The sequence below is a fragment of the Caldimonas manganoxidans ATCC BAA-369 genome, from assembly GCF_000381125.1.
Classification (GTDB): domain Bacteria; phylum Pseudomonadota; class Gammaproteobacteria; order Burkholderiales; family Burkholderiaceae_C; genus Caldimonas; species Caldimonas manganoxidans.
Map to the genome: position 1 here is coordinate 109990 of NZ_KB905934.1, position 57006 is coordinate 166995.

Annotated in this window: 48 protein-coding genes (2 of these 48 cut by a window edge); 30 read left to right on the top strand and 18 right to left on the bottom strand. The window is 66.4% G+C overall.

Annotated features, from left to right (window positions below; translation table 11 throughout):
- The 5 genes from hmgA to F615_RS0105415 form a co-directional block, all read left to right on the top strand.
- On the top strand, positions 1-1065 hold the 3' portion of the coding sequence (hmgA, locus tag F615_RS0105395) for a homogentisate 1,2-dioxygenase (protein WP_019560154.1). The gene continues 240 nt to the left of window position 1, outside the view; 1065 of the gene's 1305 nt are visible here — the last part of the coding sequence; the start codon falls outside the window, past its left edge; the stop codon is at positions 1063-1065.
- The gene (gene fahA / locus F615_RS0105400) at positions 1062-2387 is read left to right on the top strand and encodes a fumarylacetoacetase (protein WP_019560155.1); all 1326 of its coding nucleotides are present in this window, start codon (positions 1062-1064) and stop codon (positions 2385-2387) included. Before hmgA ends, fahA begins: the two co-directional genes overlap by 4 nt.
- 48 nt (positions 2388-2435) lie before the next feature.
- Positions 2436-3464 carry a TRAP transporter substrate-binding protein gene (locus F615_RS0105405; RefSeq protein WP_019560156.1) on the top strand — a complete coding sequence of 343 codons (1029 nt, stop codon included), beginning with the start codon at positions 2436-2438 and terminating at the stop codon, positions 3462-3464.
- A gap of 104 nt (positions 3465-3568) precedes the next feature.
- Positions 3569-4057, top strand: a complete 489-nt coding sequence (locus F615_RS17815) for a TRAP transporter small permease (protein WP_019560157.1) — start codon at positions 3569-3571, stop codon at positions 4055-4057.
- Positions 4054-5379 carry a TRAP transporter large permease gene (locus F615_RS0105415; RefSeq protein ID WP_019560158.1) on the top strand — a complete coding sequence of 442 codons (1326 nt, stop codon included), beginning with the start codon at positions 4054-4056 and terminating at the stop codon, positions 5377-5379. The genes F615_RS17815 and F615_RS0105415 overlap by 4 nt, the downstream gene beginning before the upstream one ends.
- A gap of 2 nt (positions 5380-5381) precedes the next feature.
- Here the strand turns inward: F615_RS0105415 and F615_RS0105420 are convergent, their stop codons facing one another.
- The gene (locus F615_RS0105420) at positions 5382-8600 is read right to left on the bottom strand and encodes a CHASE domain-containing protein (protein ID WP_019560159.1); all 3219 of its coding nucleotides are present in this window, start codon (positions 8598-8600) and stop codon (positions 5382-5384) included.
- Positions 8601-8769: 169 nt separating this feature from the next.
- Here F615_RS0105420 and F615_RS19355 point away from each other — a divergent pair, with 169 nt between their 5' ends.
- Entirely contained in the window at positions 8770-9552 is a 783-nt protein-coding gene (locus tag F615_RS19355; RefSeq protein WP_019560160.1) for a protease inhibitor I42 family protein, read from the top strand.
- A 9-nt stretch (positions 9553-9561) separates the two neighbouring features.
- On the opposite strand, the gene F615_RS0105430 is transcribed toward F615_RS19355, so the two are convergent.
- The 3 genes from F615_RS0105430 to cadR are packed head-to-tail and all read right to left on the bottom strand — an operon-like array spanning position 9562 to position 11031.
- Positions 9562-9768: a DUF2788 domain-containing protein gene (locus F615_RS0105430; RefSeq protein ID WP_019560161.1), complete on the bottom strand. Its 207-nt coding sequence runs from the start codon at positions 9766-9768 to the stop codon at positions 9562-9564.
- 10 nt (positions 9769-9778) lie between these two features.
- A complete protein-coding gene (locus tag F615_RS0105435) occupies positions 9779-10564 on the bottom strand; it encodes a DUF2189 domain-containing protein (protein ID WP_026330055.1) in 786 nt (261 codons plus the stop codon).
- Positions 10561-11031 carry a Cd(II)/Pb(II)-responsive transcriptional regulator gene (cadR, locus tag F615_RS0105440; protein ID WP_019560163.1) on the bottom strand — a complete coding sequence of 157 codons (471 nt, stop codon included), beginning with the start codon at positions 11029-11031 and terminating at the stop codon, positions 10561-10563. Before cadR ends, F615_RS0105435 begins: the two co-directional genes overlap by 4 nt.
- 81 nt (positions 11032-11112) lie before the next feature.
- Here cadR and F615_RS0105445 point away from each other — a divergent pair, with 81 nt between their 5' ends.
- Entirely contained in the window at positions 11113-11742 is a 630-nt protein-coding gene (locus F615_RS0105445) for a cation efflux transmembrane domain-containing protein (protein WP_019560164.1), read from the top strand.
- 7 nt (positions 11743-11749) lie between these two features.
- Here F615_RS0105445 and F615_RS0105450 read toward each other — a convergent pair whose 3' ends face one another.
- Together F615_RS0105450 and argH are read right to left on the bottom strand one after the other, a co-directional pair.
- Positions 11750-12235: a hemerythrin domain-containing protein gene (locus tag F615_RS0105450; protein WP_019560165.1), complete on the bottom strand. Its 486-nt coding sequence runs from the start codon at positions 12233-12235 to the stop codon at positions 11750-11752.
- A gap of 81 nt (positions 12236-12316) precedes the next feature.
- Positions 12317-13717 (bottom strand): argininosuccinate lyase, encoded by a 1401-nt coding sequence (gene argH / locus F615_RS0105455; protein WP_019560166.1) that lies wholly within the window; start codon positions 13715-13717, stop codon positions 12317-12319.
- A 163-nt stretch (positions 13718-13880) separates the two neighbouring features.
- Here argH and F615_RS0105460 point away from each other — a divergent pair, with 163 nt between their 5' ends.
- The 3 genes from F615_RS0105460 to F615_RS0105470 are packed head-to-tail and all read left to right on the top strand — an operon-like array spanning position 13881 to position 16506.
- A complete protein-coding gene (locus F615_RS0105460) occupies positions 13881-14972 on the top strand; it encodes a sensor histidine kinase (protein WP_245558326.1) in 1092 nt (363 codons plus the stop codon).
- 11 nt (positions 14973-14983) lie between these two features.
- A complete protein-coding gene (locus tag F615_RS0105465) occupies positions 14984-15739 on the top strand; it encodes a LytR/AlgR family response regulator transcription factor (protein ID WP_019560168.1) in 756 nt (251 codons plus the stop codon).
- 14 nt (positions 15740-15753) lie between these two features.
- Positions 15754-16506: an SIR2 family NAD-dependent protein deacylase gene (locus F615_RS0105470; protein ID WP_019560169.1), complete on the top strand. Its 753-nt coding sequence runs from the start codon at positions 15754-15756 to the stop codon at positions 16504-16506.
- Between the two features lie 103 nt (positions 16507-16609).
- Here the strand turns inward: F615_RS0105470 and F615_RS0105475 are convergent, their stop codons facing one another.
- On the bottom strand, positions 16610-17062 hold the full coding sequence (locus F615_RS0105475; protein ID WP_019560170.1) for a DUF3237 domain-containing protein: 453 nt from the start codon (positions 17060-17062) through the stop codon (positions 16610-16612).
- A gap of 119 nt (positions 17063-17181) precedes the next feature.
- On the opposite strand from F615_RS0105475, the gene F615_RS0105480 reads away from it, so the two are divergent.
- Positions 17182-17961 carry a helix-turn-helix transcriptional regulator gene (locus F615_RS0105480; protein WP_019560171.1) on the top strand — a complete coding sequence of 260 codons (780 nt, stop codon included), beginning with the start codon at positions 17182-17184 and terminating at the stop codon, positions 17959-17961.
- Positions 17962-18062: 101 nt separating this feature from the next.
- Complete coding sequence (locus F615_RS0105485) at positions 18063-19052, top strand: Bug family tripartite tricarboxylate transporter substrate binding protein (RefSeq protein ID WP_019560172.1); 990 nt, start codon at positions 18063-18065, stop codon at positions 19050-19052.
- Positions 19053-19091: 39 nt separating this feature from the next.
- Here the strand turns inward: F615_RS0105485 and uvrA are convergent, their stop codons facing one another.
- On the bottom strand, positions 19092-24782 hold the full coding sequence (uvrA, locus tag F615_RS0105490; protein WP_019560173.1) for an excinuclease ABC subunit UvrA: 5691 nt from the start codon (positions 24780-24782) through the stop codon (positions 19092-19094).
- Between the two features lie 371 nt (positions 24783-25153).
- Here uvrA and F615_RS0105495 point away from each other — a divergent pair, with 371 nt between their 5' ends.
- A complete protein-coding gene (locus F615_RS0105495) occupies positions 25154-26263 on the top strand; it encodes an ABC transporter substrate-binding protein (RefSeq protein WP_019560174.1) in 1110 nt (369 codons plus the stop codon).
- Positions 26264-26352: 89 nt separating this feature from the next.
- Here F615_RS0105495 and F615_RS0105500 read toward each other — a convergent pair whose 3' ends face one another.
- From F615_RS0105500 to F615_RS0105530, 7 genes are all read right to left on the bottom strand, one after another.
- Positions 26353-27243, bottom strand: coding sequence for a M48 family metallopeptidase (locus F615_RS0105500; RefSeq protein WP_019560175.1), 891 nt, complete (start codon positions 27241-27243; stop codon positions 26353-26355).
- A gap of 17 nt (positions 27244-27260) precedes the next feature.
- Positions 27261-28022 (bottom strand): lysophospholipid acyltransferase family protein, encoded by a 762-nt coding sequence (locus tag F615_RS0105505; RefSeq protein ID WP_033370977.1) that lies wholly within the window; start codon positions 28020-28022, stop codon positions 27261-27263.
- A gap of 115 nt (positions 28023-28137) precedes the next feature.
- On the bottom strand, positions 28138-28773 hold the full coding sequence (gmhB, locus tag F615_RS0105510) for a D-glycero-beta-D-manno-heptose 1,7-bisphosphate 7-phosphatase (RefSeq protein WP_019560177.1): 636 nt from the start codon (positions 28771-28773) through the stop codon (positions 28138-28140).
- 10 nt (positions 28774-28783) lie between these two features.
- Positions 28784-30937 (bottom strand): glycine--tRNA ligase subunit beta, encoded by a 2154-nt coding sequence (gene glyS / locus F615_RS0105515; protein ID WP_019560178.1) that lies wholly within the window; start codon positions 30935-30937, stop codon positions 28784-28786.
- 1 nt (position 30938) lies between these two features.
- On the bottom strand, positions 30939-31856 hold the full coding sequence (gene glyQ, locus F615_RS0105520) for a glycine--tRNA ligase subunit alpha (RefSeq protein WP_019560179.1): 918 nt from the start codon (positions 31854-31856) through the stop codon (positions 30939-30941).
- Positions 31857-31930: 74 nt separating this feature from the next.
- The gene (lnt, locus tag F615_RS0105525) at positions 31931-33439 is read right to left on the bottom strand and encodes an apolipoprotein N-acyltransferase (RefSeq protein WP_019560180.1); all 1509 of its coding nucleotides are present in this window, start codon (positions 33437-33439) and stop codon (positions 31931-31933) included.
- The gene (locus tag F615_RS0105530) at positions 33439-34320 is read right to left on the bottom strand and encodes a CorC family transporter (protein ID WP_019560181.1); all 882 of its coding nucleotides are present in this window, start codon (positions 34318-34320) and stop codon (positions 33439-33441) included. Before F615_RS0105530 ends, lnt begins: the two co-directional genes overlap by 1 nt.
- A gap of 166 nt (positions 34321-34486) precedes the next feature.
- On the opposite strand from F615_RS0105530, the gene F615_RS0105535 reads away from it, so the two are divergent.
- The 5 genes from F615_RS0105535 to hslU all read left to right on the top strand — a co-directional run bounded on the left by F615_RS0105535 (position 34487) and on the right by hslU (position 40272).
- Positions 34487-35524 carry a CobW family GTP-binding protein gene (locus F615_RS0105535; RefSeq protein ID WP_019560182.1) on the top strand — a complete coding sequence of 346 codons (1038 nt, stop codon included), beginning with the start codon at positions 34487-34489 and terminating at the stop codon, positions 35522-35524.
- A gap of 181 nt (positions 35525-35705) precedes the next feature.
- Positions 35706-36560 carry an RNA polymerase-binding protein DksA gene (dksA, locus tag F615_RS19630; protein ID WP_019560183.1) on the top strand — a complete coding sequence of 285 codons (855 nt, stop codon included), beginning with the start codon at positions 35706-35708 and terminating at the stop codon, positions 36558-36560.
- 21 nt (positions 36561-36581) lie between these two features.
- Positions 36582-38294, top strand: a complete 1713-nt coding sequence (locus F615_RS0105545; protein WP_019560184.1) for an STAS domain-containing protein — start codon at positions 36582-36584, stop codon at positions 38292-38294.
- A 113-nt stretch (positions 38295-38407) separates the two neighbouring features.
- The gene (hslV, locus tag F615_RS0105550) at positions 38408-38944 is read left to right on the top strand and encodes an ATP-dependent protease subunit HslV (RefSeq protein ID WP_019560185.1); all 537 of its coding nucleotides are present in this window, start codon (positions 38408-38410) and stop codon (positions 38942-38944) included.
- The gene (gene hslU, locus F615_RS0105555; RefSeq protein ID WP_026330060.1) at positions 38941-40272 is read left to right on the top strand and encodes an ATP-dependent protease ATPase subunit HslU; all 1332 of its coding nucleotides are present in this window, start codon (positions 38941-38943) and stop codon (positions 40270-40272) included. The genes hslV and hslU overlap by 4 nt, the downstream gene beginning before the upstream one ends.
- An 11-nt stretch (positions 40273-40283) precedes the next feature.
- On the opposite strand, the gene F615_RS0105560 is transcribed toward hslU, so the two are convergent.
- Positions 40284-41066: a type III pantothenate kinase gene (locus F615_RS0105560; protein WP_019560187.1), complete on the bottom strand. Its 783-nt coding sequence runs from the start codon at positions 41064-41066 to the stop codon at positions 40284-40286.
- Positions 41067-41123: 57 nt separating this feature from the next.
- Between F615_RS0105560 and F615_RS0105565 the strand changes: the two genes are divergently transcribed.
- The 3 genes from F615_RS0105565 (at position 41124) to F615_RS17825 (ending at position 46129) form a co-directional block, all read left to right on the top strand.
- Positions 41124-41984, top strand: a complete 861-nt coding sequence (locus F615_RS0105565) for a PPK2 family polyphosphate kinase (RefSeq protein ID WP_019560188.1) — start codon at positions 41124-41126, stop codon at positions 41982-41984.
- 118 nt (positions 41985-42102) lie between these two features.
- Entirely contained in the window at positions 42103-45396 is a 3294-nt protein-coding gene (icmF, locus tag F615_RS0105570; protein ID WP_019560189.1) for a fused isobutyryl-CoA mutase/GTPase IcmF, read from the top strand.
- 70 nt (positions 45397-45466) lie between these two features.
- Complete coding sequence (locus tag F615_RS17825; RefSeq protein ID WP_051090189.1) at positions 45467-46129, top strand: hypothetical protein; 663 nt, start codon at positions 45467-45469, stop codon at positions 46127-46129.
- 9 nt (positions 46130-46138) lie between these two features.
- Here F615_RS17825 and F615_RS0105580 read toward each other — a convergent pair whose 3' ends face one another.
- On the bottom strand, positions 46139-46885 hold the full coding sequence (locus F615_RS0105580; protein WP_019560191.1) for a Crp/Fnr family transcriptional regulator: 747 nt from the start codon (positions 46883-46885) through the stop codon (positions 46139-46141).
- Between the two features lie 123 nt (positions 46886-47008).
- On the opposite strand from F615_RS0105580, the gene F615_RS0105585 reads away from it, so the two are divergent.
- The 9 genes from F615_RS0105585 (at position 47009) to F615_RS0105625 (ending at position 56782) form a co-directional block, all read left to right on the top strand.
- Positions 47009-48943, top strand: coding sequence for an AMP-dependent synthetase/ligase (locus F615_RS0105585; RefSeq protein ID WP_019560192.1), 1935 nt, complete (start codon positions 47009-47011; stop codon positions 48941-48943).
- Positions 48943-49806, top strand: a complete 864-nt coding sequence (locus tag F615_RS0105590; RefSeq protein ID WP_019560193.1) for an ABC transporter ATP-binding protein — start codon at positions 48943-48945, stop codon at positions 49804-49806. Before F615_RS0105585 ends, F615_RS0105590 begins: the two co-directional genes overlap by 1 nt.
- Positions 49807-49817: 11 nt before the next feature.
- Positions 49818-50747 (top strand): branched-chain amino acid ABC transporter permease, encoded by a 930-nt coding sequence (locus tag F615_RS0105595; RefSeq protein WP_019560194.1) that lies wholly within the window; start codon positions 49818-49820, stop codon positions 50745-50747.
- A 17-nt stretch (positions 50748-50764) separates the two neighbouring features.
- Positions 50765-51829 carry a branched-chain amino acid ABC transporter permease gene (locus F615_RS0105600; protein ID WP_019560195.1) on the top strand — a complete coding sequence of 355 codons (1065 nt, stop codon included), beginning with the start codon at positions 50765-50767 and terminating at the stop codon, positions 51827-51829.
- 74 nt (positions 51830-51903) lie between these two features.
- Positions 51904-53241: an ABC transporter substrate-binding protein gene (locus F615_RS0105605; protein WP_019560196.1), complete on the top strand. Its 1338-nt coding sequence runs from the start codon at positions 51904-51906 to the stop codon at positions 53239-53241.
- A gap of 63 nt (positions 53242-53304) precedes the next feature.
- On the top strand, positions 53305-54111 hold the full coding sequence (locus tag F615_RS0105610; RefSeq protein WP_019560197.1) for an ABC transporter ATP-binding protein: 807 nt from the start codon (positions 53305-53307) through the stop codon (positions 54109-54111).
- 5 nt (positions 54112-54116) lie between these two features.
- Positions 54117-54410: a hypothetical protein gene (locus F615_RS0105615; RefSeq protein ID WP_019560198.1), complete on the top strand. Its 294-nt coding sequence runs from the start codon at positions 54117-54119 to the stop codon at positions 54408-54410.
- The gene (locus tag F615_RS0105620) at positions 54407-55678 is read left to right on the top strand and encodes a phenylacetate--CoA ligase family protein (protein ID WP_019560199.1); all 1272 of its coding nucleotides are present in this window, start codon (positions 54407-54409) and stop codon (positions 55676-55678) included. Before F615_RS0105615 ends, F615_RS0105620 begins: the two co-directional genes overlap by 4 nt.
- Before the next feature lie 129 nt (positions 55679-55807).
- The gene (locus tag F615_RS0105625) at positions 55808-56782 is read left to right on the top strand and encodes a tripartite tricarboxylate transporter substrate-binding protein (protein ID WP_019560200.1); all 975 of its coding nucleotides are present in this window, start codon (positions 55808-55810) and stop codon (positions 56780-56782) included.
- Between the two features lie 126 nt (positions 56783-56908).
- Here the strand turns inward: F615_RS0105625 and F615_RS0105630 are convergent, their stop codons facing one another.
- On the bottom strand, positions 56909-57006 hold the 3' portion of the coding sequence (locus F615_RS0105630) for a hypothetical protein (protein ID WP_019560201.1). Its footprint extends 529 nt past the window's final position; 98 of the gene's 627 nt are visible here — the last part of the coding sequence; its start codon lies off the right edge, out of view; the stop codon is at positions 56909-56911.

Consider the following 57006-nt stretch of genomic DNA (forward strand, 5'->3'; position numbering starts at 1 on the left):
TGGACCACGGGCGCTGCCGGCGGCGTGGCCGCGCCACCCGAGCCGCTGCGCTGGAACCCCTTTCCGCTGCCCGAAGCCGCGCTCGACTTCGTCGACGGCCTACGCACCATCGTGGCCAACGGCGATGCCGACGCGCAATGCGGCATGGCCGCGCATGTCTACCTGGCCAGCCGCTCGATGGGCCGCCGCGCCCTCATCAACGCCGACGGCGAGATGCTCTTCGTGCCCCAGCAGGGCCGACTGCGCCTGGTCACCGAATTGGGCGTGCTCGAAGCCCGCCCCGGTGAGATCGCCCTGGTGCCGCGTGGCATGGCCTTCAAAGTCGAGCTGCCCGATGGCCCCTCGCGCGGCTATGTGTGCGAAAACTACGGCGCCTTCTTTCGGCTGCCGGAGCTGGGCCCCATCGGCTCCAACGGGCTGGCCAATGCACGCGACTTCCTCGCCCCGGTGGCGGCCTGGGAAGACGGCCGCGGCGACTATGAACTGATCAAAAAGTTCGGCGGGCGGCTGTGGCGCGCGGTGCAAGACCACACGCCCTTCAACGTCGTGGCCTGGCACGGCAATTTGGTGCCGTTCAAATACGACACCGCGCACTTCATGACCATCGGCTCGATCAGCTACGACCATCCCGACCCGTCGATCTTCACCGTGCTGACCTCGCCGTCGGACACCCCGGGCACGGCCAACTGCGACTTCGTGATCTTCCCGCCGCGCTGGATGGTGGCCGAGGACACCTTCCGTCCGCCCTGGTACCACCGCAACCTGATGAGCGAGTTCATGGGCCTGGTCTATGGCCAATACGACGCCAAGCCCGAGGGCTTCAAGCCCGGCGGCGCCTCGCTGCACAACTGCATGGTGCCCCATGGCCCGGACACCGAGGCCTTCGAGAAAGCCAGCACCGCGCCGCTGGTGCCGCACAAGCTGGACAACACCCTGGCCTTCATGTTCGAAAGCCGCTACCGCTTCGTGCCCACCGAATACGCCATGAACAGCGGCACGCTCGACACTGCCTATGCCCAGTGCTGGCAAGGCTTGAAAGACCACTTCCGAGGAGCGCGCGCATGAGCTCTCAGCTGGACGAAACCCATGACCCGACCCTGCAGTCCTGGGTCGAGACGGCCAACGATGCGAGCACCGACTTTCCGATCCAGAACCTGCCGCTGGCCCGGTTCCGCCGCATCGGCAGCCAAGAGCCGTGGCGTGTCGGGGTGGCCATTGGCGACCAGATCGTCGACTTGGCCGCCGCCAGCCGCTGCGGCCTGCTGCCTGCGCCTGTCAGCGCAGCGCTGGCCGCCTGCGAGCAGGGCCACCTCAATGCCTTGATGGCCGCCGGCCGCAGCGTGCGTGTGGCGTTGCGCCGCGCGCTGTCGCAAGGCCTGCGTCGCGGCAGTGCGCAACAAGCCGCGCTGTCGAGCTGCCTGGTGCCACAGGCCCAGGCCGAGTACGCCCTGCCCTGCCGCATCGACGGCTACACCGACTTCTACACCGGCATCCACCACGCCACTGCGGTGGGCCGACTCTTTCGGCCCGACAACCCGCTGCTGCCCAACTACAAATGGGTGCCCATCGCCTACCACGGCCGCACCTCCTCGATCGGCGTGAGCGGCCAACGCTTTCACCGCCCTCTGGGCCAGCTCAAGCCCCCCACGGCTGCGGCCCCGCAGCTTGGCCCCTGCCAGCGCCTGGACTACGAGCTGGAGCTGGGCGTCTTCATCGGCCCGGGCAACGCCCTGGGTGAGCCCCTGTCGATCGAGCAGGCCGAAGACCACGCCTTCGGCTTGGTGCTGCTCAACGACTGGTCCGCACGCGACATCCAGGCTTGGGAGTATCAGCCGCTGGGCCCTTTCCTGTCGAAGAACTTCGCCACCACGATCTCGCCGTGGATCGTCACGATGGAGGCGCTCGAACCGTTCCGCAGCGCCTGGAGCCGCCCCGAAGGGGACCCGCAGCCCTTGCCCTACCTGGATTCGGCCCACACCCGCCAGCGCGGCGCCATCGACATCCACTTGGAAGTGTGGCTGCAGACGGCCCGCATGCGCGAAGACGGCCAGCCTCCCGAGCGGCTGATGGCATCGAACTTCCGTGATGCCTATTGGACCGTGGGCCAAATGATCGCCCACCACAGCATCAACGGCTGCAACCTGCAAAGCGGCGACTTGCTGGGTTCGGGCACCCAGTCCGGTCCTGGAGAGGATCAGGGCGGTTCGCTGATCGAACTTACGTGCGGTGGAAAAAATCCGGTGCGATTAATGAACGGAGAGACTCGCACTTTCCTCGAAGATGGGGATACTGTGGTCTTGCGGGCGCGTTGCCAACGCGAAGGCTGGCGCAGCATCGGGTTCTCCGACTGCGCGGGAACGGTGCTGCCGGCCGTGCCGTATCGCTGAGGCGGGATCCTGCCCCCCACATGCTTCCCAAGATGAAGGAGACTGTCGATGAAACTGTTGCTGAAAACCTGCGCGTTGGCCCTGGCCGCCGCCTGCAGCCTGGCCGCCCAGGCCCAGGACGTGACCCTGCGAGTACACCACTTTTGGCCCGCCCAGGCCATGCCGCCCACCAAGGTGCTGCAGCCGTGGTGCGACAAGATCGCCGCCGATTCCAACCATCGGCTCAAGTGCCAGATCTTCCCGGCCATGCAGCTGGGCGGGACCCCAGCGCAACTGATCGACCAAGCCCGCGACGGCGTGGTCGACATCGCCTTCACGCTGCCTGGCTACACCGCTGGCCGCTTCCCGATCATGGAGGTCTTCGAACTGCCCTTCATGATCCGTTCGGCCGAGGCCGGCTCCAAGGCGGCCTGGGAGTTCTACGAGAAGTACGCGCAGAAGGAGTTTGCCAGCGTCAAGCCGCTGATGTTCGCGGTGCATGAGCCAGGCTATGTGCACACCCGCGACAAGCAGATCAAGACCCTGGCCGACTTCAAGGGTCTGAAGATGCGCGCGCCCACCCGCCAGACCAACCGCTTGCTGGCCAGCCTGGGCGCCTCGCCCGTGGGCATGCCGCTGCCGGCCGTGGCCGAGGCGGTGAACAAGGGCGTGATCGACGGCTTCGTGCTGCCTTGGGAAGTCATCCCCTCGGTGCGCCTGCACGAGATGGTGAAATTCCACACCGAGACGCCGGACAATCGCCCGGCGCTGTACACCTCGGTCTTCGTGCTGGCGATGAACCTGGCCAAGTACAACGGCCTGCCCGCAGACCTGAAGGCCGTGATCGACCGCAACAGCGGCGCGGTGCTGTCGGCATCCGCCGGCAAGACCTGGGATGCCGCCCGCGCCCCCGGTCGCAAGCCCGCCGAGGAGCGCGGCAACACTTTCTACACGCTGCCGGCCGAGGAGGTGGATCATTGGATCAAGGCCTCCGCGCCCCTGTATGACGACTGGGTGGCCGCCATGGACAAAGCCGGTCTGCCGGGCAAGCAGATGCTGGACGATGCCCGCGCGATGCTTGCCAAGCATCAGAAGTAATCCTGTCACGCGCCGCAAGGATCTGGCCGCACAATTCCTGGCCAGGCCGTATCCCAGGGCGGACGCGCCATGCGGCGCGCCCGCCCTTTTTTGGAGCCCTTCGCATGTATCACCTGCTACGCTGGACCGCCATGGTCTTTGCGCTGATCGGCGGCCTGATCGCAGCCTTGGTGGGCTGCATGACGGTGGCCAGCATCCTCAGCCGCACGCTATGGTCCACTCCCATCCAGGGCGATGTGGAACTCACCCAGTTCGGCATCGCGCTGGCCATTTCGCTGTGCCTGCCTTGGTGCCAACTGCACGGCGGCAACATCATCGTCGACTTCTTCACGCTCAAAGCCTCGGCACGCAGCCGCCAGATCCTCGATGCCATCGGCGCGGTCTTGCTGGCCACGATGGTGAGCCTGCTGGCTTGGCGCACCGGCGAAGGTGCCGTCTCGGTGAAGGACGCTGGCGAGACCTCGATGATCATGGGATTGCCGATGTGGATCGTCTATGCCGTGCTGGCGCCGGGTTTCGCCTTGACGGCGCTGATCGCGCTGTATCAGGCCGCCATGCATGTTCTCGGTCGTGAATCGGAGGCCACCGCATGAGTGCCACGACGATCGGCTTGGTGATGTTCGCCGCGATGCTGGGCCTCATGGCCCTGCGCATCCCGATTGCCGCAGCGATGTTCATTCCCGGTGCAGTGGGCTATTGGGCCATGACCAACGAGCTGGCCCTGCTCAACCTGCTCAAGGGTTCGGCCGTGGCGCGCCTGACGGTCTATGACCTGTCGGTGATCCCGCTGTTCCTGCTGATGGGCCAGTTCGCCACCCAAGGCGGGTTGTCGCGCGCGCTGTTCAAGGCCGCGGCGGCCTTCATCGGCCATATCAAGGGCGGTCTGGGCATGGCAGCGATCATGGCCGCTGCTGGCTTTGGCGCGGTATGCGGCTCGTCGGTGGCCACCACGGCCACCATCGGCCAGGTGGCCTATCCGGAGATGAAGTCGCACGGCTACTCGGGCCGACTGTCCACCGGTGTGCTGGCCACCGGGGGCTCGCTGGGCATTCTCATTCCGCCTTCGGTCCCGCTGGTGGTGTATGCCATCCTCACCGAGCAGAACATCGCCAAGTTGTTCGCCGCGGCCTTCGTGCCCGGGCTGATCGCAGTGGCCGGTTACTTGGTGGTGATCGCGCTGTACTGCCGGGTGCGTCCCGATCTGGCCACGGCCTCCGAACCCGTGCCCTGGGCACAGCGTTGGAAAGCGCTGCTGGCGGTGTGGCCGATCGCCACGATCTTCATCGTGGTCTTCGGGGGCATTTACGGCGGCCTTTTCACGCCGACCGAGGGCGCGGCCGTGGGGGCGGTGAGCACCTTCATCGCAGGCCTGGCCTCGCGCGAGCTCAAGCTCGAAGGCATCAAGCGCTCCTTCCTCGGCACGGCCGAGACCTCGGCCATGGTGTTCATGATCTTCCTGGGCGCCGACATGATGAACTCGGCCCTGGCGCTGACCCAGCTGCCGGCCAACCTGGCCGATTGGGTTGCCCATCTGGACGTGCCGCCGCTGGCCATCGTGGCCACGCTGCTGGCCTTCTACGTGGTGCTGTGCTGCGTGATGGACGAGCTGTCGATGCTGCTGCTGACCATCCCGGTGGTCTTCCCGGCCATCATGGGCCTGGATCTGTTCGGTCTGGACCCGCAGGAAAAAGCCATCTGGTTCGGCGTGTTGGTGCTGATGATCGTGCAGATCGGCCTGATCACGCCGCCGGTGGGCCTGAACGTTTACGTGGTCAACAGCGTGTGCAAAGACGTGCCGATGAGCGAGACCTACCGCGGCGTGGTGCCCTTCCTCGTCAGCGACTTCTTGCGCGTGGCACTGCTGCTGTTCTTCCCCATCGTCACGCTGGGCGCGGTGCGCTGGTTGTTCGGTTGATGTCAAGCCGGCCGCGCCTGGCGCGCGGCCAGCAGCTCATCGACCAGGCGCAGCACCTCGCGCACGTCCACCGGCTTGACGAGGTAGCGCTGCGCCCCAGCACGCAGCAACGACTCGATCTGGTCTTGCACGGCATCGGCCGAGACCACCACCACCGGCACCTGGGCCGTGTGCGGGTCGCTGCGCAATTGTTGCAGCACTTCCAGGCCGTGCATGTCGGGCAGATGCAGGTCGAGCAAGACCAGATCGGGCCGCTGCGCGCGTATCCTGGCCAGGCCCTCGACACCAGTGCCCGAAACACTCAGCTCGATCTGCGGCCGCTGGGCCAACACGCCGCGCATCACCTCGGCGTTGATCTCGTTGTCTTCGATGTAGTGCACCCGGCTGAGGCCATACGAGGGCATGGCCGGCCCCAGTTCACCAAAACCAGACACCCCGCTCGGGGCGGCCGCGGCGCTGGGCAGCTCCAAGGTGAAGGTGGAGCCTTCGCCTTCGACCGAGTGCGCATGCAGCTGCCCGCCCATGCCCTCGGCCAGCCGCCGGCTGATCACCAGGCCAATGCCGGTGCCCGGCGCACCGGTATGCTCCCGGCCCAAGCGGTTGAAGGGCTCGAAGAGATGGGCCAGTTGTTCTTGACTCATGCCCATGCCGGTGTCGCGGATATGAATGGCCACCGCCGCGCCGCCGGGATGCTCCGGCCGAGACCGTTCGCTGGCTTCGATCCACACCCGCCCGCCCTCACGGTTGTACTTCACCGCATTGCTCAGCAAGTTGGTAAGGATTTGCTTGACCCGTGTGGCATCGCCCATCACGGCCAAGCCGCGCAGGTGATCCTCGTCGAACACGATCTGCACGCCGCGCTGCACGGCCTCGGCCTGCACCAGCGCCACGGACTCCTTCAAGAGCTTGTGCAGCGGCAAAGCCTCGGTGTGTAGCTTGATCGTGCCCAGATCGATGCGCGAAAGATCGAGCACATCGTTGATCATGTCCAGCAAGTGCCAGCCGGCTTTTTGGATCTGCGCCAGCCACTCGCGCTGCGGGCCCGTCAAAGCCGACGCGCCTTCCAGACCCAACAACTGCGCAAAGCCCAGCATGGCGTTCAGCGGCGTGCGCAGCTCATGGCTCATGCGCGAGAGGAAGTCGCTCTTGGCCCGGTTGGCGGCTTCGGCCAATTCGCGGGCGCGCTCGGCATCCTCCAAGCGCAAACGCTCGCTGATGTCTTCGACCACCCCGACGGTGCGATACGGCCGACCTTCGGCATCGAACAGCGGACGCACTTGCACTCTCACCCAGCGCACCTGGCCGCCGCGCGTGACATAACGCTTGGTGCGGCGATAAAACGGCAGCTCCCCACGGGCCATGCGCTCCAACAACTGAGCATCGGCGCTGCGATCCTGAGGGTCGGTCAGATCCGCCGTGGACATCATGCTCAACTCCTCGGCGCTGTAGCCGGTGAGCTGGCAAAAGCCCGGATTGGCCTGGATGATGCGGCCTTGCAAATCGGTGTAGACGATGCCTGCGGGCACCGTGTTGAAAATGTTGCGCAGGCGCTGCTCGCTTTCGCGCAGGGCGGCCTCGGCGCTGCTGCGCTCGGCAATTTCCCGTTGAAGCTGCGCGGTGCGCTCGCGCACCGCGGCCTCCACACGGCGGGTGCGGCCGGTGAGCGTGAGCAACAGCACGCCCAGCATGGTGGCCGCCAGCAGCATGGCCATCGCAAAGGCCCAAAGGTTCCACGGCGCGCCCCCCGGCAAGCGGCTTTCGTCCACGCGCACGCGCAGCATCCAGTGGCGCCCAGCCAAGTCGAAAGGAACGTCCACCACGCGCAGCCCGGCGGCACGGTCTTGGGCCGCGTCGCAGCCGGCCGCCCCGGCCAGGCGCCGAGGCGCGAACGCCTGCGCCCCAGGCTCCGAAGGTCCCCGGTCCACCAGGCACAGACTCAGATGCTCGGCCAAAGGGTTGGCCACACTGCGCAGCGCATCGTCCATGCGCAAGGTGAGGAACACCACGCCTTGCGTGGCGCGCAGCCGCTCCTCGGCCGATCGGGCCTCGCCTGCGTAGACCGGGCGATAGAGCACCACACCGACCTGGTCGTGCGTCTCCTGCGTGAGCCGAAACCCCGCAGAGGCCACGATGCGGTTGTGCCGGCGCGCGCGCTCGATGGCTGCGGCCGCCGCCGGGATGGTCAGCACATTGACCCCGAGCGCCGCCGCATTGCGCGCCATCGGTTCGATGTATTGCATCACCATGGCCTCGTCAGCCGGCGGCGGCACGCCCTCGGAGCGATTGAACACGCGGAAATCGGTCAAGCCCTCGGCCCGGACTTGCGCCTCGAAGTCCGGCAGGTCTTGCACGCGCACACGGCGATGCCAGCCCAAGGCCTGCACCCCCTCCAGACGGCTCAGCCATGGCTCGGCGGCCCGTCGAAACTCGCTGCGCGTGACCCCGTCGGAGGCGACGAACACGCCGTGCACCGCATCCAGCACGTCGAGATAGCGCTGAAATTCACGCTGCACGCGGTCGGCCGCCAAAGCGGCGTCGCGCATGGCCGCCACATCGCGGCGTTGCCGCTCTTGCTGGCCCACCTCATGGATGGCCAGCGCCATCATCAGCGTGACGGCTGCCAGCGGCACGGCCACCGTCAAGCGCCGCGGCCGCCAAGCCTCGGCCGGTTGCGCCAAGAAACTCAGCACCACCGGCGCGGTCACCCAGACCCCCAGGGTGTGACCGCCCCACCAAGTCCACCACGTCAAGGCCCACGTTGCCGAGGGCTGCGACTGCACGAGGGACAGGGCCAGGGTGCCAGCGCTGGCACCGACCACACAGGCCACCGGCCCGGCCAGTCCCATGAAGCGCAGGATCTCCCCGGGCGCCTCCAGCGCGGGCGTGCGCCCGAGCCGCCGGCGGACCAGGGCGGCCCCGACCCAAGCCTGCAAGCCCGCCCCCAGCCCCACGATCGCCGGCACGACCCACGCCTGGGCCCCTGGCTGCAGGGCCGACCCATGCAGCACCGGCGTGAGCACGGCGCTGGTCAGCGCAACGACCGGCCAGACCCGCGCCCCCCACACCAGGGTACAGGCCAAGGCCCAGCCCGCCGCCGGAAACAGGGGCGAGGCCAAGCCCTGGGGCAAGGACAACCACGAGGCCGCCACACTGAGCAGCGCATAGCCCGCCGCCGTGACGATCGACGCAAGCACCACCGTGCGGACAGGGCCAGGAATCATCGTGACAAGGGAGGCAATGACAGGCCCGCCCGGGATCGACCGCCATTCCACCAGGGACGGGAAGGAATGCGCAGCGTACCACCCGTTGCTGCGGCCGTGCAAAGCCCCGCGCAGGCCCTTGCCCTGAGCACAGCCTCGGGTTACCGTGTGGGCCGAAAGGACTTCCCGGATGCCCCGTCTGCCCCTCCTGCTCGTGCTGGGCCTGGCTGCCCTGCTGGCGGCCTGTGCCTCCACGCCCGACCCTGCCGCGCCGGTGGACTTGCGCGGCCAAGTCCCTTGGGCCCGTTATGTCGGCACGTTGCCCTGTGCCGATTGCGCGGGCGTGCGCACCGACCTGACCCTGTACCGTCAAGGCACAGAGCCGCTGGGCTATGCCTTGGTCGAAACCTACCGCGGCACCCGCAACGGCGACCGCCGCCTCGAGCGCACCGGCCGCTGGAGGCTGCAGCCCAGCGGCCAAGCCGAACTGGCCTTGCTCACCCTGGACCCCGGCGTGCCCGAGCGCGAACGCCATTTCGCTCAGGTGGGCGAACTCGTGCTGCGTGCGCTGGATCGGGCTGGCCACGAACTGCCAGCCCACCTGCCCCGCAGCTTGGTGCGCGTGCCCGACGACGTGCCTGCCGACGCGCCGGTGCTCACCCTCTCCGACAGCCGCAGCCTCACCGATCTGGCCGTGGACGGCCAACTCGTGCTGCTGCTGCCGGCCAACCGGGCCATGGGCTATGGCTGGCGCATGGTGCCCGATCCGAACGCCGTGCTCGAAGCTCGGGGCGCGCCCGCCTTCGTGAGCGATCCGGCCAGCGCCGCGCGGGTGGCCGCCCCGGGGCTGGAGGTGTTCTACTTCCACGCGCCGGTGGCTGGGCAGCAGATCCTGCGCCTGGAGTACCGGCGCAGCTGGGACCCCTCCACGGCGCAAACGCCATCGGTCACTTTCACCGTGCGGGTGCGGTGAGGACGGGCCTCAAGGTCCGACGTCCCACAGCCATTGCAGCACGCTCTTGACGATGAAGCCGAGCATGCCGAATGCCAGCACGAAGAACAGCACGAAGGTGCCGAAACGCCCCGCCTGGGACTTGCGCGCCAGATCCCAGATGATGAACAGCATGAAGGCGATGAACGCCGCCAGCCCGATGGTCACGCCGTAATGCGAGAACTGTTCCTCGGTCATGCCATGCGCCTCAGCTCCGCTCGGGCCAGGCCGAGGCATCCACCAGCTCGGTGTAGGCATGCCAGCTGGCATGCCCCAGCAGCGGCACGCACCACACCAACCCCACCAAGGTGAGCAGCCCCAGCGCCGTGCACGCGAAGATCACGCCGGCCCACAGACACATCGTCAGCGGGTTGTGTCCCACGGCACGCACGCTGGTCAACACCGCCACCGACAGTGGCACGCGCCGCTCCAGCAGCATCGGGATGGCCACCACCGAGATCGCAAACACCCAAGCGGCCAGCAAACCGCCGGCCAACAGCCACAGCAGGAACAAATGACCACGCTGCATCACATCGGCCGAGCGCAACACGCGCGGGCTGAAAAAGCCCTGCAAGCCGGCCCAGGGTTCACCGGCCATGGCCAGCACCACCAGCGCCGAAAAGCCCACCCACAGCGTGCCGATGAGCGCCAGCAGCAGCGCAAAGCGCAGCAACGCGCCGCTGAGCCGCCAAGCCCGCGCCACGTCGGCCCAGCTCGGCCGGCTGCCTTGCGCCAAGCGGCGGCTGATCTGGTACAGCCCGGTGGCCAGCAGCGGCCCCACCAGCAAGAAGCCGCTGTAGCCACCGACCAAGACGCCGAAATGCCGCCACCCCAGCAAGGTGATCGCCACCGACCCCAGCATCACCACCAGCCCGTGGACGAGGCTCAGGCCCCAGGCACGCACCACGTCGCGCTGACCGGCCGCCAACCAATGCAGCGGCCGACTGAGCGCGACGACCCGCACCGGCGGTAGGGCATCGGTCGGGCGTGTCATGCGCCGCAGCCCGGGGTCGGTCGATGATGCGTATCGCCCAGGCAGGCTGCCGTGGCACTGGGACCGATGCCCTCGGGCTCTTGCGCCAGCTCGGCCAGGATGCGGCATTGCGCGCTGGGCCGGGCCTGACGGCACAGGCGCTCCAGCGCCTGGAGCTGTTCGGCCAACTGGGCCAGCTCGTCCATGCGCTGCTGCACATGCGCCAGGTGCTGCCGCACCAGCTCGTTGGCTGCGGCGCAATCGGCTTGCGGATCATCGCGCACGCGCAACAGTGCGCGGATCTCCTCCAGCGACAAATCGAGCGCCCGGCAGTGACGGATGAAGCGCAAGCGCGCCACATGAGACTCGTCGTAGCGCCGGTAATTGCTGCCAGTGCGTGCCGGCGGCGGCATCAGCCCCGCTTTCTCGTAGTAGCGCACCGTCTCCACGGGAGTGTGGGCGCGTTGGGCCAGTTCACTGATTTTCATGCTTGACTCCGGAGCCGCTCCAGGGTTTGCAATGACTCTACGCCGAAACCCCAACCCTGCACCCTTGCGAGGAATTCGATCATGTCTGCCCATTGCCATGACCATGCCTGCCCGTCGTCGAACGCCCACGACCCGGGCTGGCGCCGCGCCCTGTGGATCGCCCTGGTGCTCAATGCGGCCATGTTCGGCTTGGAATTCTGGGGCGGCTGGCAGGCCGACTCGGCGGCCTTGCTGGCCGATGCGCTGGACTTCGCCGGGGATGCGCTCAACTACGGACTGTCGCTGGCCGTGTTGCATTGGGCTGCCGTGTGGGCTTCGCGCGTGGCATGGCTCAAGGGCTGGACGATGGGGCTGTATGGGCTCGGCGTCTTGGCATACGCAGCGCATCTGGCCTGGACCGGCTCGACCCCGCAGCCGCCCACGATGGGCCTCATCGGCATGCTGGCCCTGGGCACCAACGTGGCCGTGGCCGTGCTGTTGTACCGCTACCGCGGAGGCGATGCCAACGCGCAATCGGTATGGCTGTGCTCGCGCAATGACGCCATCGGCAACGCCCTGGTGATGCTGGCCGCGCTGGGTGTGTGGGGTTCCGGCACGGCCTGGCCCGACCTCATCGTCGCCAGCGTGATGGCCGCGCTGGGCATCAGCGCGGCCTGGCGGGTCGTCGCCCAGGCACGGCAAGAATTGAAAGGCCAGGCGCACACCGCCTGAGCCCGCCTCAGCGCGTGCCACAGCCTGCGCTGCCACAGTGGGACATCGGCACATCCGGCACAGGCTGTGCGGCTGAGGTCGGCCGCAGCGTGCCAGTGGCCGTGTCGAAGCCCACCTGCTCGCAATGCCAAGCCAAGGCGGCATCCATCATCTGGGCGTGCTGCACGAACCATGTGGCCAACTCATCGGCCAGGCGCCGCACCAGGGACAGGTCCTGCGCTGCCTGCTGCTCCACCTGACGCATCAGTGCCAGCACCATGGCATGCTGACGCTGGTGACAATTGTCCGGCGCAAAACCGGTGGCGGCCATCCAAGCGTCTTCCTGGCCGAAATGGGCCTCGGTATGCTCGATGAGCGCACGCAGCGCCGGCCGCAAGGCGTCGTCACGGGCCGCTTGCAGCGCCTGCAGCCGCTGGACGAATTCTTCATGGGTGCGGTCCATGGCGTCATTGCCAAGGACCAGGGCATCAGACCATTGCAGCAGCTCAGACATGGGCGGCGGCCTTTGGGGAACGGACCACCAGCCTAATGGCCCGGCCCATGCCGGGCCTTGCTGCAGATCAAGTCTTGCGCATCAGGCCCCCAGCCGTGCCCGATGGCGCTCCACCTGCGCGCGCACCTGGGCCGGGGCGGTGCCGCCCAGAATGTTGCGGGCCTCCAGCGAGCCGCGCAGCGACAGCACCTCGTACACATCCTCGCCCACCAGGGGCGAGAAGCTTTGCAACGTGGCCAGCGGCAGTTGCGACAAGTCCACCCCCAGGCCGATGGCCGTCTTCACCGCATGCGCCACCACCTCATGGGCATCGCGGAAGGGCAGGCCCTTTTTGACCAGATAGTCGGCCAAGTCCGTGGCCGTGGCATAGCCCTTCAGCGCGGCACGCTCCATCGCCTCGGGTTTGACGACGATGCCGCCCACCAGCTCGACGAAAATGCGCAGCGTATCCTTCAAGGTATCCACCGTGTCGAACAGCGGCTCCTTGTCTTCCTGGTTGTCCTTGTTGTAGGCCAAGGGCTGGCCCTTCATCAGCGTGAGCAAGCCCATCAGGTGGCCCACCACGCGGCCGGTTTTGCCGCGCGCCAACTCGGGCACGTCGGGGTTCTTTTTCTGCGGCATGATGGACGAGCCGGTGCAGAAGCGGTCGGCCATGTCGATGAAACCAAAGCTTTGGCTCATCCACAACACGAGCTCCTCGCTCAGGCGCGACACATGCACCATGACCAGCGCAGCCGCTGCGGTGAATTCGATGGCGAAATCTCGATCGCTCACCGCATCCAGCGAGTTCTGGCACACCCCGTCCATGCCCAGCGTGCGCGCCACGCGCTGGCGGTCTAGCGGGTAGCTGGTGCCAGCCAAGGCCGCGGCCCCCAGCGGCAGGCGGTTGACGCGGCGGCGCACATCGGCCATGCGCTCGGCATCGCGCGCGAACATCTCCACATAGGCCAGCATGTGGTGACCAAAGCTCACCGGCTGGGCCACTTGCAGGTGCGTGAAACCCGGCATGATCACCTCGGCATGCCGCTCGGCCAGGTCCACCAACGCCTTTTGCAGCTCGGCAAGCAGTGCACCGATCACGTCGATCTCATCGCGCAACCACAGACGCACATCGGTAGCCACCTGGTCGTTGCGACTGCGGCCGGTGTGCAGCCGCTTGCCCGCATCGCCAATGAGCTGGGTCAGGCGGGCCTCGATGTTCAGGTGCACATCCTCCAGGTCGAGCTTCCACTGGAAAGCGCCGGATTCGATCTCCTGCGTGATGATGGCCATGCCGCGCTGGATGGCCGCATGGTCCTCGGCGGAAATCACCCCTTGGGCGGCCAGCATCTCGGCATGGGCCAGCGAGCCCTGAATGTCGGCGCGCCACAAGCGCTGGTCAAAGAACACGCTGGCGGTGTAGCGCTTGACCAGCTCGCTCATCGGTTCGGAGAAGAGCGCAGACCAGGCTTCGGATTTTTTATCGAGTTGGTTGGCGGACATGTCGGATGAACGGCACAGGCCGGCTGGATGGACGCTTCAGCGGCGGCTTGCCGCATCGGCCGAGCGTCCGGGAGAATCGGAGCAGCGGCGGCCAAAGGCTCGGGCCGCCTTGGAACCGTTCGATTTTAGGGGCTCGGCGATCGAGCCCAAGGAGAGTGCCCGCTTGTCCCGTCCCGGCCCCTTGCCATCGCCTGCGAACCCATCGACCCGCCCGTTCGGCACCACCATCTTCGACCAATTGCAACCGGGGGGGGCGGCCGCGCAAGCGGCCTCGTCGCCCTTCGATGTGTGCCACGTCGGCGTGGTGCTGCGCTCGGTGCTGTTCGTGCATGCGGTGGTGGGCGTGGCCGTGAGCTTCGTCGCGGGCAGCTGGTCGGACTGGCTGCTGGCCCTGGCCCATGGCGCGGCCGTGGCCCTGCCAGCCACCTTGCTGTGGCTGGTGCTGTGTTGTGCGCTCAAACGGCTGCTGGTGCGAGCATCCGCCCCGGTGCAATGGGTGGTCGCCATCGGCCTGGGCGCCATCTGTGGCGCCTATGGCTGGTGGCAAGTGGGGTGGGTGGAGCTGCCCCTGACCCAAGCCGTCCACGGCGTGGCCCCGTTGCTGGCCGGCGCGGGGCTGTCGGCCATGATGTTCTATGCCCTGAAGCTGCGCTCTCGCAGCCAGTTGCCGGCGGTCACGCGCGCCCGGCTGGCCGAGTTGCAGTCTCGCATCCGACCGCATTTCCTGTTCAATACGCTGAATGCGGCCATCGCGCTGGTGAGGGTCGATCCGGCGCGCGCCGAGGCCGTGCTGGAGGACCTGTCCGAATTGTTCCGCGTGGCCCTGATCGAATCCGGCCATGCGGTCACCCTGGCCGAGGAAGTGGACCTCGCCCGGCGGTATCTGGCCATCGAACAGATCCGCTTCGGCCAACGGCTGCGTGTCGAATGGGACTTGGACCCCGCCGCCGGCGAAGTGCGTGTGCCTCCACTGGTGCTACAACCCCTGGTGGAAAACGCCGTGCGGCATGGCATCGAGCCCGCGCCCGAGGGCGGCTATGTGCGCATCCGCACCCAGGTGCGCGGCTCGCTGGCCGTGCTGACCGTGACCAACTCGCTACCGCCGACGGCCCCATCGCCCACGACGGGCCACGGCATGGCCCTGCGCAACGTGAAGGAGCGCCTGCGGCTGATGCACGACGTCAGCGCCCAGTTCGCCGCCGGCCCGGATCATGGCACCTGGCGCGTGCACATCGCCGTGCCGTTGAGAAGCTGAGAAGATCGACCATGCTCAAGGTGTTCATCGTCGATGATGAAGAACTGGCCCGCCTGAGGCTGCGCTCCCTCTTACGCGAGCCCGACATGCCGACCAATCGAGTGGTGGGCGAAGCCGCCGACGCACGCCAGGCCCAGGCTTGGCTGTCCGAGCAGACTTGCGATCTGGTCTTGCTGGACGTGCAAATGCCCGGGCTCAACGGCACGCAACTGGCTGCGCAATGGCAGACCCGGCCCGACGCGCCGGCCGTGGTCTTCGTCACCGCGCACCCCGAACATGCGGTCACCGCCTTCGAACTCAATGCGGTGGACTACCTCACCAAGCCGGTGCGCCGCGAGCGCCTGCGGGCCGCGCTGGAACGCGCCGTCGAACGCATCAAAGCCCGTGCCCAGCAGGTCGAAGACGGCCCGGTGCTCGTGGTGAACGACCGCGGCCGCGTGACCCGCGTGCCGGTGCACGAAGTGCTGTACCTGAAAGCCGAACTCAAGTACGTGACCCTGCGCACGGCCGACCACAGCTATGTGCTCGACGAGTCGCTGGCCACGCTCGAAGAACGCTTGGGCGAGCGCTTCTTGCGCATCCATCGCAACGCTCTGGTGGCCCGACGGGCCGTGCGGGCCTTGGAGCGCCGCAGCGTGAGCAGCGAGGACGACGAGCACGGCAAAGAGGGCTGGGCCGTGCGTCTGCACGGCCTGGACGAATGGCTGGCCGTCTCGCGCCGGCAGTTGCCCGCGGTGCGCGAAGCACTCTGCAGCAAGGGCCTATGAACCCGCCCGCGCCCATGGACCCGCCCGCCGAAGTGCGGGCCTGGTGCCAAGCCGCACGACGCCCTTGCGTGCTCAGCGGCGCCGGCATGTCCGCCGAAAGCGGCGTGCCCACCTTCCGCGACACCCCCCGCAGCCTGTGGGCGCGCTTCGACCCCGCAACCCTGGCCACCCCCGAAGCCTACGAACGCGACCCGGCCCTGGTGTGGGCCTGGTACCAATGGCGCACCCACCTCGTGCGCCGGGCCCAGCCCAACGAAGGCCATGTGGCGCTGGCGCGCTGGGCCCGCAGCCGGCCCGAGCTGCGCATCGTCACCCAAAACGTGGACGACCTGCATGAACGCGCCGGCAGCCCCGAGGTGATCCACTTGCACGGCAGCCTGTTCGCTGCGCGCTGCGTGGCCTGCGGCCGCCCGCCAAGCCAGCCCCTGGCCTCGCTCGGCGACGATGGGCCGCCCCCACTGCGCCTGCCGCCTCCGACGTGCGCGGCCTGTGGCGGCCTCCTGCGCCCTGGCGTGGTGTGGTTCGGCGAAGCCCTGCCGCCTGGCCCCTGGCAGGCCGCCCTCGATGCCGTGACCCGCTGCGATTTGCTGTTGGTGGTGGGCACCTCCGGCCTCGTCCACCCGGCGGCCAGCCTTCCGGCGCAAGCCCTGGCCCGCGGCGTGCCCGTGGTGGAAATCAATCCGCAGCCCACGCCATTGAGCCCGCTGGCCAGCCGAGTCTGGCGCACCACGGCGGCCGTGGGCTTGCCGCAACTGCTGCCGGACTGAACCAGACGCCGCCCCGGCGGGCGCGGCCGTCGCAGGCTGCGGGATAGTCCTGAAAGACCGCCCCAATTACTTCAATAACATAAGTATCGAGGTCGCCCCGGCTTCACGTCAGACGATACACCTCCAGCACGACCCGATGCGCCTGCCGCAACCCGCTTGCCACCGCCATCACCGCGTTGAGATGCGCCCAGGTCGGCGCCCCGGTGGTAAAGCGCATCGTCGTGCGGAAGAAATAGTCCCGTGGATCGACCATCTCGCCCCGCGCCAGCCGCTCCATGACCGCCGGCGGCCCGTGGCGCAGTCCATGGCTATGCACCTCGACCAGGCTGCCATCTTGCAAGCGCAAGACATAGTGTGCGGCGATTTCCAGCACACCGTCGCTGCGGGCGAGTTGCCAGTCCACCCCGCCGTCGAGCACGACCCCGTTGAGCTCGGGGCCACGGACCGTGCCACCACGCAACGGCACATAGCGGCGTTCGCCCAGCGGACTCATGCCCAGGCTGACCAGCGCATCCACTTCGCACTCGATACGGGCCATGCGCCGCAAGCCGGGCATGACGGGATCAACACAGGGCACGGGCATGTTCTCCATGTCGGTAGAAGTTGGCCTTCGGCGCAAGATAGCGTGGCCGAGCGCACTCGGATGTCATCCGTGAAGATGACGTGGAGGCTCGAATGAACGCCTGGCCCCTGCCCGTTGGAGGCCCGCCGCCGACGATCACGGCCGTGGCAGCGCGCTTGATCCAGGCCCTCGGTCGCGCCGAGTTCGCCCAAACCGCCTTGAACACCCTCAACGATTGTGTGGCGGCAGGTTCATGGTCGGTCTATCAAGTGTGGCCCGACCGAGCACCGGTGATGCACTTGTCGGCCAGCCGACAAGCCGTGGACACCACACAAGAATGCTTCGAGATTTACCGTGACCTCGGGTTGTACCGCAGCGACCGCAGCTTCGACCCGGTGCGCGCCGCGCGCCGGCCTGGTCAGGCCATGGTGTTGCGCATGCATGCCGACGAGGCCCCCAGTGTGCAACATCGAGAAGCGATTTATCGGCAACACGGCATGCTCGAGCGCCTGTCGGTCGTGCAGCTCGAGCCGGACGGCTCGCTGTTGGCGGTGAACATCTACCACCATGAAGGCCAGGGCTGCTTCGATCCGGCCGAGATCGAACATTTCGCCCATCTGGCGCCCATGCTGCTGGCCTGCGTCACCCGGCAAGTGCAGTGGCAGTCCCACTCGGCAGACGCAGACCTGCGGCGGCGCCTGCTCGCCCGCTGCCCGGCGCTCACCGCGCGCGAGCTGGACGTGCTGGAGCGGCTGCTGCGCGGCCTGAGCTATGAGAGCATTGCCGCAGACCTGGGCCTGTCGGTGGCCAGCGTCAAGACCTATCGGGCGCGCGCCTTCGCCCGACTGGGCCTGCACTTCAAGAGCGAGCTGTTCGCGGCCCTGATCCCTTGAGGCCAGCCCCGCGCGCCTTGTCGTCCTCAGGGATGACAACAAGACAGGCTCATGCGGCGGACACTGGTGGTCCCAGACCCTAACACACGGAGACCACCGCCATGCTGCGCCGCACCCTTCTGCGAGCCACCTCCTTGGCCCCGCTGCTGGCTCCCGGCCTGTCTGCGCTGGCCACGCTCGCGATCGCTCAAAACTACCCGCAACGCCCCGTGCGTCTGATCGTCGGCTTCCCGCCCGGCACCGGCCCCGACGTGGTGGCCCGAACCCTCGGGCAGCGCTTGGCCGAAACGCTCAAACAAACCGTCGTGGTCGACAACGTCGCAGGCGCCGGCGGACAAATCGCCGCGCAACAAGTGGCCAAGGGCACGCCCGATGGCCACACCTTGCTGTTGGGCGAAGTCGGATCGATCAGCATCGCCCCGGCCACCCACCGCAAGCTGCCCTACCAGCCTGCCAAGGAATTGGCCCCGGTGTCGGAAATCGTGCGCGCCGACTTCGTGTTGGTGGTGCCGCCCAATGCGCCTTATGCCGACGTCGCATCCCTGGTGGCGGCCGCGCGCGCGGACAAGCAAAAGTTCAACTTCGCCACCTTCGGCGCGGGCACGCCGGGCCATTTCGGCGCCGAAATCTTCGCCAGCCGTTCGGGCTTCCAGATCGAGCCCGTGCACTTCCGTGCCACCGGCGATGCGATCACGGCTCTGGTGAGCGGCAGCGTACAAGCCGCCTTCGTCAGCACCGCCTTGGCCGCCCCTCAAATCAAAGGCGGCAAACTGCGCGGCCTGGCCACCACCGCGACTCGCCGCTCGCCCCTGCTGCCCGAAGTGCCGACGTTTGCCGAACTCGGTTTGGCCGACATCAACTTCTCCGCATGGTTCGCCGTCTTTGCACCGGCGGGCACGCCCGAGTCGGTGCTGGACCAGCTCAATCGCGACATCGTCGCCGCCATGCAAAGCCCGATCGTGCGCAAGCAACTGGAGGACGCAGGCTTCACCGTGCTGGGCACGAGCCGGGCCGACACACAGCGCCTGCTGCACTCCGAAGCCCAGCGCTGGGCGGCCGTGGCCAAGGCAACGGGTTTTCAGATCGATTGAGCATCGCCCGCCGAGGCTCAACGCCACGGCCGGCGCAGGCTAGGCCTTGCGCGCCAGCACCGGCGCAAGCGCCCGCCCGGTGTGGCTGCCGGCGGCCACCACGGCTTGCGGCGTGCCGGCCACCACCACCTGGCCGCCGCCGGTGCCGCCTTCGGGGCCGAGGTCGAGGATCCAGTCGGCTTCCGCAATCACATCCAGGTCGTGTTCGATCACCACCACGCTGTGGCCGGCGTCCACCAGGCGGTGCAGCACGCGAATGAGCTTTTCCACATCCGCCATGTGCAGACCGACCGTCGGCTCGTCCAGCACGTACAGGGTGTGCGGCGCCTTGTTGCCGCGCCGCATCACATCGTCTCGCACCTTGCTCAGCTCGGTGACGAGCTTGATGCGTTGAGCCTCCCCGCCGGACAGCGTGGGTGAAGGCTGGCCGAGGGTCAGGTAGCCCAGGCCCACGTCCCTCAACAGTTGCAAGGGGTGGGCAATGGCGGGCATGGAGGCGAAGAAGTCCACCGCCTCGTCCACCTCCATGGCCAGCACATCGCCGATGCTCTTGCCCCGCCAAGTGACGGCCAAGGTTTCGGGGTTGAAGCGCGCACCGCGGCACACGTCGCACAGCACTTTCACATCGGGCAAGAAGCTCATTTCGATGGTGCGCAGACCCTGGCCTTCGCAGGCGTGGCAGCGCCCCTCGCCGGTGTTGAAGGAAAAGCGCGCAGGCGCATAACCGCGCGCCTTGGCTTCCAATGTGCCCGCAAAGAGCTTGCGGATCTCGTCCCAGAACCCCACATAGGTGGCCGGACAGGACCGCGGCGTCTTGCCAATGGGGGTTTGGTCCACTTCGAGCACGCGGTCCACGCGTTCCCAGCCTTCCAAAGCGCTGCAGCCCATCCACGCAGGCAGGCCCTTGCCGCGGTTGTTCACCACGGCCTGCAGGTTGGCCAGCAGCACGTCGCGCGCAAGCGTGGACTTGCCCGAGCCGGACACCCCGGTGACGGCCACCAAACGATGCAGCGGCACCTCCACATCGATGCCGCGCAGGTTGTGCAGTGAAGCGCCGCGCAATGTGAGCCGGGGCGTGTGACGATCGACCGCTCGGCGCGGCTGCATGGGGTGCACCAACGGGCGCGCGAGGAAGCGGCCCGTGAGGGATTCGGCCTGCGCAGCCAGTTGATCCGCAGTGCCTTGAGCAATCAGTCGTCCACCGCGTTTGCCGGCGCCGGGGCCGATGTCGATGATGTGGTCGGCGCGGCGGATGGTGTCTTCGTCATGCTCCACCACCACCAGGGTGTTGCCTTGGTCGCCCAGCTTGTGCAAAGCGTCGAGCAGGATCCGATTGTCGCGCGGATGCAGGCCGATGGTGGGTTCATCGAGCACGTAGCACACGCCCTGCAGATTGGAGCCCAATTGCGCGGCCAGCCGGATGCGCTGGGCCTCACCGCCGCTGAGCGTGGGCGCCGCACGATCGAGCGTGAGGTAGCCCAGCCCCACATCCTCCAAGAACGCGAGTCGGTTGCGGATTTCGCTCACCAAGTCGCGCGCGATGGCGGCCTCGCGGCCTTCCAAGGCCAAGGTGTCGATCCAACGACGTGCCTCGGTGACCGAACGGGCGGCCACGTCCGCAATCGATTCGCCGCGGAAGCGAATCGCCAGCGACACCGGGTTCAGGCGCGCGCCGCCACAGGTGCTGCAGGGCTGGTCGGACACGTCCTCCAGTTCGGGCTCGGCGAAGGTCTGCTCGCGGCCTTTGTCATCGTCACGCCGCGTGTCATCCAACGCACGGCGCTGCTCGCCCGTCAGCTGCACGCCGGTGCCCACGCAGTCGGGGCACCAACCGTGCTTGGAGTTGTACGAGAACATGCGCGGGTCGAGCTCAGGGTAACTGGTGCCGCACACCGGGCAAGCGCGTTTGGTGGAAAACACCTTCACCTGGCCGATGTCGGCCGTCGAGCGGCCTTCGGCCATGGCGCCTTGCAATCCATCCAGCGGCACCAGCAGGTGCATCACCCCCTTGCCCAGCTCCAGCGTGCGGCTGAGCAAGCCGCGCAGTTCGGCCTCGTGGTCGGGGCGGATCACGAGGTCGCCCACCGGCAGCTCGATGGTGTGCTCTTTGAAGCGATCGAGCTTGGGCCAAGGGGTCACGGGCACGAACTCGCCGTCCACGCGCAAATGGGTGTGGCCGCGGGCCTGAGCCCATTTGGCCAGGTCGGTATAAAGACCCTTGCGGTTCACCACCAAGGGCGCCAGCAGGCCCACGTGCTGGCCCTTGTGCTCACGCAGCAGCTGCGCGGCGATGGATTCCGGCGTTTGCGGCCGCACCTCGGCGCCGTCATGCACACAATGCTGCACGCCCAGCTTGACATACAGCAAGCGCAGGAAGTGATAGACCTCGGTGGTGGTGGCCACCGTGCTCTTGCGCCCGCCACGGCTCAAGCGCTGCTCGATGGCCACGGTGGGCGGGATGCCATACACCGCGTCCACTTCGGGCCGCCCGGCCGGCTGCACGATGGAGCGCGCATACGCATTGAGCGATTCGAGATAGCGCCGCTGGCCTTCGTTGAAAAGGATGTCGAACGCCAGCGTGGACTTGCCCGAGCCCGACACGCCGGTGATGACGCTGAACTTCCCGCGCGGGATGTCCACGGTCATGGCCTTGAGGTTGTGCTCGCGGGCGTTGACGATGCGGATGGCGTCCAGGCCGTTGGCCTGGGCGGCGGCGCGGCGCGCGCGCACCAGGGTTTGCAGCGGGGCGCCCTCTTCTGCTCGGGCACCATCCACCAGGCCCAACGCAGCTTCGTACTCGCGCAGCGCGCGGCCGGTGTGCGACTGCGGGTGGGCCTTCACGTCCTCGGGCGTGCCGGTGCACACCACCTCGCCGCCGGCTTCGCCGCCGTCGGGGCCGAGGTCCACGATCCAGTCGGCCGAGCGGATCACATCCAGGTTGTGTTCGATCACCAACAGCGAGTGCCCCGCCTCCAGCAGCTTGCCAAAGGCGCGCATCAGTTTGGCAATGTCGTCGAAATGCAAGCCAGTGGTCGGCTCGTCGAACAGGAACAACATGCCCTTGCGCGCCACGGCTTGATGGCTGGACGTGGCGTTTTTGGCCGCCTCGGCCAGATAGCCCGCGAGCTTCAGACGCTGGGCCTCGCCACCGGACAGCGTGGGCACGGGCTGGCCGAGCTTGAGATACTCCAAACCCACGTCCACCAAGGGCTGCAGCGCGCGCAGCACCTCGCGGTCGCCGCGGAACAGCTCGGCCGCTTCGCGGACGGTCAGCTCCAGCACATCGGCCACGCTGAGCGAACGCCAATGGCCGTCCGCCGCGGGGCGGTCGAGGCGCACTTCCAGGATCTCGGCACGGTAGCGGCGGCCATCGCAGTCCGGGCAGCGCAAGTACACATCGCTCAAGAACTGCATCTCCACATGCTCGAAGCCCGAGCCGCCGCAGGTGGGGCAGCGGCCCTCGCCGGCGTTGAAGCTGAACATGCCCGCGCCATAGCCGCGCTGCAAGGCCAAGGGCGCGGCGGCAAACAGCGCGCGGATCTCGTCGAAGGCCCCCACATAGCTGGCCGGGTTGGAGCGGGCGGTCTTGCCGATGGGAGACTGATCCACGAAAACCACATCGGTGAGCCAGTCCGCGCCCAGCAGACGATCGTGCGCACCTGGGCTCTCGGTGGCCTTGCCGAAGTGTCGGGCCAGCGCCGGATACAGCACGTCTTGCATCAAGGTCGATTTGCCCGAGCCGCTGACGCCAGTGATGCACACCAGGCGCTGCAGCGGGAACTCGACGTTCACCCCGCGCAGGTTGTGCTCGCGCGCCCCTTCCAACACCAAGCGCGGCGTGCCGTCCGTGACCCGACGACGCATGCCGATGCCGATGCGCTTGCGCCCGCCCAGGTAAGCGCCCGTCAGCGTGTCGGCCTGGCGCAGCGCCTCGGGCGTGCCATCGAAGACCACCTGGCCGCCGCGCTCGCCAGGCCCCGGCCCCATGTCGATGATGCGGTCGGCCGCCAGCATCACCGCCGGATCGTGTTCCACCACCACCAGCGTGTTGCCCGCATCGCGCAGGCGCAGCATGGCCTCGTTGATGCGGTGCATGTCGCGCGGGTGCAGGCCGATACTGGGCTCGTCCAGCACGAACAGCGTGTTCACCAGCGAAGTGCCCAGCGCGGTGGTCAGGTTGATGCGCTGAACCTCTCCGCCGCTGAGCGTGCGGCTTTGGCGGTCCAGCGTCAGATACCCCAGACCGACATCGCACAGATACCTCAACCGCGTGCGGATCTCGTCGTACAGCAGGTGCAGCGGATCTTTCTCGGTGGCTGCGTCGGCCGGCGGTGCGATGCGATCGAAGAATGCGCGCACCCGTTCGATGGGCAACAGCATCAGATCGTGCAAGCACAGGCCCGGTAGCGCATCGAGCTGCTCGCGCGACCAGCCGACCCCCACGGGCATGAAACGGGTGTAGCGATCCCCCAGCACCGCATCCGCATCGTCCTTGCTGCCCAAACGCCACAGCAAGGATTGGAGCTTCAGCCGCGCCCCGCCACAGCTGGTGCAAGGCGTGTAGCTGCGGTACTTGGACAGCAGCACACGAATGTGCATCTTGTAGGCCTTGCTTTCGAGGTATTCGAAGAAGCGCCGGATGCCGTACCACTGCCTGTTCCAGTCGCCATTCCAGTGCGGCGAGCCCTCCAACACCCAGGCACGCTGGGCGTCCGTGAGCTGGCTCCAGGCCGTGTCGCGTGGGATGCCCGCTTCCCCAGCGTACTTGAGCAAGTCGTCCTGGATCTCTTTCCACGCTGGCGTCTGCAGCGGCTTGATGGCCCCCGAGCGCAGCGTCTTGCGATGGTCGGGAATGACCAGCCCCCAATCCACCCCGATCACCCGGCCAAAACCGCGGCAGGTCTCGCAAGCGCCGTAGGCCGAATTGAAGGAAAACATCGCTGGCGTCGGAGGGTCGTACCGTAGATCGCTGTCGGGGCTATGCAAACCTGCCGAAAACCTCCAGACCTCCGGCTCGCCTTGCTCACGCAGCACGTGCACATTCACACGGCCGCCGCCTCGCTTGAGTGCCACTTCCAAAGCTTCGATCACGCGGGCCTTGTCCGTGCCGGCCAGGCGGAAGCGGTCGGCCACCACATCCAACACTTTGCGCGGCCCTTGCGGGGTGACCACCTCGCGTTCGGCCTGCACGCGGGTATAGCCGCTGGCCGACAGCCATTGCTCGATCTCCTCGGGCGTGGTGTGCGCAGGCAGCTCCACCGGGAAGCTCACCACCAGACGCGGGTCGCCGCCTTGCGTGCGCTGCAACAGGTCGGCATAGATCGTCTCGGGATTGTCTTGCCGCACCGGCTGGGCGGTCTGACGATCGTAGAGCTGCGCGGCGCGGGCAAACAAGAGCTTGAGATGGTCGTTCAGCTCGGTCATCGTGCCCACCGTGGAGCGCGAGGTCCGCACCGGATTGGTCTGGTCGATCGCAATGGCCGGGGGAACGCCTTCCACATGATCGACCGCGGGTCGATCCATGCGGTCGAGGAACTGGCGCGCATAGGCGCTGAAGGTTTCCACATAACGGCGCTGGCCCTCGGCGTACAGCGTGTCGAACACCAAGCTGGACTTGCCCGAGCCCGAAGGTCCGGTCACCACGGTCAGCTGGCCAGTGTGCAAGTCCAGGTCCAGGTTCTTGAGGTTGTGCTGGCGGGCGCCGCGGATGCGAATGACACCAGAAGTCATGCGGGACGTCTTTCGGGAGGGTTCGGACGACAGTGGCCAAGCATTCTAGGCAGCCCCAGCGCCGGCATGCGGGGCCCGGCGTCGCCCAACCCACGCGCCGCGTGGGAATGCAAGCACGTGTAAGAACGCCGCAGGCTTGCGATTTTTCACACACTCCATCGCCAAGACCGTGTCAGACTCTCGAGTTCGTCGTGTGCCGCCATCACGGCTCGCAAGGACGGCGCCGAGCAGACCGCGGCCGGGCGCTGCCGAGCCGGTATCGGTGTGGACACCCTGCCAAGCCACCGAGGCCGGCCCATCGCGAGGCCGGCTTGCGTCATGCAGGCACAGACGACGTGTTCCGATAAGCAAAACCCCACGAAGGAGACCGCATGCACAGACGACATTGGCTATTCGCGCTGACGGCCGCGCTGATGAGCTTGGCCGCCCAAGCCCAACTCCTGATCGGCCAAACCGCTGGCTTTTCCGGGCCGGTGGCCGCGGGGGTCAAGGAGACCACCGACGGCGCCAAACTCTACCTCGACGCGGTCAACGCCCGCGGCGGCGTGAACGGACAAAAGATCGAACTGATCTCACTGGACGACAAGTTCGACCCCAAGCTGGCTGCCGACAACGCCCGGGAACTCATCGTCGACAAAAAAGTGCTCGCCCTGTTCTTGACACGCGGCACCCCCCACGCCCAAGCCATCATGCCCTTGCTGGCCGAGCACAAGATCGCGCTGATCGCCCCGTCCACCGGCGCGATGGTGCTGCACCAACCGGTCCATCCCTACATCTTCAACGTCCGCGCCACCTACCAGCGCGAGGCCGAGCGCGCCGTCCGCCATCTGAGCTTGATCGGCCTGGAGCGCATCGCCGTCATCCAAGTCGATGACTCCTTCGGCGCCGACTCGATGGCCGGCGCACAGAAAGGGTTCGACGCCGTCGGCAAACAACCGGTGGTGTTGGAAAAGTTCGACCGGGCCCAACCCAACTTCGCCCCGATCGTGCCCAAGATCGTGCAGGCCGACGCCCAAGCGGTGATCATCATCGGCTCGGGCTCGGCCGTGGTCGAGGGCGTCAAAGCCTTGCGATCCGCCGGTTCGCGCGCCCAGGTGGTGACCTTGTCGAACAACGCCTCGGCGGGCTTCATCAAGTCCTTGGGCGAACATGCCCGCGGCGTGATCGTCAGCCAAGTCTTTCCCTATGAGCGCTCTCTGGCCGCGCCGATCGTCAAAGAAGCCGTCGATCTGGCGCGCGCCAAAGGCCTGCAAGAAGTCTCTCCGGCCATGATGGAAGGCTTTGCCGCGGCCAAGGTGCTCGTCGAAGCCCTGCGCCGTGCCGGCCCCAACCCCACGCGCGCGCAAATCGTCAATGCGCTCAACGGCATCCGCAACTTCGACATCGGCGGCATGGAGATCAACTACTCCCCCACCGACCACACCGGGCTGGACTACGCCGATCTGTCCATCATCGGGCCGGATGGCAAGTTCCGGCGTTGAATGCAGGCAGCGGCACGGGCCTCCCGCGGCCCGTCCTTCCGATGGCGGGCCGTCATCGGCCCCGACACCGGCCTTGCGGCCCTGAGCATTCAGCCCAAATCCGGCAGCACCGTCTCCTTCAGCCTGCCGCGGGCGTGCTCATAGTCTGGCAGCACCGAGCGCACCACGTCCCAAAAGCGCGGGCTGTGGTTCATCTCGCGCAGGTGCGCGAGTTCGTGGGCCACCACGTAGTCGATGATGGGCAAGGCGAAGTGGATGAGCCGCCAGTTCAAGCGAATGGAGCCGTCGGCCGAGGCACTGCCCCAGCGCGTCTGTGCCGACGACAGGCTCAGGCGCGTGTAGCGCACCCCCAGCCGCTGGGCAAAGTGCCCACAGCGTTCCTCGAACACGCGTCGAGCCTGTCGCTGCAACCAGCCGTGCACAGCGTCGCGGATTTGTGCGGCGCTGGCCTGCTGAGGCAAGCCCACATGCAAGGTCAGGCGCGGCACCCCGGGCAGCGCATCGGCATCGGTGTGGAGCACCGCCCCCGTGGCCCGCGGATCGAGCACCACGATGACCGTCTCGCCCAGGAAAGGCAGGCTCGCCCCGTCGCGCCACTCCACTTTGGCCTGTTGAAGCCGGGCATTGCGCTCGTTCTGCTCGGCCAGCTTGCGCAACACCCAGCGAGCCTTCTCGCGCAGCGCCGCTTCGATCTCGCCCACGCTCACCCAACGCGGGGCACTCACCGTCAACCCCTCGGGGCCCACGACGAAGCCGATCGTTCGGCGTTTGGCGCGTCGCAAGACATAGGCCACCCGATGACCGTCGAGCACCAGCTCGTGGGTCGAACGCGGATGGGCGAAAGCCACCGGCGGCAAGCTGCGGCCGACCTCCGGGCGGCTCGGTGTCGCCGGCGCGGCCACCGTCGCGCTCGACGGCGACTCACCGGAAAACAGCGACAGTTGCTGCGGCTCGCGCGAACCTGAGGCCGGACGTACCATGGACCGGCAGTATAGGTTCAGGCCCGCTGCGGTGCGCCGGAGGCGGTGGCGCCTTCGGGATAGGCCTCGGGATCGAGCCGACGCATCTCGGCCTCGATCCAGGCTTCCACCTGGCGCATCAAGTCCTCCGGATCACGCCCCTGCGAGTCGATCGGCGGGCCGATGGACACATCGATGATCCCCGGCGTGAGCAGGAAAGACTTGCGCGGCCAACAGCGTGCCGAGGTCACGGCAATGGGCACCACCGGCACGCCGGTGGCCACCGCCAAGCGAGTGCCCCCGGTCTTGTAGGCGCCCTGCTGCCCCCTGGGCGTGCGTGTGCCTTCGGGGAACATGATGACCCAATGCCCCGACTCCATGAAGCGCCGGCCCTGCTCGGCCACTTTGGCCCAGGCCTCGGATCGTTTGCTGCGATCGATGTGCACCATGTCCAAGCGCCCCAAGGCCCAGCCGAAAAACGGCACCCACAACAACTCGCGCTTGAACACGAAGCTCAGCGGTCGGGGCATCAACGAGGGGAAGGCCAGTGTCTCCCAGGCCGATTGGTGCTTGGGCAGCAAGATCGCCGGGCCTTGCGGCAAATGATGCCACCCCTGCACGCGCCAGCGCACCCCGGCGATCCAGCGGGCCGCCCAGATCACCAGGCGGGTCCATCCCACGCAGGCCCAGTACAGAGGGCGCCCGCGCACGAAGACCGACATCACCAACACCGCCACGGCCCATGGCACCACGGTGAGAATCACCCACCCCAAAAACAACACGGACCTCAACACTCGCATCGGTTCCTACCTCGGTGATTGCAAACGGACATGTCTCGGCTGCCGCTTCGCGCCGCCGGGGCGACGGCCCGAGCCGCCCTTGCCCGGCACGGGCCGCCTGGGCACGCTCGGGGCCTCAAGTCAGCGAGCCGAAGTCGGTCGCACCAGCCCTCTCCCCCGACTCCTCGCGCTCGCGTTGCACGAGATGAGCGGCCAAGGCCTCCAAGTTCTGATGCACCCGCGTGCCAGGCACTTGGGCCGCCAAGGCCGCCACCTGCTCATCGCTGAGCCCCTCGCAGCGGCCCGTGCGCAGCAGATGCGGCTCACAGCCGACGGCATGCGCGGCCTGCAAGTCACGCACCGTGTCACCGGCCACGACGATTTCTTGCAAAGGCACGCCGAAGCGTTCACTGATGCGCAGCAACAGCCCCGGGGCCGGCTTGCGGCAGTCGCAACCGTCCTCGGGGGTGTGCGGGCAGATGAACACCGCGTCGATGCGCCCGCCATGACGGGCCAACAGCTCGTTCATCCGCTGGTGCACGGCATTCAGGCCGGCCATGTCGAGCAACCCCGTGCCCAGCCCGGGTTGGTTGGTGGCCACCACCACATGCCAGCCGGCATGGTTCAGCCGAGCCACGGCATCCAGCGCGCCGGGCAGCGGTTCCCATTCCTCAGGCTGGGCCACATGCTCGGTGCGGTAACGGTTGAGCACGCCGTCGCGGCCGAGCACGACGAGCTTGAGCTGGCGTTCCACGGGGCGCGGTGCGGGCATGGACAGCTCCTCAGGCCGCCGCCAGACGCGACAGATCGGCCACGCGGTTCATCGCCGCATGCAGCAGCGCCAGCAAACCCAGACGGTTGGCACGCAATGCCGCGTCCTCGGCATTGACCATCACTTGGTCGAAGAAAGTATCCACCGGAACCTTCAGCGCGGCCAGCACCTGCAACGAGCCGGTGTAATCGCCTTGCTCGAAGGCCGCATCGGCTTGCGGCCGCACGGCCTGCAAGGCCTCGTGCAGCCCGGCTTCGGCCGGCTCGCGCAACAAGCTCACATCCACCTTCGGTTCGATCGCTGCATCGGCCTTCTTCAAGATGTTGCCCACCCGCTTGTTGGCCGCGGCCAGCGCCTGCGCCTCGGGCAAGCCAACGAAGGCGCGCACGGCCGCCAGGCGCCGCGGCACCTCGCCCAAGCGGCCAGGGCGCAAGGCCAGCACCGCCTCGACCTCCTGCGCGGTGTAGCCCTGCTCGCGCAAGGAGACGGCCAACCGGTCGTAAATGAAGTCCAGCAAGGCCCCGCGTGGATCGTTGATGCGCGATCCAAACACCGGCACCGCAGCGGCCACCAGATCGGGCAATTGCAAAGGCAGGTTCTTCTCGATCAGCAAACGCACCACGCCCAGCGCATGTCGGCGCAGCGCAAACGGGTCTTTGTCGCCGCTGGGCAACTGGCCGATGCCAAACAGGCCCACCAGCGTCTCCAGCTTGTCGGCCAAGGCCAGCACCGTGCCGGTGTGATTGCGCGGCAAGGCATCCCCGGCAAACCGCGGCTTGTAGTGGTCTTCGATGGCAAGGGCCACGCCATCGTGCAGCCCCTCATGGCGCGCGTAATAGCCGCCCATGATGCCCTGCAGCTCTGGAAACTCGCCCACCATGTCGGTGAGCAGATCGGCCTTGGCCAAGCGAGCCGCCTGCTGCACCTGGCTGTCCAGCCCATCGAACTCGTCCTTGGCCTCGGCGGTGGACGGCACGGTGGCCTGACGCAGCTGGTCGACGATGGCATGGGCAATGGCCTGCACACGCTGCGTGCGCTCACCCTGGCTGCCCAGCTTGCCGTGATAGACCACCTTGTCCAGACCCGGCACGCGCGACTCCAAGGTCTTCTTGCGGTCTTGGTCGTAGAAGAACTTGGCATCGGCCAGGCGCGGACGCACCACCCGTTCGTTGCCGCCGATCACCGCACTGGGGTCTTCGGGGCTGATGTTGCTCACCACGAGGAAGCGGTTGGTCAGCCGGCCCTGGGCGTCCAGCAAGGGGAAGTACTTCTGATTGGCCTTCATCGTGAGGATGAGGCATTCTTGCGGCACCTCGAGGAACTCCGGCTCGAACTGGCCCACCAGCACATTGGGGCGTTCCACCAGGGCCGTGACTTCGTCGAGCAGCGCCTCGTCGTCCACCGGGCGCACACCGCCGCCGAGCCGGGCGGCCGCTTCGCCGAGCTGGCGCACGATCTCGGCGCGACGCGCCTCGAAACTGGCGATCACCGCCCCGTCGTGGCGCATTTGCTCCGGGTAGCTGTCGGCTTCGCGGATCACCACCGGATCGACGCGGGCCTCGAAACGGTGACCCCGGGTCTGACGGCCAGCCTTCAAGCCCAGGGCCTGCACGGGCACCACGTCGCTGCCCCACAACGCCACCAGGGCGTGCGCCGGACGCACGAAATGCACGCTCGTCCATCCATCGGCGAGCTGGTAGCTCATCAGTTTGGGAATGGGCAGCTTGGCAATGGCCTCGTCCAGGGCCTTTTGCAAACCTTCGGCCAGCGCCACACCGGGCACCACACTGTCATGGAACAGCACCTCGGCCTTGCCATCATGCACCCGCTGGAGCCGATCGACCACGCTGGCGTCCAGCCCCAAAGACTCGAGCTTTTTCAGCAGGGCCGGTGTGGGCCGGCCCTCGGCGGTCAGCCCCACGGACACCGGCATCAGCTTGCGCTGCACCGGACGGTCGGCCGCCCGCTCGGCCACTGCCTCCACCCGCACCGCCAAGCGTCGCGGCGTGGCAAACGGGGTGGGCACCACGGCCGCATCCACCAGACCCTGGGCCTTGAGGCTGTCGGTCAACACGGTGGCGAAGGCCTCGCCCAGTTTCTTCAGCGCCTTCGGAGGCAGCTCCTCCACGAAGAGCTCGACCAGCAAATTTTTCTTCGTCGTCATCTCAGGCAGCCTTTTTCTCCAGCTGAGCCAGCACCTCTTGGGCCCATTGACGCGGCGCCAACGGGAAGCCCAAGCGGGCGCGGCTGTCGAGATAGCTCTGCGCCACGGCACGGGCGAGATTGCGGATGCGGCCGATGTACGCAGCGCGCTCGGTCACGCTGATGGCCCCGCGCGCATCCAGCAGGTTGAACGTGTGCGCCGCCTTGAGCACCTGCTCATACGCCGGCAGGGCCAGCTGCTGGGCCATCAGGTGCTGCGCCTGGCGCTCATGCGCCGCAAAGGCGGTGAGCAAGAACTCCACGTCGCTGTGCTCGAAGTTGTAGGCCGACTGCTCTTGTTCGTTTTGCAGGTAGACATCGCCATAGGTCAGACCGTCGGTCCAGACGAGCTTGTAGACGTTGTCCACGCCCTGCAGGTACATCGCCAAGCGCTCCAGGCCATAGGTGATCTCACCGGTCAGGGGCTTGCAGTCGATGCCACCGACTTGCTGGAAGTAGGTGAACTGCGTGACCTCCATGCCATTGAGCCACACCTCCCAGCCCAGCCCCCAGGCGCCCAGCGTGGGGTTTTCCCAGTCGTCCTCGACGAAGCGGACGTCGTTCTTTTTCAAGTCGAAGCCCAGGGCCTCGAGCGAGCCCAGGTATAGCTCCAAGATGTTCTGCGGGGCCGGCTTGAGCACCACTTGGTACTGATAGTAGTGTTGCAAGCGGTTGGGGTTCTCGCCATAGCGCCCATCCTTGGGGCGTCGGCTGGGCTGCACGTAGGCAGCTTTCCAGGGCTCGGGGCCAATGGCGCGCAAGAAGGTGGCCGTGTGGCTGGTGCCAGCGCCCACCTCCATGTCATAGGGCTGCAGCAGGGCGCAGCCCTGGGCGGCCCAGTAGTCATGCAGGCGCGCGATGAGTTGCTGGAAGGTCAGCATGGTCTGAACGATCGATGTGCGGGCATGGGGCCGCGTGCATGGCGCATCGGCCCCGGCGAAACGAACCCTTGATTCTAGGCGGCCGCCCGGGATGTCCCGGCGCGCCACACCGCCAGCCCCCACAGCCCGGCGGCCAAGACGACCCAAGGCCACAGGCCCAAGGCCGCCACCCAGCGGGCGTAAGGCGTGCTGCCCAAGCGCCCCTCGACCTCGCCCACCAACACCCCGCGAACATGCGGGGCCAGCGCATGCGTCACCCGCCCGCGATGGTCGATGATGGCCGTGGCCCCGGTGTTGGTGGCACGCACCAGCGGCCGCTGGAATTCCAATGCGCGCAGCCGCGAGATCTGCAAATGCTGATCGACCGCCTGCGTCGGGCCGAACCAAGCAATGTTGCTGACGTTGGCAATGGCCGTGGCCTGCTCTGGGCCCACGAAATTGGCCGCCAGCTCCTCGCCGAACAAGTCCTCGTAGCAGATGGTGGGGCGAATGCGCTGGCCATCGAACACGAAAGGCCGGCTGTGGCGTCCGCGGGTGAAGTCGCCCAGCGGCATGTTCATCATGTCCACGAACCAACGAAACCCTGGCGGCACGAACTCACCAAAAGGCACCAGGTGGATCTTGTCGTAGCGATACATCGGCTGGCCCGGCGCCAGTCCGGCCACCGAGTTGGTATAGCCCTCGGTGAAGTCGCCCAGCGGCACCCCAATCAGCGCTGCCACCGACCCCTGCGTGAAATGCGCTTGCAGGGCCTGCCAGTAGCCCTCGGGCTGTTGTGCAGGCAGCAAAGGGATGGCCGTCTCGGGGGCCACCACCAGCGCGGTGCGTGCAGCCACCAGTTCGCGCCCCAGCCATTCGAGAGCGGCGGGCAAGTGCTCGGCCGAAAATTTTTCGTCCTGGGCCACGTTGGGCTGCAGCAGCGTGACCTCGAATCGACCGGCCGGCCGGGTGAAATCCGCTGGCGCCAACGCCGCGGCCAGCACCAGCAGCAGCGGCATGCCCGCCGCCGCGAGCCGGCCCCACACCGGGCGGCGCGCGCCGACCAGCGCCACGGCCAGGGCCGCCGCCAACCAAGCCGCCACGAAGCCCATGCCATAGACCCCGACCCACGGCGCCAAGGCCGCCAGCGGCCCATCGCTGTGGGCGTACCCGGAGGCCAGCCAGGGAAACCCGGTGAACAGCACCCCGCGGGCCAGCTCGGCCAGCAGCCAACCCGCGGCAAACAGCAGGGCGTCGGCGACCGGGCGCCCGCTGCGCCAGCGCGCCACCGCCGCCATGGCCACCCCCAAATACAGCGCCAAGGCCGCCGCCAAGGCCGCCACGGCCAAGGCCGACAACCAAGCCGGCAAGCCGCCATAGCGGTGCATGCTGATGAACAGCCACCACACGCCACCGGCCAACCAGGAAAAGCCGAAGCACCAGCCCCACCAGGCGGCACGGCGCGCGCTGGGCGCACGCATCACCCCCCAGGCCAAGACCGCCGTGGCCAGCAGCTGCACAGCCCAGCCCTGGCGTGGCGCGAAAGCCTGGGCATGGGCCCAACCGGCCAACAGCGCAACCAGCGCGCCCAATGACGCCGACATCAGGCCTCGGACGCCGCAGCGGCCTGCGGCGCCTCGGGGCTGCGCGTCACCTTGAACCAGCGCACCGCACCGGACCGGGTGAGCATCACCGAAAACCGCAGGCCGCCGATATCGACCACTTCGCCACGCCGTGGCACATGGCCCAGCTCATGGGCCACCAAACCGCCGATGGTGTCGAACTCGTCCTCGGGCAGTTGGGTGCCGAAAGCCTCGTTGACGGTTTCGATGTCGGCATCGCCGGCCACGCGCTGGCTGCCGTCGGCCAGGGTGTAGATGCCGTTGTGCGCGTCTTCCTCGTCGAATTCATCCTCGATTTCGCCGACGATTTCCTCCAGCACGTCTTCGATCGTGATCAGGCCGGCGATCTTGCCGAATTCGTCCACCACCAGCGCCAAATGATTGCGGTTGGAGCGAAAGTCGCGCAGCAGCTCGTTCAAGCGTTTGGATTCAGGCACGAAGACGGCCGGACGCAACAGCGTGCGCAGCTTGAGCTCGGGGGCGCGCTGCAGCTTGAGCAAGTCCTTGGCCAGCAAGATGCCGATGATGTTCTGGCGATCGCCTTCGAATACCGGAAAGCGCGAGTGCGCCGTCTCGATCACGGTGCTCAGCAGCTCCTCGTAGGGCGCGTTGATGTCCAGCACATCCATGCGCGCAGCGGCCACCATCACGTCGCCGGCGGTCATGTCGGCCATGCGCAACACCCCTTCGAGCATGAGCCGCGACTCGGGTTCGATCAGCTCGCGGTCTTCGGCCTCGGCCAGGGTCTCGTACAGTTCGTCCTTGGAGTCCGGGCCCGGCGAGAGCAACTCGACCAGGCGTTCGAAAAAATTGCGCTTGTCGCCCGTGGGGCGTCCGCAGCGTCGAGGGTGAGGGTCGGGCATCGCTTGCGCGAAAAGTTCAGATCACGCCAAAGGATACCCCAGCCCCGTGACAAGCCGCATCCAGACCGGCCAAAGGCTTGACAAGGCCGATACACTCAGCCCAAGCCTTGAAATCTGGGCCTGCCCCCTCACATAGGGGCACGCTCTTGTCGCGAAGGATTCCATCATGAGCCTCATTCCCGCCACCATCCTCACCGGCTTCCTGGGCAGCGGCAAAACCACGCTGCTCAAGCGCGTGCTGCACGAAGCCCACGGCCAGAAGATCGCCGTGATCGAAAACGAGTTCGGCGAGGAAAACATCGACACCGACATCCTGGTGGCCGACACGCAGGAGCAGATCATCCAGATGAGCAATGGCTGCATCTGCTGCACCATCCGAGAAGATCTGCGCTCCACCTTGTCGGACCTGGCGGCCAAGCGCCGCCGGGGCGAGCTGCAATTCGACCGGGTGGTGATCGAGACCACCGGCCTGGCCGACCCCGGCCCCGTCGCCCAGACCTTCTTCATGGACGACGAGATCGCCGAGAGCTATCTGCTGGACTCCATTCTCACCCTGGTGGACGCCAAGCATGCCCCGCAGCAGCTCGACACCCGCCAGGAGGCCCGCCGCCAAGTGGGCTTTGCCGACCAGATCTTCATCAGCAAGACCGATCTGGTCGAACCCGAGGCCGTGGAGGCACTGGCCCACCGCCTCAAGCACATGAACCCCCGCGCGCCGCAGCGCCGCGTCCACTTCGGCGAGGTTCCCATTGCCGAAGTCTTCGACCTGCGCGGCTTCAACCTCAACGCCAAGCTCGAGATCGATCCGGACTTCCTGAAGGAAGACGATCACGACCATCACCACGACCATGATCACGACCATGACCATGGCGAACACTGCAATCACCCGCACCACCACCATCACGACGATGACGTGAAGTCTTTCGTCTTCCGCTCGGACCGGCCCTTCCACCCGGCCAAGTTGGAAGACTTTCTCGGTGCGATCGTGCAGATTTACGGCCCGCGCATGCTGCGTTACAAGGGCGTGCTGCACATGCAAGGCACCGACCGCAAAGTGATCTTCCAGGGCGTGCACCAGCTCATGGGCAGCGACCTGGGCCCGAAGTGGGCCGAGGGCGAGCCTCGCACCAGCAAGATGGTGTTCATCGGGCTGGATCTGCCGCAAGACATCTTCCGTCAAGGCTTGGAACAATGTCTCGTCTGACCCACGTGCGCGCCTGGCGCGGGAAAACTCCCACGCACGACGGCGCCAGATCGCTACAATCCGCGGCGCCCTTGGGGAGTCCCCGGGGCCGAAAGGTCTCTGGAGCGGCCGCGTCCCAGGGTTCTTTTTCCCCGATGACAACGAGAGCAGGTATATAACTGCCATAGCGAGGAGATGGAACGTGAGCAAAACCCAGGCCCAGCGAGCCCCTGCAGCCAAAACGGCGGCCAAGAAGACCGCGGCCCCGGCTCGCGCCGAGGCTGCCCCGGCCGCCAAGAAGACCAGCCCCACGGCCGCCCCAGCCAAGGTGGCGGCCAAGAAGGCCCAGGCGAGTCCTGCGCGCGGCCCGCAAGCGAGCGCATCGGCCGCTGCCGGCTCGGCCAAGACCGCCGCCGCGCCGAAGACAGCGCCCCGGCGGCCTGAGCCCCCGGCCAGCGTGGCGGTGCCGGCCGCCGAGCCCGCCGCTCCCAGCCCCAGCCCGGCCAAGGCCTTTTCCCAGGCTTCCTCCGGGCCAGCGTCCCATTCAGCCACCATGAACAAGTCCAACGACGTCCTCGACGCCCCCCGCACCAGCCTCACCTCGCCCGACCCCAAGCTCGCCGAAGCTTGGAAGACCAAGGCCGGCAAAGACCTCACCGATGCCGAGGTGCTGGCCATGCCCGAGTCGGAATACATGAATGAAAAGCAGCTCGAGTTCTTCCGCCACAAGCTGCTGGCGCTCAAGGAAGACCTGCTGAGCAATGCCGGGGAAACCACCGAGCACCTGCGCGAAGACACTTCGATCGTGCCCGACCCGGCCGACCGGGCGACCATCGAGGAAGAGCACGCCCTGGAGCTGCGCACCCGCGACCGTGAACGCAAGCTGCTGAAGAAAATCGCCCAGGCCCTGGCCCGTATCGACTCCGGGGAATACGGTTATTGTGACGAAACTGGCGAACCCATCGGCCTGGGCCGCCTGATCGCGCGGCCAACCGCTACACTGTCTCTCGAAGCCCAGCAACGCCGCGAGCTGAAACAAAAGATGTTCGGAGACTGAACGGCTCCGTGCCCCCTGGTCATGCCGGATTCCAAGGACAACGCCCCCAGTTTTATCCGCAAGGTCGTGCGGTTCGTCACCAATCCGACGACCGATTGGGCCGAGCTGAGCCAGCCTTCGACCGAATCGCGGGAAAGCGAATATGCCAAGTCCGAGCTGAAGGCCATGATCGAGCGCAAGCGGCGCAACGATTTCGTGCGCAAGCGTGAATTCGACATGCTGCGCAAGGTGCGCCGCGAAGGCCTTACCGATGCCAACGCAGGCCTGCTCGATGCCTCCTCGAACCTCGACGAGTTGGACCTGCGTGGTGTGCAGGCACGTTCCGACGTGGTCGAAGTCAAGGCCAAGATCGACGAAATCGAGCAACAGATGGTCGGCGAAGCCATCGGCACGCGGCGCTCGGCATCGTTCTACAACGCGCCGACCCAGCCTGTGGCGCTGGATGGCCCCTCGACCCGCTCGCTGCGGGCCGAACCCGCCGAGGGGCCCAGCGGTGCCGGCGCCTTCGTCGGTGTGGCGGCCGAGCCGCCCGCGGTGGTCGTGGACGCGGCCCAAGCGCCACCGACCCCAGCCCCTTCTGCCGCCGCGGCGGTGCCCCCCGCGCCGGCGATGCTGGGCGAGGGCTTTGCGGTGGAAGTCAACGAGGTGGTCCACGATCCCGAGCTCGACGAGGCGGTGATCGCCTTCGCCAATGCCGACTTCGACGCCTGCGAGCAGGCCTTGGCCGCCATGGTCAGGCCCGGGGCCAGCCGCGCGCAGCATGCCGACACCTGGATGGTGCTGTTCGATCTGTACCGCGCCACCGGCCAGCAGGCCAAGTTCGAAAGCCTGGCGCTGGACTATGCCCAGCAATTCGGCTGGTCGGCCCCGCAGTGGTTCTCGTTGCCGCGCATGGTGGCCGAAGCCGCCGCCGAAGAAACGCCCAAGGCGGGCACGGCCCGCTTGGAAGGCCCCATCGGCTGGACCTGCCCCGCAGAGCTCGATGTCGAGGCCGTCGCCCGACTGCGCTCGCAAAGCCTGCAAATGCCCCTGCCCTGGGTGCTGGACTGGAGCCCGCTGCGCCGCGTGGACGCCGAGGCCGCCGCCCAGTTGAGCGAGCTGTTGCGCCACTGGGCGCGCGAGCCGCTGGAAATGCACTGGCTGGGCGGCGAGCACTTGCTGCACGTGCTGGGCGATGCCGCCCCCACCGGCGTTCGCGATGCGGACCCGGCCCTGTGGCTGCTGCGGCTGGATGTATTGCGCTTGGTCAACCGCCCCGACCAGTTCGACGAAGTGGCCATCGACTACTGCGTCACCTATGAGGTCTCGCCCCCGTCCTGGGAGTCCGCGCGCTGCGTGGTCAAGCTCGGCAGCACGGAGGCCCGGCCATCGGCGTCGGCGGCCCCGTTGTCGGTGGTCAGTGACGTGTCCACCAGCTTCGTCGAATCCCAAGTCGCCGACGAAGCGCTCGTGCAAATGGCCTCGCTGGAATTGTCGGGCCAGCTGGTGGGCGACATCTCCGAAACACTCTCGAGCCTGGAGAGCCGCCTGGGCAAGGCCTCGATCGTCAATGTTTCATGCAGCCGCCTCATTCGGGTGGACTTCATCGCCGCTGGCGACCTGCTCAACTGGGTGCTCAACCGTCGCAACGAAAATCGCCACATCGTCTTCGACGACACCCATCGGCTGGTGGCGCTGTTTTTCGGTGCGATGGGCATCACCGAACACGCCCGAGTCAAGGTGCGCAACATCTGAGCCGGCGCGCCGCGCCGCCGCGACTGCCCCTGCCAAGGGGCATTCGAGGCATTTGATCCACCGTGCGCCCCCGTGCTTGAATCTTCACTCTCTCACCCCATCTGAGCTCGTTCATGGAATCCTTTCACGGCACCACCATCGTCAGCGTGCGCCGCGGCCACCAAGTGGCCCTGGGCGGCGACGGCCAAGTCACGCTGGGCCACATCGTCGTCAAGGCCTCCGCCCGTAAAGTGCGCAAGCTCTACCGCGACCAAGTGTTGGCGGGCTTTGCCGGCGCCACGGCCGACGCCTTCACGCTGTTCGAGCGCTTCGAGGCCAAGCTCGAAAAGCACCAAGGGCATCTGGTGCGTGCGGCCATCGAACTCACCAAGGATTGGCGCACCGACCGCGTGTTGCGCCGCCTGGAAGCCATGCTGGCGGTGGCCGACCGGCACAGCTCACTCATCATCACCGGCAATGGCGACGTGCTCGAGCCCGAACACGGCATCATCGCCATCGGTTCAGGCGGGGCCTATGCGCAGGCCGCCGCCCGCGCACTGCTCGAACACACCGAGCTGAGCGCCTCCGACATCGTCAAGAAGTCGCTCGACATCGCCGGCGACCTGTGCATCTACACCAATCACCACCACTGCATCGAGGTGCTGGAATGAGTGCCATGACGCCCCAGGAGATCGTCTCCGAACTCGACCGCCACATCATCGGTCAGCACAAAGCCAAGCGCTCAGTGGCCATTGCCCTGCGCAACCGCTGGCGCCGCCAGCAGGTGGACGAAAAGCTGCGCCCCGAAATCACCCCCAAGAACATCTTGATGATCGGCCCCACCGGGGTGGGCAAAACCGAGATCGCGCGCCGCTTGGCCCGGCTGGCCGATGCCCCCTTCATCAAGGTGGAGGCCACCAAGTTCACCGAAGTGGGCTATGTGGGCAAAGACGTGGACTCCATCATCCGCGACCTGGTGGACATGTCAGTGAAGCAAACGCGCGAAGCCGAGATGCGCAAACTGCGCTCACGAGCCGAAGACGCCGCCGAAGAGCGCATCCTGGACGTGCTGGTGCCTGCCCCGCGCAGCGACTTCGGCCTCAGCGCATCCACCAGCAGCGACAGCCCTGCCCGCCAGACCATGCGCAAGCGCCTGCGCGAAGGGCAGCTCGATGACAAGGAAATCGAAATCGAAGTGGCCGACCCGCGCCCCACGCTGGAGATCATGGGCCCGCCCGGCATGGAGGAGATGACCGAACAGTTGCGCGGCCTGTTTTCTCAGTTCGGTGCGGGCAAACGCAAAACCCGCAAGCTCAAGATTGCCGAAGCGATGAAGCTCTTGGTGGACGAAGAAGCCGCCAAGCTGATCAATGAGGACGACATCCGCGCCCGGGCCGTGGCCAATGCCGAGCAAAACGGCATCGTCTTCATCGACGAAATCGACAAAGTGGCTTCGCGCTCGGACGTGGGCGGCGCCGATGTCTCGCGCCAAGGCGTGCAACGGGACCTGCTGCCGCTGGTGGAAGGCACCACCGTCAACACCAAGTACGGCATGGTCAAGACCGACCACATCCTGTTCATCGCCTCGGGGGCTTTCCACCTCAGCAAGCCCAGCGACCTCATCCCCGAGCTGCAAGGGCGCTTTCCGATCCGTGTCGAGCTCGAACCGCTGTCGGTGCAGGACTTCGAGGCCATCCTCACCCAAACCCATGCCAGTCTGACGCGGCAATACCAGGCCTTGCTCGCCACCGAAGGCGTGAACCTGGAATTCACGCCCGAGGGCATTCGTCGCATCGCCCAAATCGCCTACGAAGTGAACGACCGCACCGAAAACATCGGCGCGCGCCGCCTGTCCACCGTGCTGGAAAAACTGCTCGACGAGGTCTCGTTCGAGGCCAGCCGGCTCGAAGGCCAGACCGTCACCATCGACGCGGCCTACGTGGATGCGCGCTTGGGCGAGTTGGCCAAGGACGAAGACTTGTCGCGCTACATCCTCTGAGCCCGACGAGCTCAGAGGGCCCGTTTGGCCTGCGCACGGCGCTGCGCAATGTGCAGCAGGCCATCGAAGATCAGCGTCTCGACCAGCTCGAATGTCTGGCCCAGATAAGGCGCCATCTTCCATCCCGCCCCCCCGGTGAGCCAACATGAAGGCGGCTCGCCGCAACGTTCAGCCAAGTTGCGGTACATCCGATCGATCGCCCCGGCGATCGCAAACGTGCCCCCGGTGGTCAGCGCATCGCTGGTGTTGGTGGGGAAGTCGCACACCTCGCCGGTGGGCACGCGCAGGCCGGCCGTGCCACTTTCCAAGGCGCGCAACATGATGCCGTGCCCCGGCAAAATGAGCCCTCCGAGGAAGTGGCCGCTCGCATCCAGGGCATCGACCGTCACGGCCGTGCCCACCATCACCACCAAGGCCGGACGTGGCCGCCCCCGGTTGAGCAAGTGCCAGCGTGCGCCGATCATGGCCACCCACCGATCGGCCCCCAAACGTGAGGGGTGGTCGTAGCCATTGGTCACGTCGTCCTCTTGACTGCTAGCGACCACCCACACCGGCGCAAAGTCCCACAGTTCCTCGATTTGTTCTTCGACACGGCGACGCACCGCATCGCTGGCCACGCAGCAGCCGATCATCGCCTGCGGGGCCGGCAGGTCTTTCCACTCGTCTTCGGCCAAGGTGTCGATGTTCTCGATGAACACCGCCCCATGCGCCAGCAAACGCGCCCCAGGCTGCATGGCGTCGTAGACGGCCCACTTCAGGCGCGTGTTGCCGATGTCGATGGCAAGAAAGCTCATGGGGTGGCATTATGGGTGCGATGGGCGCCCAGCGCCCATCCCCCGCCAGGAGATGTCATGCCCCTGCCCCGCTTCCCGGCCCTGACCGATCCGCGCTTCGAAGGCTGGCATTTCGATCAAGCCGATGGCCGCGAAACGCTCGCCCCGGTGCGCTTGGATCGGCTCCCCCCCGAGGCCAAGCCCTTCAGCGGTGGATCCAAAGACGAGGATCGGGCGCGCCTGGACGCCTTGAGCCAAGAACTCGACACGCTGCAAGAGCTTTTTCATGCCGACGGGCGCTATAAGCTGTTGGTGGTGCTGCAGGGCATGGACACCAGCGGCAAAGACGGCACGATACGCAGCGTGTTTGGCCGCATGAGTCCGCTGGGCGTGCACGCCGTGGCCTTCAAAGCGCCCACCCGCACCGAACTCGCCTACGACCACCTCTGGCGCGTGCATCAGCGTGTGCCTGGCGCCGGCCAGATCGTGATCTTCAATCGCAGTCACTACGAAGACGTGCTGGTGCCGGTGGTCGAAGGCTGGATCGATGCAAGCCAGACTCAGCGCCGCTACCGGCAGCTGTGCGACTTCGAGCGCCTGTTGTTCGAAACCGGCACGATCATCGTCAAGTGCATGCTGCACCTCTCGAAAGACGAGCAAAAACGCCGCTTGCAAGCCCGTCTGGACGACCCGCGCAAGCTTTGGAAGTTCGACCCGCAGGACTTGCGCGCCCGCGCCCGCTGGGTCGAGTACCAGCATGCCTACGAAGCCGCCCTGGCGGCCACCGCCACCCCCTGGGCGCCGTGGACCGTCATTGCGGCCGACTCCAAAACCCATCGCAATCTGATGGTCGCCACGCTGATCCGTGAGGTGCTCATGAGCCTGGAGCTGCGCTACCCGCGCCCCGACTTCGACCCCAAGCGCCTGCGCATCGACTGAAACCCTAGGGTTAACCATAGGCTGGCCGCATCAGGGGGCCGGAACGCCGCACTTTGATGGCATGATTGACGTTGACGTAAACGTCAATTTGCCCTTCCTCTCACGAGGCCGTACCGAGATGACCGATCTTTCTGCCGAATACCGGGCCCTGGCCGCGTACCGCCCCAAGCACAAAGTGCGTTTCGTCACCGCTGCCTCGCTGTTCGACGGCCATGACGCCTCGATCAACATCATGCGCCGCATCCTGATGAGCATGGGCGCCGAGGTGATCCATCTGGGGCACAACCGCTCGGTGGACGAAGTGGTGACCGCCGCCTTGCAAGAAGATGCTCACGGCATCGCCGTCAGCTCCTACCAAGGCGGGCATGTCGAATACTTCAAGTACATGGTGGACCTGCTGCGCCAGCGGGGTGGCGAGCACATCCAGGTCTTTGGCGGCGGTGGCGGCGTCATCGTGCCGGCCGAAATCCGCGAATTGCAGGACTACGGCGTGGCCCGCATCTACAGCCCCGAAGATGGCCAGCGCATGGGGCTGCAGGGCATGATCGGCGAGATGCTGATGCACGCGGACCAGGATCTCTCGGTGCATGCCCCACGAGAACTGTCGGCGCTGCAGGGGCATGGCGATGCCGCCTGGCGGGCGCTGGCACGGCTCATCACCGCGCTGGAGGCCGAAGCAGCGCCTGCTGGGCTGCGCGAGGCGTTGCACCAGTGTGCCGCGCAGGCGCGCATTCCCGTGCTGGGCATCACCGGCACGGGCGGTGCGGGCAAGTCCAGCCTCACCGACGAGCTGATTCGTCGCTTGCGCCTGGACCAAGACGATGCGCTGCGCATCGCCGTCATCAGCATCGACCCCAGCCGACGCAAGAGTGGCGGCGCCCTGCTGGGCGACCGCATCCGCATGAACGCCATCGGCCCTTGGCAACAGGGGCAGCGCGTGTACATGCGCAGCCTGGCCACGCGCGAGGCCGGCAGCGAGATCAGCCAAGCCTTGCCCGACGTGATCGCCGCCTGCAAGGCCGCCGGCTTCGACTTGATCATCGTCGAGACCTCCGGCATCGGTCAGGGCGACGCGGCCATCGTGCCGCACGTGGACGTGCCGCTGTACGTGATGACGCCCGAGTTCGGCGCCGCCAGCCAGCTCGAAAAAATCGACATGCTCGACTTCGCCGAATTCGTGGCGATCAACAAATTCGACCGCAAGGGCGCGTTGGACGCCTTGCGCGACGTGGCCAAGCAAGTGCAGCGCAACCGCGAGGCCTTCGGTCAGCGGCCCGAAGACATGCCGGTGTTCGGCACCATGGCCAGCCGTTTCAACGACGATGGCGTCACCGCGTTGTACCAGGCGCTGCGGCCGCGCTTGGCCGAATTGGGCTTGCCGGTCAAGGAAGGGCGGCTGCCGGCGGTGCGCACGCGCCACAGCACCCACCAGAACCCCATCGTGCCGCCGGCACGCTCGCGCTACCTGGCCGAAATCGCCGACACGGTGCGCGGCTACAAGGCGCGGGTGCGTCGCCAGGCCGCGCTGGCCCGCGAAATCCAGCAGCTGCGTGAATCGGCCCGCATGCTCAAAGAGGCCATTCCCGAAAAGCACAAGGCCGTGGCCGCCCTGCTCGAACAGGCCGAGCTGCGAGAAGCTCAGCTCGAGCCGGCCGCACGCAAGCTGCTGGCCCAATGGCCACAGATGCAGCAAGCCTACGCGGGTGACGAGTACGTCGTGAAGATCCGCGACAAAGAGATCCGCACCTCGCTCGTGCACACCACGCTGTCGGGCAACAAAATCCGCAAAGTCGTGCTGCCCAAGTACGAAGACCACGGCGAGCTGCTCAAGTGGCTGATGCTGGAAAACGTCCCCGGCTCGTTCCCCTACACGGCTGGCGTGTTCGCCTTCAAACGCGAGGGCGAAGACCCCACCCGCATGTTCGCCGGCGAAGGCGACCCGGCGCGCACCAACCGGCGCTTCAAGCTGCTGTCCGAGGGCATGCCGGCCAAGCGGCTGTCCACCGCCTTCGACTCGGTCACGCTCTACGGTGCCGACCCCGACCCGCGCCCGGACATCTACGGCAAGGTCGGCAACTCGGGGGTGAGCATCGCCACGCTGGACGACATGAAAGTGCTCTACAGCGGCTTCGACCTGTGCCACCCGAGCACCTCGGTGTCGATGACCATCAACGGCCCGGCGCCCACGATCTTGGCGATGTTCTTCAACACCGCCATCGACCAGCAACTCGACAAATTCCGCGCCGACAACGGCCGCGAGCCCACCGACGACGAAGCCCAGAAGATCCGCCAGTGGGTGCTGGAAAACGTGCGCGGCACCGTGCAGGCCGACATCCTCAAAGAAGACCAGGGCCAAAACACCTGCATCTTCTCCACCGAGTTCAGCCTGAAGGTCATGGGCGACATCCAGGAGTACTTCGTGCACCACAAGGTGCGCAACTTCTACTCGGTGTCGATTTCCGGCTACCACATCGCCGAGGCGGGGGCCAACCCGATCAGCCAGCTGGCCTTCACGCTGGCCAATGGCTTGACCTATGTGGAGGCGTACTTGGCGCGCGGCATGCACATCGACGATTTCGCGCCCAATCTGTCCTTCTTCTTCAGCAATGGCATGGACCCGGAATACACCGTGCTGGGCCGCGTGGCGCGCCGCATCTGGGCCGTGGCGATGAAGGAAAAATACGGCGCCAACGAGCGCAGCCAAAAGCTCAAATACCACATCCAAACCAGCGGCCGCTCGCTGCACGCGCAGGAAATCGCCTTCAACGACATCCGCACCACGCTGCAGGCGCTCATTGCCATCTACGACAACTGCAACAGCCTGCACACCAACGCCTACGACGAGGCCATCACCACGCCCACTGAGGAATCGGTGCGCCGCGCCATGGCCATCCAGCTCATCATCAACCGCGAGTGGGGGCTGGCCAAGAACGAAAACCCCAACCAAGGCGCCTTCATCATCGAGGAACTCACCGAGCTGGTGGAAGAAGCGGTGCTGGCCGAGTTCGAGAAAATCGCCGAACGCGGCGGCGTGCTGGGCGCCATGGAAACCGGCTACCAACGCAGCAAGATCCAGGAAGAATCGCTGCACTACGAAATGCTCAAGCACACCGGCGAGTTGCCCATCATCGGGGTGAACACCTTCCGCAACCCGCATGGCGACCCCATCCCCGAATCGCTGGAGCTGGCGCGCTCCACCGAAGAAGAAAAGCAGTCGCAACTGCGGCGCTTGCAAGACTTCCACGCCCGCCATGCCCACGAAGCCCCGGCCATGCTGCAGCGCCTCAAGCAGGCCGTGATCGACAACCGCAATGTCTTCGAAGTGCTGATGGATGCCGTGCGTTGCTGCTCGCTGGGCCAGATCACCCAAGCGCTGTTCGAGGTGGGCGGGCAGTACCGGCGCAACATGTGAGCCGCTGGCCGCTCGATCCCCTTGCTGCGGGGTTGCCGGCCGGCGCGGCGGCTTCACAATGGCTGGCGTGATGTTTGCTGCGCTTCGAGTCCCCGTGGGGTGGCTGGCCCTGGCCGCTGGGCCGGCGCTGGCTGGGGTGGATCCAGCCACCGGCCGCTGGGCGCCGGGCATTGGCGACCCCACCGTGATGGGCTGGCTGACCGTGCTGGCCTACCTGGGTGCGGCCGCGCTGGCCTGGGTGAACCTGCAAGCAGCCCGCCGCACCCGCATGCCCTGGCGCTATTGGGCGGCCCTGTCTGCGCTGATGAGCCTGCTGGCGCTCAACAAGCAACTGGATCTGCAAACCTGGTTCACCCAGTTCGGGCGCGACCTGGCCCTGGCCCAAGGCTGGTACGAACAGCGCCGCCTCGTGCAAGTCGGCTTCATCGCCGCGTTGGCCGGCGCAGCGGCCGTCGTCGCGGTGCTGCAATGGCGCCAATGGCGCCACCTCTGGCAAGGCTATCGCCTCAGCGCCGTGGGCGTGACCCTGCTGCTGACCTTCATCGTGATGCGCGCGGCCACCTTCCATCACATCGACCAATGGCTAGGCTGGGGTTGGGGCGGCTTGGAGCTCAATCACCTGCTCGAACTGAGCGCCATTGCCTTGATTGCCGCCGGCGCCTGGCAATGGCGCCGTTTCCATCGCAAAACGGTGCGTGAGTTCTTCCTACGCCATCTCGGGCTGAAGCGCTGATGAGGGCGCTCAAGGCGTCAGTGAGCGGAACACCTGCCGCTGCAAGCCTTGCAAATCGAGCACCCGCACCCCGCCATACTCGATGCGGATCAGGCCCTGGGCTTGCAACACGTGCAGCGCCTCGTTGACCCGCTGGCGCGACAAGCCCACCAGCGCCCCCAACTCCTGCTGAGTGATGCGCAACAAGCTGCCCACGCCGGGATACAGCACCGGGTGAAACAAGGCCGCCAAGCTGCGCGCCACCCGAGCGTCCGGATCGTTCATGCGGTCGATCTCACGCGCGGCGATGAACTGGCCCAAGCGCTCGTTGAGCTGGCGCATCACGAAACGGTTGAACGGGATGCTGTTGTCCAGCAGCCAGTGGAAGGTCTCGATGTCCAGCCCGGCCACCAAACTCGCCCGCAAGGCCTGCACGTTGTACCGATAGGGCTCGCGTTTGAGCAGCGTCCCCTCACCGAACCACGCGCCCGGCGGCAGCCCGGTGAAGGTGATCGGCGTGCCGGCCGAAGAATCGTTGCTCATCTTCAGCAGACCGTCGATCACGCCGAACCAGTACGTCGGCGCTCGTCCGATGCGGCACACCAGCTCCCCCGGCTCGGCCCGCACCACCTGGATGCGAGCGGCAGCCAAGCGGCGCTCATGCTCATCCAAGTGCGCCAGCCAGGGCACATCGGCCAATTCGGCCTCGCTGGGCGCGCGAGCGCGGCGCAACAAAGCGCCAGTCGGTGGCAAATCCTGGGCCACGGCAGCACACACGGGTTATTCCCCACGGGGGCGACCCTAGGATTGTCGTCGTAACGACAACCTGGCGTCAAACTTGTTCCTAGCATCGTCCACATGCGATGAGCCGGCCAGCGCCGGCCCCACCAGGAGACGACGGTGCACACCACCTTTCCGAAACTCATGCTCGAGCACGCGGCTCGCCGGCCGCAAGCGCCGGCCCTGCGTGAGAAGGAATACGGCATCTGGCAGACCACGACCTGGGCCGAACTGGCCACGCTGGTACGTCATCTGGCCGGCGGCTTGGCGCAGGCCGGTCTGCGACGCGGCCAACACCTGGTGGTGGTCGGGGAGAACCGCCCTCGCCTGTATGCCACGATGCTGGCGGCGCAATCCTTGGGCGCCATTCCCGTGCCGCTGTACCAGGACGCAGTGGCCGCCGAGTTCGTCTTCCCGCTCAACAATGCCGAGGTCGGATTTGCCGTCGTCGAAGACCAGGAACAAGTCGACAAGCTGTTGGAGATCCGTGCCCAGTGTCCCCAGCTGGCGCGCATCTGGTTTGACGACCCGCGCGGCTTGCGCAACTACCGAGAACCCGGCCTGGACAGCCTGGATGCCCTGATCGAGGCCGGCCGCGCCTTCGATGCACAGCACCCGGGGTTCTTCCAGTCTGAAGTCGACAAAGCCCGGCCCGAGGACGTGGCCGCGATGTTTTTCACCTCCGGCACCACCGGCAACCCCAAAGGCGTGGTGCACACCCACCATGCGCTGATCGACCGGGCCTTGGCCGGCGCCAAATTCGACCGCCTCACCGAGCGCGAAGAAGTGCTGGCCTATCTGCCGCCGGCTTGGATCGGGCAAAACTGCTTCAGCTACGCGCAGTGGCTCGTCTGCGGCTATGTGGTCAACTGTCCCGAGTCGGCCTCCACCGTGATGATCGACCTCAAGGAGATCGGCCCCACCTACTACTTCGCCCCCCCGCGCATCTTCGAGGGCCTGCTGACCAATGTGATGATCCGCATGGAAGATGCCGGGCGCTTCAAGCGCTGGCTCTTCCACCACTTCATGGCCGTGGCGCGACGCGTCGGGCCGGCGCGCATGGACGGCAAGCCGCTGTCGCTGACACAGCGTCTGGCCTATGCCTTGGGTGACCTGCTCATCTACGGCCCGCTGCGCAACAACCTGGGCATGAGCCGCATCCGCGTGGCCTACACCGCGGGCGAGGCCATCGGCCCGGACCTTTTCACCTTTTACCGATCCATCGGCATCAACCTCAAGCAGCTCTACGGCTCCACCGAAACCGCGGTGTTCGTCTGCCTACAACCCGATCACGAGGTCAAGGCCGACACCGTGGGCGTGCCCATCGAGGGCGTGGAAATCAAGCTCGATGCCAACGGCGAAATCCTCATCCGCTCGCCTGGGCTGCTCAAGGAGTACTACAAAAACCCGCAGGCCACCGCCGAGGTCAAGACCGCCGACGGCTGGTACCGCAGCGGCGACGCCGGCTTCCTCGACGCCAGCGGGCATCTGAAGATCATCGACCGTGCCAAAGACGTCGGCCGCATGGCCGACGGCTCGATGTTCGCCCCCAAGTACATCGAGAACAAACTCAAGTTCTTCCCCCACATCAAGGAGGCGGTCGCCTTCGGCGACAAGCGCGACAAGGTCTGCGCCTTCATCAACATCGACTTCGAAGCCGTGGGCAACTGGGCCGAGAAGCGCAACCTGCCCTATGCCGGTTACACCGACCTGGCCGGCAAGCCCGAGGTCTACGAGCTCATCCGCGAGTGCGTCCAGAAGGTCAATGCCGATCTCGCGCAAGACGAAAAACTCGCCGGCAGCCAGATCAGCCGCTTCCTCATCTTGCACAAAGAGCTCGACGCCGATGATGGCGAGCTCACCCGCACACGCAAAGTGCGCCGCGGCTACATCGCCGACAAATACGCCATCTTGGTCGATGCGCTGTACAGCGGCAAGACCTCGCAGTACATCGAAACCCAGGTCAAGTTCGAAGATGGCCGCACCGGCGTGGTCTGCGCCGAGCTGCGCATCGTCGATACCCAGACCTACCCACCTGTGAAAAGGGCCGCCTGATGACCACTGCCACTGCCCTGCGCGCCGCCCTGCCCGTGGGCGACGCCCCGCTCGCCGTCAACGATGCCGCCGCGCCGACCAGCGCCCGCAAGATCGGCGACGTGATCCTCGAAGTGCGCAACATCTCGCTGAGCTTTGGCGGCGTCAAAGCGCTCACCGACATCAGCTTCGACGTGCGCGAGCACGAGATCCGCGCCATCATCGGCCCCAACGGCGCGGGCAAAAGCTCGATGCTCAACTGCATCAATGGCGTCTACCAGCCCCAGCAAGGCTCGATCGTCTTCCGCGGCAAGACCTTCAAACACATGAACTCGCGCCAGGTGGCCGAAATGGGCGTGGCGCGCACCTTCCAAAACCTGGCCTTGTTCAAAGGCATGAGCGTGCTGGACAACATCATGACCGGGCGCAACCTGCGCATCAAGAGCAACCTCTTCCTGCAAGCCCTGCGCTGGGGCCCAGCCGAGCGCGAGGAAATCCGGCACCGCGAGTTCGTCGAGCGCATCATCGATTTCCTGGAAATCCAGGCCTACCGCAAGACCCCCGTGGGCCGCCTGCCCTATGGCCTGCAAAAACGCGTGGACCTGGGCCGTGCGCTGGCCATGGAACCCCAAGTGCTGCTGCTGGACGAGCCCATGGCTGGCATGAACGTCGAGGAAAAGCAGGACATGTGTCGCTTCATCCTCGACGTGAACGATGAGTTCGGCACCACCATCGTGCTGATCGAGCACGACATGGGCGTGGTGATGGACATCTCCGACCGTGTCGTGGTGCTCGACTATGGCAAGAAGATCGGCGACGGCACGCCCGACGAAGTGCGCCGCAACGAAGACGTGATCCGCGCCTACCTGGGCACCAGCCACTGAGGACTCTTGCGATGGGATTCTTCCTCGAAACCCTGTTCGGCGGCCTGATGGCCGGCATGCTGTACTCGCTCATCGCGCTGGGCTTCGTGCTCATCTTCAAAGCCTCTGGCGTGTTCAACTTCGCCCAAGGCGCGATGGTGCTCTTTGCCGCACTAGCCATGGCGCGCTTTTCCGAGTGGATTCCGCACTGGACCGGCATCGAAAGCCGCCTCTGGGCCAACGTGGGCGCCTTCATCCTGGCCATGGCGGTGATGGTGATCGTTGCGTGGCTCATCGAAAAACTCGTGCTGCGCAAGCTCGTCAACCAAGAGGGCATCACCCTGCTGATGGCCACGCTGGGCATCACCTACTTCCTCGATGGCGCGGGCCAAACCCTGTTCGGATCGGACATCTACAAGATCGACGTGGGCCTGCCCAAAGATCCGCTGTTCCTGTTGGAGAACACCTTCGAAGGTGGCGTGCTCATCGGCAAGGAAGACCTCTACGCCGCGGGCATCGCGGCGGCCTTGGTGATCGCCCTGACCCTCTTCTTTCAGAAAACCGGCACCGGCCGCGCGCTGCGCGCAGTGGCCGACGACCATCAAGCCGCGCAGTCCATCGGCATTCCGCTGGGCCGCATCTGGGTCATCGTCTGGAGCGTGGCCGGCTTCGTGGCGCTGGTGGCCGGGATCATCTGGGGCAGCAAGCTGGGCGTGCAGTTCTCGCTGTCGCTGGTGGCGCTCAAGGCCCTGCCCGTGGTGATTCTGGGCGGCCTCACCTCGGTGCCCGGCGCCATCATCGGCGGGCTGATCATCGGTGTGGGCGAGAAGCTGTCCGAAGTCTACCTCGGCCCCATGCTGGGCGGCGGCATCGAAATCTGGTTCGCCTACGTGCTGGCACTGATCTTCCTGCTGTTCCGGCCCCAAGGGCTGTTCGGCGAGAAGATCATCGACCGCGTCTGAGCCACAAGGAGAACTCCATGCTCTACCGTGAGAACGGCCAGTTCAAAACCAGCTACGCGGCCGACCTGGCCATCTTCCCGATCCGGCAAGACCGCATCGCCATCGGTCTGTTGTTGGTGTTTGCGGCGATCGTGGTTCCGGCCGTGGCCTCAGAGTACCTCTTGCGCGCGATCCTCATCCCCTTCCTGATCCTGTCGCTGGCGGCACTGGGCCTGAACATCCTGGTGGGCTACTGCGGCCAAATCTCGTTGGGCACCGGCGCCTTCATGGCCGTCGGCGCCTATGCCGCCTACAACTTCCACGTCCGCATCGAAGGCATGCCGCTCATCGCCTCGCTGTTGATGGGGGGAGTCTGCGCCACCGCCGTGGGCGTGCTCTTTGGCATTCCCTCGCTGCGCATCAAAGGCCTGTACCTGGCCGTGGCCACCCTGGCCGCGCAGTTCTTCGCCGACTGGGCCTTTCTGCGCATCCAGTGGTTCACCAACCACTCGGCCTCCGGATCGGTGTCGGTCTCCAACCTCCAAGTGCTGGGCTGGGGCATCGACACCCCGGTCGAGAAGTACGTGCTCTGCCTGGTCTTCGTCGTGGTGTTCGCGCTGCTGGCCAAAAACCTCGTGCGCAGCGCCATCGGACGCGAATGGATGGCCATCCGCGACATGGACGTGGCCGCCAGCGTCATCGGCATCCGTCCGGTGTATGCCAAGCTGACGGCCTTTGCGGTGAGCTCCTTCATCGTGGGCGTGGCCGGCGCGCTGTGGGGCTTCATCCACCTGGGATCCTGGGAGCCGGCCGCCTTCGGCATCGACCGCTCCTTCCAGCTGCTGTTCATGATCATCATCGGCGGGCTGGGCTCCATCATGGGCAGCTTCTTCGGTGCGGCCTTCATCGTGATACTGCCCATCCTGCTCAACCAGGTGCCACTGTGGCTCGGAGTGCCCATCTCCACGGCCCTGGCCTCGCACCTGGAGTTCATGATCTTCGGCGCGCTCATCGTCTTCTTCCTGATCGTCGAACCGCACGGTCTGGCCCGGCTGTGGTCCATCGGCAAGGAAAAGCTGCGCCTATGGCCCTTCCCGCACTGAGTCCTCCCGGACACTTCCTTTCACGACGAGCATCCCGACGCACCCCGCGTGCATCCACCCCAAAGGAGACAAGCATGAAACTCAAATCGCTCGCTCTGGCCGCCACGCTGGCAGCCGCCGGCACTGCGGCTCTGGTCACCGCCACCGCGGCCCAGGCCCAGGCCCAGGAACAATTCTTCCCCGTACTCGTGTATCGTACGGGCGCCTACGCCCCCAATGGCGTGCCGTTTGCCAATGGCTATGTGGACTACCTCAAGCTCGTCAACGCCAAGGGGGGCATCAACGGCGTGAAGATCAGCTGGGAGGAATGCGAAACCGGCTACGCCACCGACCGCGGTGTGGAATGCTACGAACGACTGAAGGGCAAGAACGGCGGGGCCACCGTGTTCCAGCCGCTGTCCACCGGCATCACCTTCGCGCTGACTGAAAAAGCCCCCGTGGACAAAATCCCGCTGATCACGGCTGGCTACGGCCGCTCCGAATCGGCCGACGGCGGCGTCTTCAAGTGGAACTTCCCGCTGCTGGGCACCTACTGGGTGGCGGCCGACATCCTGGTGCAACACGTGGGCAAAGAACTGGGCGGCCTGGACAAGCTGCGCGGCAAGAAGATCGCGCTCGTCTATCACGACAGCCCCTACGGCAAGGAGCCCATCCCGCTGCTGCAGGAACGCTCCAAAATGCACGGCTTCGAGCTCACGACCATCCCCGTCACCCATCCGGGCGTGGAGCAGAAGGCCGCCTGGCTGCAAATTCGCCAACAGCGGCCAGACTATGTGTTCCTGTGGGGCTGGGGCGTGATGAACTCCACCGCCATCAAGGAAGCCGTGGCCACCGGCTACCCGCGCAACAAGATCTACGGCGTGTGGTGGGCGGCGGCCGAGCCCGATGTGAAGGATGTCGGCGACGCCGCCAAGGGCTACAGCGGCCTGGCCATGCAGCATGGCGCCGAGCCCAATGCCAAAATCGTCAAGGACATCCTGTCCCTGGTGCACGACAAAGGCCAGGGCACCGGCCCGCGCGAGGAAGTGGGCTCGGTGCTGTACATGCGCGGCCTCATTTCGGCCATGCTCGCCGTCGAAGGCGTCAAACGCGCCCAGGAAAAATACGGCCGCGGCAAAGTCATGACCGGCGAGCAAGTGCGCTGGGGCCTGGAAAACCTCGCCCTCGACCAGAAAAAGCTCGACGCCTTGGGATTTGCCGGCGTGATGCGGCCGGTCAGCACCTCGTGCTTTGACCACATGGGATCGGCCTGGGCACGCATCCACACCTGGGACGGCACCAAGTGGAACTTCACCTCGGACTGGTACCAGGCCGACGAGCAAATCCTCAAACCGATGGTCAAAGCCGCGGCCGACAAATACGCCGCCGAGAAAAAGCTCCAGCGCCGCACGCCTGCGGATTGCCAGGGCTGAGACTGGCTTGCCCCGCAGCGGCTCATGCCGGTGCGGGGCACGCACTCGACAAGGACAAGTTCCATGGCAACACCGCTACTCGAGGTCAACGGCATCGAGGTCATCTACAACCACGTGATCCTCGTGCTCAAGGGCGTGTCCCTGCAGGTGCCCGAAGGCCGCATCGTGGCCCTGCTGGGCGGCAACGGCGCCGGCAAAACCACCACGTTGCGCGCCGTCAGCAATCTGCTGGCCGGTGAACGCGGCGAAGTCACCAAAGGCTCGATCACACTGCGCGGCGAACGCATCGAAAAACTCACCACCGCCGACATGGTCGAGCGCGGCGTCATTCAAGTGATGGAAGGCCGGCACTGCTTCGGCCACCTCACCATCGAAGAAAACCTCCTGACCGGCGCCTACACCCGCAAAGATGGCAAAGCCGCCATCCAAGCCACCCTGGAAAAAGTCTATGCCTACTTCCCACGCCTGAAGACACGCCGCCACTCGCAAGCCGCCTACACCTCCGGCGGCGAACAGCAAATGTGCGCCATCGGCCGCGCCTTGATGGCCAACCCCAAAATGGTGCTGCTCGACGAGCCCTCGATGGGCCTGGCGCCACAGATCGTCGAAGAAGTGTTCGAGATCGTGAAAGACCTCAACACCAAAGAAGGCACCACCTTCCTGCTGGCCGAGCAAAACACCCACATGGCGCTGCGCTATGCCGACTACGGCTACATCCTCGAAAACGGCCGCGTCGTGATGGACGGCGAGGCCCGCGCTTTGGCCGAGAACGAAGACGTCAAAGAGTTCTACCTCGGCATGGGCGGCGGTGATCGCAAAAGCTTCCGCGACGTGAAAAGCTACAAACGCCGCAAACGCTGGCTGGCCTGACACCCATGAGCACCGACGACTTCTTTGCTGCACCGCCGTTCAAGCCCGAAGCGGCGCTGATGCAACTCAAACGCAGCCTGCGCGAGCTGCGGCCGCTGGTCGAGCGTGGCGAGCACTTCGAACTGCAAGGCCTCACCGTTTTGCAACTATCCGCCCTCGGCGACCACCTGCAAGTGCGCATCGTCAAGCAACCGGCGCGCAGCCCCGAATGGGAGACGCGCCAACTGAGCAACGCCGCCCAGGTGCGCCACTTCCTCGACGAAGTCAAGCGCCGCGTGGCCCGCTGGAGTGAGGAATGAGCGCCCCCCAAGAGCACTTCGATGCGCTGGAAACCCGCGATCCGGCCCAGCGCGAAGCCGACTTGATGGCCATGCTGCCCCGCCAAGTGGCCCATGCTCAGGCGCGCTCGCCCGCCTATGCCCACATCCTCGAAGGCATCGATGCCCGCGCCATCACCAGCCGCCAAGCCCTCGCCCAACTGCCGGTGACTCGCAAGCATGAACTGCTCGAACGCCAAAAAGCCCAGCGCAGCCTGGATGCCTTCGGTGGCTTTTCGACCATCGGCTGGCGCGGCATGGCCGGCGGTGCCGGCGCGCGCCGGGTCTTCCAATCGCCCGGCCCCATTTACGAACCCGAAGGCCAAGCCACCGACTACTGGCGCATGGCCCGCGCACTCTATGCCGCCGGATTCCGGCGCGGCGACCTGGTGCACTGCAGCTTCAGCTACCACCTCACGCCGGCCGGCTCCATGGTGGAAACCGGCGCCCACGCCCTGGGCTGCACCGTCTTCCCCGGCGGGGTGGGCAACACCGAGCTCCAACTCCAGGCCATGGCCGAACTGCGCCCCCACGGCTACGCCGGCACCCCCAGCTTTCTCAAAATTCTGCTCGATCGAGCGCGCGACACCGGCCTGAGCCTGACCGGCTTGCGCAAAGCGCTCGTCTCCGGCGAAGCCTTTCCCGCCGCCTTGCGCGACCACCTGCGCGAACAAGGCATCGACGCCTACCAGTGCTATGCCACGGCCGACCTGGGGCTCATTGCCTATGAAACTGCCGCGCGCGAAGGCCTGGTGCTCGACGAAAGCCTCATCGTCGAAATCGTGCGCCCCGGCACCGGCGAACCCGTGCCCGACGGAGAAGTGGGAGAAGTGGTCGTCACCACCCTCAACCCCGACTATCCGCTCATCCGCTTCGGCACCGGAGACCTCTCGGCCGTGCTGCTCGGGCCCTGCCCCACCGGACGCACCAACACCCGGCTGCGCGGCTGGTTGGGGCGCGCCGATCAAACCACCAAAGTGCGCGGCATGTTCGTGCACCCCGGCCAAGTGGCCGAAATCGCCCGCCGCCACCCCGAACTCGGGCGCGTGCGCCTCGTCGTCGAAGGCGAAATGGCCCAAGACCGCATGCGACTGCACGTCGAATGCGCCCAACCCACCGAAGACCTGGCCCAGCGCGTGGCCGACTCCATCCGCGACATCACCAAACTGCGCGCCGAAGTCATCCTGCTGCCCCCCGGCAGCCTGCCCAACGACGGCAAACTCATCGAAGACGCCCGGCGCTACGACTGACCACCCACACCACAGCCACCCACCCTCGGCAGGGCTTACGTAGTTTCCGACATGCCAAAGCCCCTCGTGCCGCCTAGCATCATGGCGTAGTACGATTCGGCGCCATTTGCAACTTCAGGAGAACACGCCATGAAACGCCTGTTGCTCGCCGCCACCGCGGCCCTAGCCATCAGCGGCGTTGCTGCCCAAGACTTCCCCGGCAGCAAGCCCGTCACCTTCGTGGTGCCCTTTGCCGCTGGCGGCCCCACTGACAAAGTCGCGCGCGACCTGGCCGAAGCCATGCGCAAACCCCTGGGTGGCAACATCATCGTCGAAAACGTGGCCGGCGCCGGCGGCACCCTGGGCGGCACTCGTGTGGCCAAAGCCAACCCCGACGGCCACACCCTGCTCCTGTGGCACATCGGCATTTCCACTTCCCCGGCCCTGTACCGCAACCTCCAATTCAAGCCGTTGGAAGACTTCGAATACCTGGGCCTCATCAACGAAGTGCCCATGACCCTGCTGGGCCGCCCCAACCTGCCGGCCAACAACTATGCCGAGCTGATCAAGTGGATCAATGACAACAAAGGCAAAGTCAACCTCGCGCACGCCGGCCTGGGGGCTGCCTCACACCTGTGCGGCTTGCTGTTCCAATCGCAACTCAAAGCCGACATGACCACCGTGCCCTATAAAGGCACCGGCCCGGCCATGACCGACCTCATCGGTGGCCAAGTCGACATCATGTGCGACCAGACCACCAACACCACGCCGCAAATCGCCGCAGGCAAAGTCAAAGCCTATGCCGTCACCTCCCTGCAACGGCTGAACACGCCCGAGCTGCGCAACCTGCCCACGCTGGACGAATCCGGACTGAAAGGCTTCAACGTCACCATCTGGCACGGCCTGTACGCCCCCAAAGGCACGCCCAAGCCCGTGCTGGACAAGCTCAACGCCGCCCTCAAAGAAGCGCTGAAAGATCCTGAATTCATCAAGCGCCAAGCCGCCCTGGGGGCCGTGGTGGTCACCGACGCCCGCACCAATCCGGCCGAGCACAAGAAATTCGTCGAGGCCGAAATCAACAAATGGGGCCCGGTCATCAAGGCCGCAGGCCAGTACGCCGACTAAGCCTTCTGGCGCTTCCCCCTTTTACCCTTTGGAACCACGGCCCGCAACGACGGGCCGTTTTCACATCCTAACCGCCCCCTCACCCACGCCGCCGCAGCCCGAGGCTCGATGCCCACCGGCGTGGGCTCACCGCTTCGTTCGAGCCGACTCCCAGCGAGCCTCATCTCGCGCATGAATCTCAAAACGGCGGGCGATGAAAACCGGGCCGATCTTCGAACGCCAGC

What these genes read in the sequence shown, in the direction of transcription:
- F615_RS0105465 (WP_019560168.1), top strand. Translation starts at nt 14,984, where the DNA reads ATGCTCAAGGTGTTCATCGTCGATGATGAAGAACTGGCCCGCCTGAGG.
- F615_RS0105560 (WP_019560187.1), bottom strand. Translation starts at nt 41,066, where the DNA reads ATGAGCTTTCTTGCCATCGACATCGGCAACACGCGCCTGAAGTGGGCC.
- fahA (WP_019560155.1), top strand. Translation starts at nt 1,062, where the DNA reads ATGAGCTCTCAGCTGGACGAAACCCATGACCCGACCCTGCAGTCCTGG.
- icmF (WP_019560189.1), top strand. Translation starts at nt 42,103, where the DNA reads ATGACCGATCTTTCTGCCGAATACCGGGCCCTGGCCGCGTACCGCCCC.
- F615_RS0105495 (WP_019560174.1), top strand. Translation starts at nt 25,154, where the DNA reads ATGCACAGACGACATTGGCTATTCGCGCTGACGGCCGCGCTGATGAGC.
- F615_RS0105405 (WP_019560156.1), top strand. Translation starts at nt 2,436, where the DNA reads ATGAAACTGTTGCTGAAAACCTGCGCGTTGGCCCTGGCCGCCGCCTGC.
- argH (WP_019560166.1), bottom strand. Translation starts at nt 13,717, where the DNA reads ATGTCCGCCAACCAACTCGATAAAAAATCCGAAGCCTGGTCTGCGCTC.
- F615_RS0105605 (WP_019560196.1), top strand. Translation starts at nt 51,904, where the DNA reads ATGAAACTCAAATCGCTCGCTCTGGCCGCCACGCTGGCAGCCGCCGGC.
- F615_RS0105530 (WP_019560181.1), bottom strand. Translation starts at nt 34,320, where the DNA reads ATGCCCGACCCTCACCCTCGACGCTGCGGACGCCCCACGGGCGACAAG.
- F615_RS0105505 (WP_033370977.1), bottom strand. Translation starts at nt 28,022, where the DNA reads ATGCGAGTGTTGAGGTCCGTGTTGTTTTTGGGGTGGGTGATTCTCACC.
- F615_RS0105445 (WP_019560164.1), top strand. Translation starts at nt 11,113, where the DNA reads ATGTCTGCCCATTGCCATGACCATGCCTGCCCGTCGTCGAACGCCCAC.
- hslU (WP_026330060.1), top strand. Translation starts at nt 38,941, where the DNA reads ATGAGTGCCATGACGCCCCAGGAGATCGTCTCCGAACTCGACCGCCAC.
- gmhB (WP_019560177.1), bottom strand. Translation starts at nt 28,773, where the DNA reads ATGCCCGCACCGCGCCCCGTGGAACGCCAGCTCAAGCTCGTCGTGCTC.
- F615_RS0105625 (WP_019560200.1), top strand. Translation starts at nt 55,808, where the DNA reads ATGAAACGCCTGTTGCTCGCCGCCACCGCGGCCCTAGCCATCAGCGGC.
- lnt (WP_019560180.1), bottom strand. Translation starts at nt 33,439, where the DNA reads ATGTCGGCGTCATTGGGCGCGCTGGTTGCGCTGTTGGCCGGTTGGGCC.
- F615_RS0105485 (WP_019560172.1), top strand. Translation starts at nt 18,063, where the DNA reads ATGCTGCGCCGCACCCTTCTGCGAGCCACCTCCTTGGCCCCGCTGCTG.
- F615_RS0105615 (WP_019560198.1), top strand. Translation starts at nt 54,117, where the DNA reads ATGAGCACCGACGACTTCTTTGCTGCACCGCCGTTCAAGCCCGAAGCG.
- F615_RS17825 (WP_051090189.1), top strand. Translation starts at nt 45,467, where the DNA reads ATGTTTGCTGCGCTTCGAGTCCCCGTGGGGTGGCTGGCCCTGGCCGCT.
- F615_RS0105535 (WP_019560182.1), top strand. Translation starts at nt 34,487, where the DNA reads ATGAGCCTCATTCCCGCCACCATCCTCACCGGCTTCCTGGGCAGCGGC.
- hslV (WP_019560185.1), top strand. Translation starts at nt 38,408, where the DNA reads ATGGAATCCTTTCACGGCACCACCATCGTCAGCGTGCGCCGCGGCCAC.
- F615_RS0105500 (WP_019560175.1), bottom strand. Translation starts at nt 27,243, where the DNA reads ATGGTACGTCCGGCCTCAGGTTCGCGCGAGCCGCAGCAACTGTCGCTG.
- F615_RS0105420 (WP_019560159.1), bottom strand. Translation starts at nt 8,600, where the DNA reads ATGATTCCTGGCCCTGTCCGCACGGTGGTGCTTGCGTCGATCGTCACG.
- F615_RS0105565 (WP_019560188.1), top strand. Translation starts at nt 41,124, where the DNA reads ATGCCCCTGCCCCGCTTCCCGGCCCTGACCGATCCGCGCTTCGAAGGC.
- F615_RS0105610 (WP_019560197.1), top strand. Translation starts at nt 53,305, where the DNA reads ATGGCAACACCGCTACTCGAGGTCAACGGCATCGAGGTCATCTACAAC.
- F615_RS0105595 (WP_019560194.1), top strand. Translation starts at nt 49,818, where the DNA reads ATGGGATTCTTCCTCGAAACCCTGTTCGGCGGCCTGATGGCCGGCATG.
- glyS (WP_019560178.1), bottom strand. Translation starts at nt 30,937, where the DNA reads ATGACGACGAAGAAAAATTTGCTGGTCGAGCTCTTCGTGGAGGAGCTG.
- F615_RS0105475 (WP_019560170.1), bottom strand. Translation starts at nt 17,062, where the DNA reads ATGCCCGGCTTGCGGCGCATGGCCCGTATCGAGTGCGAAGTGGATGCG.
- F615_RS0105435 (WP_026330055.1), bottom strand. Translation starts at nt 10,564, where the DNA reads ATGACACGCCCGACCGATGCCCTACCGCCGGTGCGGGTCGTCGCGCTC.
- glyQ (WP_019560179.1), bottom strand. Translation starts at nt 31,856, where the DNA reads ATGCTGACCTTCCAGCAACTCATCGCGCGCCTGCATGACTACTGGGCC.
- F615_RS0105590 (WP_019560193.1), top strand. Translation starts at nt 48,943, where the DNA reads ATGACCACTGCCACTGCCCTGCGCGCCGCCCTGCCCGTGGGCGACGCC.
- F615_RS17815 (WP_019560157.1), top strand. Translation starts at nt 3,569, where the DNA reads ATGTATCACCTGCTACGCTGGACCGCCATGGTCTTTGCGCTGATCGGC.
- F615_RS0105470 (WP_019560169.1), top strand. Translation starts at nt 15,754, where the DNA reads ATGGACCCGCCCGCCGAAGTGCGGGCCTGGTGCCAAGCCGCACGACGC.
- F615_RS0105480 (WP_019560171.1), top strand. Translation starts at nt 17,182, where the DNA reads ATGAACGCCTGGCCCCTGCCCGTTGGAGGCCCGCCGCCGACGATCACG.
- F615_RS0105620 (WP_019560199.1), top strand. Translation starts at nt 54,407, where the DNA reads ATGAGCGCCCCCCAAGAGCACTTCGATGCGCTGGAAACCCGCGATCCG.
- F615_RS0105545 (WP_019560184.1), top strand. Translation starts at nt 36,582, where the DNA reads ATGCCGGATTCCAAGGACAACGCCCCCAGTTTTATCCGCAAGGTCGTG.
- cadR (WP_019560163.1), bottom strand. Translation starts at nt 11,031, where the DNA reads ATGAAAATCAGTGAACTGGCCCAACGCGCCCACACTCCCGTGGAGACG.
- uvrA (WP_019560173.1), bottom strand. Translation starts at nt 24,782, where the DNA reads ATGACTTCTGGTGTCATTCGCATCCGCGGCGCCCGCCAGCACAACCTC.
- F615_RS0105415 (WP_019560158.1), top strand. Translation starts at nt 4,054, where the DNA reads ATGAGTGCCACGACGATCGGCTTGGTGATGTTCGCCGCGATGCTGGGC.
- F615_RS0105450 (WP_019560165.1), bottom strand. Translation starts at nt 12,235, where the DNA reads ATGTCTGAGCTGCTGCAATGGTCTGATGCCCTGGTCCTTGGCAATGAC.
- F615_RS19355 (WP_019560160.1), top strand. Translation starts at nt 8,770, where the DNA reads ATGCCCCGTCTGCCCCTCCTGCTCGTGCTGGGCCTGGCTGCCCTGCTG.
- F615_RS0105600 (WP_019560195.1), top strand. Translation starts at nt 50,765, where the DNA reads ATGCTCTACCGTGAGAACGGCCAGTTCAAAACCAGCTACGCGGCCGAC.
- F615_RS0105430 (WP_019560161.1), bottom strand. Translation starts at nt 9,768, where the DNA reads ATGACCGAGGAACAGTTCTCGCATTACGGCGTGACCATCGGGCTGGCG.